Consider the following 40,483-nt stretch of genomic DNA (forward strand, 5'->3'; position numbering starts at 1 on the left):
TCGATCAGGTGCCGCCCGGGCCACGGCAGCCACTGCGCACTGTTGCCGCGCGCGAAGAACTTGCCATCGATGCGCCACTGCACGCCGCGCCCCTCGGATTCGAAGCGCACGCGCTGGCGCTGCGGCGGGATGTCGGGGTCGAGCGCCAGGATCGTGCCGTCGGCCGGCGCCGTGATGCGCGCGGAGGCTGCGTCGGTCGCCATGCCGGTGTCGAGCGCGAACAGCGGCTGCTCGGTGCCCTGCAGGAACCACTCGCTGCGTGCCGCTTCGAGCGGGCTGCCATCGGCGCCCGGGCCGAAGCTCACACGTGCCTCGACCAGTCCGGCCGGTGGCGCGGGCGCGCGGCTGGGTTCGCGCGCGTGAAGAAAGCGCATCACTTCGGCCCACACCGGCGCGGCGCCGCTGGTGCCGCTCACGTCCCACATCGAGGCGCCGCTGGCGTTGCCGACCCACACGCCCACCGTGTAGCGCTGCGACCAGCCCACGGCCCAGTTGTCGCGCATGTCCTTGCTGGTGCCGGTCTTCACGGCGGTCCAGAAGCGGGTCGAGAGGATGCTGTCCAGGCCGAAGGTGCGCGTGCGCGCGTTCGGGTCGGAAAGGATGTCGCCGACGATGAAGGCGGCGCGCAGGTCGAGCAGGGGCGCGGCTTCCGCAGGCTTCGCTTTGCTGGCTGGTGCAACTGGACGCGGTGTGAGCGTCGTGGCGCCGAAGCGTCCGCCGTTGGCCATCATGCGGTAGGCATTGGCCAGCGACAGCAGCGACACCTCGGCGCTGCCCAGCGCCAGGCTGTAGCCGTAGTAGTCGCCACTTTCGCGCAGCGGCAGGCCGGCGGCGCGCAGCTCGCGCGCGAAGGCTTCGGGCGACACCATCACCAGCGTGCGCACGGCCGGCACGTTGAGCGAGGCGGCCAGCGCGGTGCGCGCCGACACCGGCCCCTTGAAGCGGCGGTCGTAGTTCTGCGGAATGTAGAGGCCGCTGGCGGTGCTGATCTGCGCCGACGAGTCCTCGATCAGCGAGGCCGCCGTGATGCGCTTCTCGGCGATCGCCTGCGCGTACAGCAGCGGCTTGAGCGTGGAGCCGGGCTGGCGCAGCGCGATCACGCCGTCCACCTCGGCGGCCTGGCTCAGCGGGCCCGACGAGCCGACCCAGGCCAGCACTTCGCCGCTCGCGTTGTCGAGCACCACGAGCGCGCCGTCTTCCACGTGGCGGTCGCGCAGCTCGCGCAGGTGGCGTTGCAGGCTGTCGAGCGCGTAGCGCTGCAGCGGCGCGCGCAGGGTGGTGCGCACGGAGGTGGGGGCGGGGGCCTTGTCGGTCCCGGCGGTGCTCGCGGCATCCCGCAGCTCGCGCAGCACCCGCCGCGCGGCATGCGGCGCGATGCCCTCATTGGGTTCGAACGCGCGCCGCTGCACCACCGCGCTGGTGAACATGTCGAGCGCTTCGCAGTCGGTCTTCGCGCCGGGCTCCATCACGCGCAGCACCTCGCAGGCGCGCTGCGCGACCAGTGCGGGGCGCGCGTTGGGTGCGCGCACCAGCGCGGCGGCCACGGCGGCCTCGCGCGCGTCCAGGCCGCTCGGGGCCTTGTTGAAGAGCGTGCGCGAGAGCGCATCGATGCCGACGATCTCGCCGCGGAAGGGCACCGTGTTCAGGTAGGCCTCGAGGATCTGGTCCTTGCGCCAGCGGCGCTCCAGCTGCGTGGCCGCCACGGTCTGGCCGATCTTCTGCGTGAAGCTGCGCCCGCCCGCCGCGCGGCGCAGGTCGTCGTCGAGCAGGCCCGCCAGCTGCATGGTGATGGTCGAGGCGCCGCGCGTGCGCGTGTTCCAGAGGTTGCCCCAGGCGGCGGCCGAGGCGGCGCGCCAGTCGACGCCGCTGTGTTCGTAGAAGCGCTTGTCCTCGCTCAGCACCATCGCCGCGCGCAGCGCGGGCGACACGTCGGCCAGCGCGGTCCACTGGCCGCGCCGCACGGTGGGGTCGGTGCGCACGCGTTGCAGCAGTTCACCCTGCCGGTCGAGCACGGCGGTTTCGGAAGAGCGGAAGTCGCGCTTCACCTCCTCGAAGCTGGCCAGCGCCCAGGCCGCCGGGGCGCTGGCCGCTGCCAGCAGAACCACGGCCAGGGTCAGGGTGCGCCGGACGGTGAAGGGAAATGAAGACGAAGACGCAAGAGGCATCGCAGCAGACGGGGCCGCACGGCGGCGGGCAAAGCGGAGACGGTCCATTCTCCGCCATGCCTTCAGGGGCACGCGCAGGACCGCATCAGGGGCGCACGTAGGCCGCGAGGTGCTGGCCGGTGAGCGTGCTGCGTTTGGCCACCAAGTCGGCCGGCGTGCCCTCGAAGACCACCCGCCCGCCCTCGTGACCGGCGCCGGGGCCCAGGTCGATGAGCCAGTCTGCGTGCGCCATCACCGCCTGGTGGTGCTCGATGACGATGACTGACTTGCCCGCATCGACCAGCCGGTCGAGCAGGCCGAGCAGCTGTTCCACATCGGCCAGGTGCAGGCCGGTGGTCGGCTCGTCGAGCACGTACACGCCGCCTTTCTCGGCCATGTGCGTGGCCAGCTTGAGGCGCTGGCGTTCGCCGCCCGACAGCGTGGTGAGCGGCTGACCCAGGCTCAGGTAGCCCAGGCCCACGTCGGCGAGCCGCTCCAGGATGGCGTGCGCGGCCGGCACGCGCGCCGCGCCGGCGCCGAAGAAGGCCGCGGCCTCGGTCACTGGCATCGCGAGCACCTCGCTGATGTCGCGCCCGCCGAAGCGGTGATCGAGCACCGAGGCGTGGAAGCGCTTGCCCTCGCACTCCTCGCAGACGGTGGCCACGCCGGCCATCATCGCCAGGTCGGTGTAGATCACGCCCGCGCCGTTGCAGGTGGGGCAGGCGCCTTCCGAGTTGGCGCTGAACAGAGCCGGCTTCACGCCGTTGGCCTTGGCGAAGGCGTTGCGGATCGGGTCGAGCAAGCCGGTGTAGGTGGCCGGGTTGCTGCGCCGCGAGCCGCGGATTGCGCCCTGGTCGACCGACACCACGCCCGCGCCGGCGGGGATCGACCCGTGCACCAGCGAGCTCTTGCCCGAACCCGCCACGCCGGTCACGACCACCAGCACGCCCAGCGGAATGTCGACATCGACGTTGCGCAGGTTGTGCGCCTTGGCGCCGCGGATCGGCAGCGCGCCCGTGGACTGGCGCACCTTCTTCTTGAGCGCCGCCCGGTCGTCCAGGTGCCGGCCCGTGAGCGTGCCGCTGGCGCGCAGCGCCTCGACGCTGCCCTCGAAACAGACCATGCCGCCCGCCGCGCCTGCGCCGGGGCCCAGGTCGACGACGTGGTCGGCGATGGCGATGGCCTCGGGCTTGTGCTCCACCACCAGCACCGTGTTGCCCTTGTCGCGCAGCCGCAGCAGCAGCTCGTTCATGCGCTGGATGTCGTGCGGATGCAGGCCGATGGTCGGCTCGTCGAAGACGTAGGTGACGTCGGTGAGCGACGAACCGAGGTGGCGGATCATCTTCACGCGCTGCGCCTCGCCGCCCGAAAGCGTGCCCGAGGGGCGATCGAGGCTGAGATACCCGAGGCCGATCTCGACGAAAGAGTCGAGCGTGTGCCCCAGCTTGGCCAGCAGAGGCGCCACCGAGGCCTCATTCAGGCCGCGCACCCACGCGGCCAGGTCGCTGATCTGCATCGCGCAGGCCTCGGCGATGTTGAGCTTCTTGATGCGCGAAGAGCGCGCCGCTTCGCTCAGCCGCGTGCCTTCGCACTCGGGGCAGGTGGTGAAGGTCACGGCCCGTTCCACGAAGGCGCGGATGTGCGGCTGCATCGCCTCGACGTCCTTGGCCAGGAACGACTTCTGCACCTGCGGAATGAGGCCCTGGTAGGTGAGGTTGATGCCGTCGATCTTGATCTTGGTCGGCTCCTTGTGCAGCAGGGCGTCGAGTTCTTTCTTCGTGAACTTGCGGATCGGCTTGTCGGGGTCGAAGAAGCCGCAGCCGTTGAAGATGCGGCCGTACCAGCCCTCCATGCTGAAGCCGGGGATCGTGAGCGCGCCTTCGTTGAGCGACTTGCTGTCGTCGTAGAACGCCGCGAGGTCGAAGTCGGTGACCGCGCCCCGGCCTTCGCAGCGCGGGCACATGCCGCCGGTGCGGCTGAAGGTCTGCTTCACTGTTTTGGCGGTGCCGCGCTCCACCGTGATGGCGCCGGTGGCCTTCACCGAAGGCACGTTGAACGCGAAGGCGCTGGGCGAGCTGATGTGCGGCTTGCCCAGTCGGCTGAAGAGAATGCGCAGCATCGCGTTGGCATCGGTGGCGGTGCCGACGGTGGAGCGCGGGTCGCCGCCCATGCGCTCCTGGTCCACGATGATCGCGGTCGTCAGGCCGTCGAGCACGTCGACCTCGGGCCGCGCCAGCGTCGGCATGAAGCCCTGCACGAAGGCGCTGTAGGTCTCGTTGATGAGCCGCTGCGACTCGGCCGCGATGGTGCCGAACACCAGCGAACTCTTGCCCGAGCCCGAGACACCCGTGAACACCGTGAGCCGGCGCTTGGGCAGCTCGACGCTGATGTCCTTGAGGTTGTTCACGCGTGCGCCCTGCACGCGGATGAGGTCGTGGTGGTCGGCGGCGTGCCGCGCGGTTGCGGGCGGGGAGTCCTTCTTCGGGGCCTTGCTGCTCATCGTGTCTTTCTCTGGAAGGGAAAGAGGGCCGCCACGGCGGCGGCCCCCGTGCGGATCGAGCGCCGGCTCAGCGCTGTTCCTGGATGCGGATCAGGTTGCCCGCCGGATCGCGCACCGCGCAGTCGCGCACGCCGTAGGGCTGCTTCGTGGGCTCCTGCACGATCTCGGTGCTGCCGGCCTGCAGCCGCTCGAAGGTGCCGTCGAGATCGGGGGTGGCCAGCAGCAGCGAGGCGAAGGTGCCCTTGGCCATCATCTCGGCGATGGTGCGACGCTCGTCGTCGGTGAGCCCGGGCGTGGCGGCCGGCGGGTACAGCACGATGGAGGTGCCGGGCTGCCCGGCCGGCCCGATCGTGATCCAGTGCATGCCGCCATAGGCGACGTCGTTGCGCACCTCGAAGCCGAGCGTGTCGCGGTAGAAGGCCAGCGAGGCCTGCGGGTCGGTGTGCGGAAGAAAGCTCGAATGGATGCTGAGGTTCATGGCGATGGTCGTCCGGAGTTGTGTCGGGCGCTCATGCTAGGTCGACGCGGTGTCTCGCGCTTCTCGATTCCTGATCGGCCGCGTCACTTGTTTGGCGATGCATGCCGGCATGCCCGCCGTGGCCTGCGCCGCCTCGCGCCGGTAGACGCCGGGTGTCATGCCCACCAGCTCGGTGAATCGCGTGGTGAAGGTGCCCAGCGAGGCGCAGCCGACCTCGAAGCAGACCTCGGTGACGCTCAGGTCGCCGCGGCGCAGCAGTGCCATCGCGCGCTCGATGCGCCGCGTCATCAGGTAGGCGTAGGGCGACTCGCCGTAGGCCAGCCGGAACTGGCGGCTGAGGTGCCCGCCCGACATGTTCGCGTCGCGCGCGAGCGCTTCCACGTCCAGCGGCTGCGCGTACTCGCGGTCGATGCGGTCACGCACGCGGCGCAGTCGGGCGAGGTCGGGCAAAGAAGGCTGGGGCTGCGCGGCAGAGGGGCTGCGGGTCATCGGCCGGATCGTGCCATGCCCGACCGGCCCGCTCAAGCGAACGAAGGTTCCACATCCGGTAACGAACTTCACACAAGGGCCTGCATCTGGAAACCCGATGCGAACGCGGCTGGTCTTCAATACGGTACGGGCTCGCAGCAGGCGCGCCCGACCGTACAGCCTCACCCAAGGAGAACTCGCATGACGAAAACACTCGCGCTGCTGCTGGCCGCCTCGGCCATCCTGGCCGGTTGCGTGGTCGCACCCTATGACCGCGGGCCGCCGCCGCGCGGCCATGGCTACGACCGCGACCGTGACGGCGTGCCCAACCGCTATGACCGTGACCGCGACAACGACGGGGTGCCCAATCGCTACGACCGCCGTCCGAACAACCCCAATCGCTACTGACGTCGGGGCTGACGCCCCCCAACGAAAAGACCGCGAGGCGCACAGCCCCGCGGTCTTTTCTTGTGCGCCGTGCGCCTGTGCTCAGGCCGTGCGGCGCGCCATCAGCGCCCACAGGCCCGCCGCGCTCAGCAGCGAGCCGCCCGCCAGGTGGAAACGCCGCTGCGCGCGCGGCGAAGAGAGCAGCCGGCCGGCCGAACTCGCGAACACCGCGTAGAGCGTGGCATTGAGCGTGGCCAGCGCCACGAAGGTCAGGGCCAGCACCCACATCTGGTGCGACACGTCGGCGCCGGGGCTGATGAACTGCGGCAGGAAGGCCACGAAGAACACGATGCCCTTGGGGTTCAGGGCCGTCACCAGGTAGGTGTTGGCGAACAGGCGCCAGCGCGAGGCCGGCGCGGCGGGCGGCGCGACCGGACCGGCGACGATGCCCGCGCGCAGCAGCCGGATGCCCAGGTACAGCAGGTACAGGCCGCCGGCCCACTTCACGGCCGTGAACCAGAACGCCGACGTGGCCAGCAGCGCGCCCAGGCCCAGCAGCGACACCACCAGCGCGGTCGAGTCGCCCAGCGCCACGGCGGCGATCAGCGGCAGGTTGGCGCGGCGGCCGTGCGACATCGAATAGCTGATCACCGTGAGGATCGTCGGCCCGGGGATGATCAAGAGCAGCGCGGACGCGGCGACGAAGGCGAGCCAGAGTTCGATGGGCATGGGACGGGTGCTCCTGGAATGCGGGTGATGTGCGGGTGAGGAAAGGTGGGCGTTCAGCCCCGGAACGAGGTCTTCGTCATGCGTCCGGCGCGAGTGCGGGCGCGCGACCGAAGCGCACCGCGGCCCGCGCCTTGGCACGCTCGGCCTCGACGTCGCGGTCCCGTGGCTCGGCCGTGGTGACGAGCGAGTCGATCAGCCGCGCGGCCGTGGCGGCCACCTCGTCCACCGCACGCTCGAAGGCCTGTTCGTTGGCGCGCGAGGGCACGCTGAAGCCGCTGAGCTTGCGCACGAACTGCAGGGCGGCGGCGCGGATTTCCTGCTCGGTGGCAGGGGGCTCGAAGTTGTAGAGGGTCTTGATGCTGCGGCACATGGCGAATGCTCCGGTCAGGCGCGGCGCTGAGGGAGCCGCGCAGGCCAGTCTAGCGAAAGCGCGTGTTCTTCACAGCGCCCGTGGAAAAGCCTGCCGGAGGCCGCCTGACTTGCGCTCAGTCGCCTTCGTAGAAGAACTCTTCGCGCACGATCTTGCCGTCCTTGACGGTGTACAGCGCCATCTCTTCCATCGTGAAGCGCTGGCCCGTGGGCTTCATGGTCACGTCGAAGCGAAAGCCGACGATGAAGCGGTCGTCGTGCGGCCAGGGGCCGGCCACCTGGAACGAGTGCACCTCGTGGTTGGCGACCCACCATTCGCCCTTGGCGCGGATCGCCGAAAGGCCTACCGATTCGCGCGACATGCCGGGCGGCGCGCTGGCTTCGACGCTGACGGCCTCGGGCGCGTAGAGCGCCTGCGCTTCGTCGAAGGTCCCTGCTTTGCACAGCGCCACGAGCTTCGCGGCGATTTCCTGGGTGTTCATGCATTGCTCCTGTGAAGGGGAGGGGGAAGAAGACCGAGGCGGAAGTGTAGGCCCGGGGCGGGCCGCCGGCCAGTGCGCGCAGGCCGAAGTTCAGGACGCAGGGTCGTTGAGCGTGCGCAGGCTGTCGACACCCTCGGGCGAGAGCCACAGCAGCGTGTTCAGGTAGGTCTCGATGCGGTCGACCAGCGCGCTGCGCGGCCCCTCGCGCCATTCGGCCGAGCCATAGAACGCCGCCTGCTCGGCCTCCAGCGCTTCGCGGCTCGCGTAGGCGCGCACGATGTGATAGGTGGCTTCCTCGTGGTCCGAGGGACCGTAGGTGACCACGTCCATGCCCTTGCTGCGCAGCATCGGCACTGCGCGGTCATGCATCGCGCGGTGGAAGTCGTCGAGGGTGCCGGGCTTGAGGCGGTAGGTGCGGATTTCGATGAGGCGGGTCATGAGGGCTTTTGTTACAGCGCGTGGTGTACGAGGACGGGGAAAACTACCGGCCGGCTTCTTGCCCTCGGCTACGAATAGAGAAACGTCACCACAGTGAAGTACAGAACCAGGAGACAGACCATGAGACCCTTGGCGTTCTTTGTGACAAAGGCGACGTAGCGTGACATGGCCTCATCGGTCAGTCGCGCCTGCAGGGCGTGCTCCGGGGGCAGCACAGCGCGTAGCAGGTAACCGCCGAAGAAGACGATGCCCACCGCGGCGATCATGAAGACAAGCGGGAGAAGGAGGACCATGTGGGTCGGAGGATATCCCGCCTCCAGCCACAGGGGGTGACGTTGTCCCGTATCTGCTCTAGTGGCACGAGTACCAGTTCACCCTATCGCTTCACCGCCCGCGTCGCAAGGAAGGTGGGCATGAACCGGTCGAGCAGGAAGCGCGGATGTGGCTGGTCGTCCTCGTAGAAGCCCTCGATGGCGAAGCCGGCGGCGATCTGCCCGCCAATCAGGTCGCCCAGCGAATGGCCGAACACCACGGCCTCGCCGCCCTGGCGCTTCTTGTCGAGCGCTTCGGGCGAGAGGTCGCGCAGATCGGAATACGGCAGCTTGTACAGCGGACGCACGAGCCCCTCCTTCATGAGTGCCGGATCGCGGTCGCCGATGAAGACCACGGGGTTGTAGAAGCTCGCGAGCAGGGCGCCGCCGGTCTTCAGCACGCGGTGGCACTCCTGCCACACGGGGCGCACGTCCGGCACGTAGAGGTTGGAGATGGGGTGGAAGACCAGGTCGAACTGTGCGTCGGAGAAAGCGCTTAGGTCGCGCATGTCTCCCTGCACTGTCTCAAGCGTGAGCCCGTCGCGCTCGGCGACGCGGCGGTCCTGTTGCAGCTGCTCGTCCGAGAGGTCGAACACCGTGACCTGCGCGCCGGCTGCCGCCAGCACGGGCGCCTGCTGGCCGCCGGCCGAGGCGAGGCAAAGGATGCGCAGCCCCCGCACGTCGCCGAGCCATCCGTCGGGCAGCGGCCGCGGCGTGAGGTGCACGCACCAGTCACCGCGGCGCGCGGCGGCGATCAGCTCGGCGCTGACGGGGCGCGACCATTCGCGCGCTTCGGCAGCCTGGCGGTCCCAGGCTGCGCGGTTGTGAGAGAGGAAGTCGATGTCGTGGGCGGGCATGCAGGAATCTGGTGAACAAAATGGGGACAGCCGAAGATGATGACAGTCTTGTGCGCAATGCGCAGCCGCGCCGAATCAACGCCGCGCAGTGTCCGTAACAACCCGCGTGCAGGCTACCCCTGCATGGCGGTGTTCCAGCGGCGTTGCATCTCCTGCGGGCTGACCTCTTCGATGCGCGAGGCCACCTGCCAGCGGTGGCCGAACGGGTCGAGCAGCATGCCCGACCTGTCGCCGAAAAACTCGTCCTTGGCGGCGCGCATGACAGTGGCGCCGGCTTCCTCGGCCCGTGCCAGCGTGGCATCGACGTCCGAGACGTACAGGTGGATCGACACCGGCGTGCCGCCCACGCGCGCCGGGCCCAGCGCGCCGAAGTCGGGGTACTCGTCGGCCAGCAGCAGCTTGGCATCGCCAATGCGCAGTTCGGCATGCCCGACCTTGCCGCTGGGCTCCGTGAGCCGGAACAGCTCTTCGGCGCCGAACACGCGCCGGTAGAAATCGATTGCGCCGGGTGCGTCGGCAACAATGAGGTAGGGCGCAAGGCACTGCGCTGGAACGGGAAGAAAAGTACGCATGGGCAGGGTGTCCTTGTGGGTCTAGAATTTAATTACGTTACGCATCGTTCCATAAATGAAATCTGTTGTCAAAGAGACGCCGGAGGTTGTCGCGCCTGTGGCCGCCCGTGGCCGGCCGCGCAACCTGCAATTGCGGCAGGCCGTGCTTGACGCGGCGCGTGAGCTGCTGTCGCAGGTCGGGCCGTCGGGTGTGACGATGGAGGCGGTGGCGGCGAAGGCAGGCGTCGGCAAGCCCACGGTCTACCGGTGGTGGCCGAACCGGCACGCAGTGACGATGGACGCACTGATGGCTTCGCCCGCACAGGAGAAAAAGAAGCCGTCGCGCGCCGCGACTTCAGCGCTGCACGCGCTGTCGCAGCAGCTGGATACGGTGGTGCGCACGCTGTCGTCGAACATGGGACGCAACATCACGACGATCATCGCGGCCGCGGACCCCGACACCGAGCTGTCGAAGGCCTTTCGCAATCACTTCATCCTGTCGCGCCGCGACGAAGGGCGGGTGCTGCTGCAGCAAGCGGCCGAGGCGGGCGAGATCCGGCCGGATGCCGACCTCGAGATCGTGCTCGACCAGATCTACGGGCCGTTGTTCTTCCGGCTGCTGATGGGGCACGCGCCGCTCGACGCGGGCTTTGTCGAGGGACTGATCGGCAGCCTGCTCGTCGGGCTTGGCGCTAGCCCCGTGAACGACAAGCGCAAGCCCGCGGCGCCTGGCGCCGCCACGCGTGCGTCACGGAGCAAGGCTGTCTGAGCCGGTTTATCAAGGCGGTGGGCGGCGGTTGCCGAACACGTACTGTGCGACCCATTCCGCCTGCTCCGATGTATCGGGCATGTCGATGCCCCGAGAGCGGCTCAGCAGGTGGAAGATGTTCTGGCCCGGAACGCCGAGCCCGTGGAGCAGGCTGCCCGCGATGAGGCCCGTGCGGCCAATGCCTGCGCGGCAGTGAATGGCGATGGCCTTTCCGCTCGCCAGTTCGACGCCCAACTCGGAAATGAAGGCCTCCGCGTCCCGTTGCGATGCCGGGATGCCGCGGTCCGGAATCGGGAAATGCCGGAACACGATCCCGTGTTCAGCGCAGAGCGCAGGCTCTTCCTGGAGCTCAAGTTCCCTGATTTCCTGCGCCTCGAGCAAGGAGACCACGATGTTCAGCGAGGCACGCTGCCAGGACGCCACTTCCTTGCGCAGCAAGTCACCGCCGCGCGGGCGTGCCATCAGGCCCAGCCGATGTGGCGGTATGCCGCGGACCCAGTGGATGGTGGTCTCGAACATCGCCTCTGCTTCCGGTAGCCGATCGAATCGGGCTTGTTGGTCTCTCTCAGGTGAAAACAATCGCCGTCTTGTGCGCAATGCTCAGCCGTGCCGATTCGTACAGCAGCAGCCACGACTCGATCTCCCGATAGAGACCTTCGTCGTCGCCCATGCTGTCGGCGATCCGCGCCGCTTCCTCGTCCGACAGCTCGCCGTCCGAGAGCGCGATGCCAAGTGCGGGCGCCACGAGCACCAGCTCTTCGAGCAGGCGGTACGACGAGCCGAGCATGCCGCCGGGCAGGTCGGTGTCGTCTTCTTCGGCAAAGATCACTTCCTCGAAGTCCACCGGCAGATAGAAGCCTTCCGCGTCGGAGTGGCACAGCAGATGGCTTTCGAACATGCCGGCCACGTCTTCGAGCGTCTCGTCCTCGGTGGGGTCGGTGTCTTCGGGCAGCGGGGTCGCGATCCATCCGGGCGTGGTCACGCGGTGCGCGTAGGCACGGCGCAGGTAGTGGATGAACGAATAGGGCAGGCCGTCGAGCGGCGCGCGGGATTCGAGTGGCGGCAGCGTGCGGGGCTCCACGTGCGGCGGCAGGCCGGCTTCGGCGAGCTTGCGGTTCGCGGCGGCGAAATCGGCCTCGAAGTGCTGCGCGCTCTCGGGATCGTTCTCGATCAGGTCGGCGAGGATGCCGACGGAAATGGCCAGGCCCATGGGGTTCTCCGGTAGTTGGTTCGCTGCGATGCTGACGAGGAGCGGTGAAGGCGGGATGACGGCCCGCCTTCGCCATGACCTCGCTACTTCGCCGCCTCCACCTTCACCCGCGCATTCGGCGTCTCGCCGAACATCTCGGGCGCGTACATCGCTTCCACGCGGCTGGGCGGCAGCGCGAAGTCGCCGACGTTGTTCAGGCGCACGGTGTATTCCATCTTCACCACGCCCTTGGGCAGGTACTCGTAGTAGCTGCGGAAGGCCTCGAAGCTGCGTTCCTCGAACGCTGGCCAGCCGGAGCCGCTCTTCTTCTCGCCCTGCGTGGCGATCTGCGAGTCGCGGCCCAGGCCGCTGCCGAGGATGGTCGAGCCGCCCGGGATCGGGTCGCTGATGACGACCCAGGTCATGTCGGTGCTGGCGTTGACCTCGATGCTCACGCGCAGCACGTCGCCGCGCGTGTACTTGCCGGCCACGGCCTGCTCGACCGGCGTGATGGTCTTCTTGAGTGCGTAGCCCGCTGCGAACGGCGCCTTCAGCTGCACGGCGGCCAGCGACTGCAGCGTGAGCCACGGCTTGCCGGTGCCTTGTTGCGTCACCAGCAGCGTGTCGCGCACTGGTGCACCGGAAGGCGATGCCGCCCACGGCAGGAACATGGTGTTGTTGCGCAGGTTGCCCGGCGAGGCGGGCGCGCCGAACATGGTGGTCTGGTTCGGGGCGCCGGACGGGTCGCTGGCCTTCACGCGTTCGACCTTGCTCCAGTCGACCTGCGCCTTCATCGCGCCCAGCGTGGCGGCCGTCACGCCAGCCACAGGGGTGCTCTCGAACACCTTGCTGAACTTCTCCAGCGCCAGCCCGCCCCACAGGTTGGCGGTGGTGGTGTGCCAGGCGCCGTTCTGCTGGCGGCCGATGAAGCCGTTGGCGAGCTTGCCGATGTCGTCCTTCCAGCTCGGGTCGTCCATCACGCTGAGCAGCAGGCGCGCGGTGTTGACGTCGCCGTTGGTCATGAGCCACCACCAGTAGTCGTCCTGCTCGGTGCTGAAGATCAGCTTGGTGCCCTGGTACGACAGGCGCGCCTTGAGCACGTTGTTGGCCTCGTCCAGGCGCTGCTGGCGCTGCGGCACGTCGTTCACGCGCTTGAGGATGTTGAGCCAGTCGATCACCGCGCTGGTGGGCCACTGGTTCGGCGCGATGGTGATGCTGCCGAGCATGCTGCCCTTGGCCTTGCCGTAGCGCGAGAGCGCTTCGAGCGCGGCGAGCTTGCGCACGTCCAGGTCCTTGCGCGGGCTCCAGAACTCGCGCGTGACGCGGCCTTCGACAAACGCGATCAGGCCCGATTCCATCGGTGCGCGCGCGTCGTCGGCGAGCGCGAAGGCGGGGTTGAGCTGCGCCGCTTCGTGCGTGGCCGCGAGCAGGTACGACGTGAGGATGTCGCTGCCGCGGTTGGCTTCGCCGTCGCGCGGCGGGAAGTAGCTGGCCAGGCCGTCGCTGTCCAGGTAGGTGGGCAACGTGGCGAGCACGCCCTGCCACATCTTCGCGTCGCGCAGGCCGACCGACTTGCTGGTCTTCTGTTCGAGGCAGCTGAAGGGGTAGTTCGCGAACCAGTCGCGCACGCCCGGCAGGCCTTCGGCCAGCTTGGGCTGCAGCGACATCTTCAGGCCGCCGCGGCCGGGCAGGGCGTCGGCGGGCGGGGCCACGTCGAGCGTGAACGGGCCATCGACCTGCACCAGCGTGGCCTGCTGCACCGTGAGCGGCACGGCAGGCACGATGCGCTGGCGCACCTTGAGCGCGTCACGCGCTCCGCCGACCGTGTCCTTCGCCTCGATCTCCCACAGGATCGCTTCGGCACGCGTCTGCGCGAGCTGCGCGGGCGCGGTCACGTTCCATGCCACTTCACGCGATTCGCCGGCCGGAATGTCGACGGTCTGCGTTTCGAGCGTGAGCAGCGTGGCGCGCGGCGTGGCTTCCACCTTCATCGGCTTCTGCGTGGTGTTGCGCAGGGTGATCTGCGCGCGGAACTGGTCGTCCTCGCGCACCAGCGGCGGCAGGCCGCTGATGATCTGCAGGTCCTGCGTGGCCTGGATGCTGGCCTGGCCGGTGCCGAACAGGCTGGTGCCCGCATCGGCCACGGCCACGATCTTGAAGGTGGTGAGCGCGTCGTTCAGCGGCACCGTCACCACGGCCTGGCCGTTGGCGTCGAGCACGATCTTCGGGTTCCACACGAGCAGGGTGTCGAGCAGTTCGCGCGTCTGGCCCTTGCCGCCGCCACCGCCCGCGGGCACGGCCTTGCGGCCGTAATGGCGTCGGCCGACGATTTCCATCTGCGCGGTGGAGGTGCTCACGCCCCAACTGCGTCGCTGCAGCATCGCGTTGAGCAGGTTCCAGCTGTCGTTGGGCATGAGCTCCAGCAGGGCCTGGTCGACCGCGGCCAGCGCCACTTCGGCGCCCGCGGCCGGCTTGCCGTCGGGCAGCTTGGCGGTGATGGTGACCTGCGCCTTGCTGCGGATCGGGTAGCTGGGCTTGTCGCTGGTGACGGTCACGTCGATCTGGTGCGCGCGCGTGCCGACGCGGATCTCGGCCATGCCGAGGCGGTAGGCGGGCTTGCTCAGGTCGACCATGGCAGTGGGCGCGACGTATTCCTTGCCTTCGTACCAGAAGGCGGTCCACCACTCGCGCGGCGCCTTGAAGCCCCAGGTGAAGAAGCTGTACCACGGCACTTCGCGCAGACGCCCGCGCAGCGCGAGCACGCTGATGTAGGCGTTCGGTCCCCACTCGGGCTTGACCTGCAGCGAGACTGTCGGGTCCTTGCCGTCGAGCTGCACCACGTGCGTCTCGATGACGCCTTCGCGTTCCACGGCCACCAGTGCGGTGGCGAAGCGGAACGGGCTGCGCACCTGGAACTTGGCGACCTCGCCGGGCTGGTAGCTCTTCTTCTCGGGCAGCACGTCGATGCGGTCGTTGTCCTCGCCGCCGAACCACAGTTCGCCCTGCTTGGTCACGTAGACCGAGCTCACGGCGCTGGCGCTGCGGCCGTCGCTGTCGGTGGCGCTGGCGATCAGCTCGACCTCGCCCGCTTCCTTCAGTTCCGATTCGCACAGCAGCAGGCCGCGCGAATCGCTCTTGCCGGTGCAGACGGTGCCGATGTCCTTGGTCTCGGTCTTGTTGTCGTAGGTGTAGAAGCCGCCCACCATGCGCTTGCGGCTGGTGGTGGTGATGCGCGCCACGGCGCGCACGTTCAGCGTCACGCCGGCCTGGGGCTTGCCCGTGAGGTCGAGCGCGAGCGCCTGGAACTTCAGCTTCTGGGCGGTGGAGACCCAGCCCTCGGTCTTGATGCCGGCGATGACCGACGCGGGCCACAGCGTCTGCGTGCTGCGGATGGTCTGCACCTCGCCGTTCGGGTCGGCGTAGGTGGCTTCGAGCAGCAGCTCGCGCGCGGCCTTGACCTTCGGCACCTTGTCGATCGTGACCTTGCCGGCGCCGTCCTTGTTCAGCGTGAGCGGCAGCTTGTCGGCGATCACGCGGGTGTCGTCCACGCTGTTGAGGTCTTCCTCGCCGGCGCTGGTGTCGGCGGCCGTGGCGGCCTGGCTGCCGTCGCCGGCGGCGCGCGGCGGGGTGAAGCTGAAGGCGTCGTAGTCGGAGAAGCTCAGGCCCTTGCCGCGCACCATGGCCGACACGCGCACCGGCAGGTTGGCGGCGCCGCCGCCGGCCACGTAGTTGATCTGCACGTCGGTCGGCACCGAGGTGGCGGCCACGAGCGGCTTCTTCTCGGTGGGCGCGATGCGGCCTTCGAGCACCGGCAGGCGGAACTCCTCGACACGGAAGATGCCGGTGGAGAAGGTGCGGCTGTAGCCTTCGTCGCCGTCCTTCTCGCCGTTGCGCAGTTCGACCTGGTACACGCCGAGCTTGGCGGCCGGCGGAATGGCAAAGCTGTTCTCGGCGCTCAGGCCGCCGGTGGCGGTCTTGCGCCACGTGAGCGGCTGGGTGAAGCGCTGGCCGCTGCCCATGTGGGTGACGACCAGCGTGTCGGGCCGGTCTTCGGGCAGGCCGAAGCCCTTGCTGGTCTGCGTGCGCAGCACGCTCTTCATCGACACCGTTTCACCGGCGCGCAGCAGCGTGCGATCGAAGATGGTGTGGGCGATGCCGTCGGGGCGCACGTCCAGGCTGGTGGGCACGTTGAAGCGCCAGGGCTCGATGCCGCGCTGCCAGTCGCTCCAGGTGAAGGCGAGGTCTTCCACGCCCTTGTCGTCCTTGGCGCGCGCGCTCACGAACCAGGCGCTGGTCTCGTATTCGTTCGGGCCGTTGCAGCTGGGCGCATCGGGCGACACGCCGTTGAGCATCACGATGCCGTTCGCGTCCGTGACGCCGTTGGCCACGGCCTTGCCGTCGCAGCTGGACACGCGCACCTCGGCGCCTGCCACCACCTTGCCCTTGTCGAGCGTGGTGACCCAGGCCATCGAGTTCTCGCGGCCCAGCTTGAAGTGCACGGCCAGGTTGGTGGCCAGCGCGGTGGTGCGCACGTACATCGTGCGCCCGGCGTTGTAACGCTCGTCGAGCAGCGCTTCGCCGAGTTTCTGCGAGGCGATTTCCAGCACGTGGAAGCCCGGCGTCAGCGGGATGCCGATGACCTCGAAGGGGCGGGGATCGCCGCTCTCGGCCTTGGGCATGTCGAGTGCCTTCACGCCCGGCTGGCCGCCGAGCAGCGACACCATGCGGGTCTGCACGTGCGTGCGTTCGTTCTTGTCGATGACCGGGGGCAGGGCGCCCTTCACGTCGCGGCGCGCGACGTCGCGGCCGATCGTGTAGCTGTCGTAGCGGCGCACCTTGCGGTACCACGCGATGATCTCGGCGTCGGTCTTCGGGTTGAGGTCGCTCACCTTGCCGGGCGTGAGCGCCTGCACCATCAGCTGCGGTTCCACGCGGCGCACGGTCACCGGCATCATGGCCGGGGTGTCGGGCTCGGCCAGCCGCTCGATCACGCCGAAGGGCGAGGCCGCGAACTTGGCCAGCGGCGGCATCGCGCCGGTCGCGACCTTCAGAGGGAAGCTGCCGGGCGAACCCAGCGCGCGGCCCGAGGCGTCCTGGAAGCCGGAAGGCAGCTCGATGGTGAACTGCGAGCTCTCGGCCAGCGGCGGGCCGAAGCTCGCGCTGTTGACCACGTCGTCGTCGCTCTGCGAACCGCCGTCGTTCTCCAGCTTGGCCTTGATCGTCTTGCCGTCGCCCTTGAGCACGATCTGCGACGCCACCTTGCGCGTCACCGGTGCGTTGAACTGCAGCTGCATCGGGCGCAGCGGCAGACAGGCCGCCTGCGCGTTCTCGCGCTCGCAGGTGAAGGACACGGCGAAGGGCTCGCGCACCTGGTAATCGAGACGGCGTTCCGTGGCGTTGGCCACGCCCGACGGCGTGGCCACGCCCTTGCCATAGACGACCTGCACCTTGGCGCCCGGCGTGAGCGTGCGGTTGCACTGCATCGTGATGAAGCGCAGCGGGTCTTTTGCGGCCTCCCGCTCGCGGTGGAAGGCCTTGAGCAGTTCGGTGCGCGCCTCGCCTTCGAGCAGCTTGGCCGGAATGCGTTCGCCGACGCCGTCGGCCGCGCACCAGACGTTCTGGCGCACGCTCTCGATCGTGGCCGCGCCGTTGAGCTCGAGCACGAACATCTGCTGCTCGTCGATGCGGGCGTAGGTGCCCGGCATGTAGTTGCGGACAAACGGACCGCCGCTATTGAATTGATAGCGCTCGGGGCCGGTGAACTCGCCGCCACCGGCGGGCTTGAAGGTGGGAACGCGGGTGACCGAGCAGCGCACGCCGGGCGGCAGGTCGTTCTCGAAGTCGTAGACCCAGGCCTTGGCGTCGGTCCAGCGGCCGGTGCCCTTGCCGGCCTGCGCGTCGGAGCAGCTCACGGTCATCGGCGCGGGCGCCTTAGGGTCGCCGAAATTCACCGCGGTCTGGTCGAACTTGGCGACGACCTGGCGCACGCGCGCCACTTCGCCCTGCGGGGTCAGGCTGGTGATCTGAAGTGCAAAGCCCGGTCCTGCGGCGAGGGCGCCGGCAGCGACGAGCAATGTCGGAATGAAACGGTTCACGGGGTTCTCCACCTTGAGGCAGCGCGCAGCGTAGCCGATTTACATGGCGCGCCGGCAGTGCCAAGCGTCATAGGCCGTCCGTGCTTCGCACGCGCATTCCGTGGACGTACGCCGGTCTTCTTACAATCGCTCACCTCGTGCGTGCGCCGCGCGGACCGCCTTCAAGACCTCGCCGCCGACCGATGAAACGCTACTGGGAAATAGACGCCTTGCGCGGGCTGATGCTCGTGCTGATGACCGTCACCCACCTGCCCACGCGACTGACCGATCCGCTGGGCCAACCTTTTGGTTTCGTGTCGGCCGCAGAGGGCTTCGTGCTGCTGTCGGCCTTCGTCGCCGGCCTGGTCTACAGCCGCATCGGCCACGTGCGCGGGGTCGACTCGATGCGCCAGGCCTTCTGGCGGCGCGTGCTCAAGGTCTACCTGTGCCAGGCGGCGATCCTGCTGTTCCTGTTCACCGTGATTGCGGCGCTGGGCGTGCACATCGACCAGCCGGCGGTCAAGAACCTCGTGTCGTACTACCTGGCGGAGCCGCGCGACGGTTTCCTCTTCGGCCTGCTGCTGATCTACGAGCCGCCGCTGCTGGACATCCTGCCGATGTACATCTTCTTCATGCTCATGAGCCCTTGGGTGCTGGCCTTCGCCATGCGCCACGGCTGGACGCTCGTGATGGTGGCCAGCGCCACGGTCTGGGCGATGGCGCAGTTCGGGCTCAGCGAATGGGTCTACGGATTGGCGGTGCGCTACCTCGGCGTGCCGGTGCCGTTCCACGAGATGGGTGCCTTCAACACCTACGCCTGGCAGTTCCTGTGGTTCGCCGGCCTGTGCCTGGGCGCCAGCCGCAATGCGCCCGACGCCCGGCCGCTGCGCTTTCCGGCCTGGCTGCTGGCGGCGGCGGCGGGCATCGCGCTCTACGGCTTCTACTGGCGCCACACCGGCATCAACGGGCAGGCACCGTTCGGCGGCGACGTCGAGATGAACCTGTTGTTCGATAAGTGGCAGCTCGGTCCGCTGCGCATCGTCAACCTCGTGGCGCTGGGCATCCTGGCGGTAGGTTTCGGGCCGGCGCTGATGCGCAAGATCCCGCGCCTGCACTGGCTCGAAGCCATGGGCTCGGCCTCGCTGCCGGTGTTCTGTGCGCACCTCGTGGCGGTGCTGCTGGTGCTGGCCTTCTACGGCGACAACCAGCTCGCGCGGCCCTGGTGGGGCGACGGCCTGCTGCTGGCGGCGGTGTTCGCGGGGATGTACTTCGTGGCGCGCTTCACGCGCGGCGCCGACGTGCCGCCGCCGGCGGACGATGTGCCTTCGGAGCCCGCCCGGGCATAGGAGCTCGCCCCCAGGCTCCGCGCACTTCGTGTCGCTTCTCCTTCCCTCTGCCGGGGGCGACACCTGCAGCCCGGCAAAGCCGGTTCTGCGGTGTCTCGCGACTGAATCCTGAATCGCGCGAGCTTCACGCCATGGAAAGAGGTTCAGGGCTGCGCCGCCGGCGGCATCGGCAGGTGCGGCGCCACGATCGACTGCCACAGCCGGTAGCCCTCGTCCGTCAGGTGCAGCCGGTCGCCACGGAACAGCTCCGGGCGCGGGCGGCCATCCGCGCCGAGCATCGGCGTGTGGATGTCGATGTACTCGCTGTTGGGCAGCAGGTTCAGGTAGGCCGAGATCACATGGTTGGTTTCGCGGACCTGCGGCATCAGCTGTTCGCGCGACGGACTGGGTTTGACCGAAATGAAGCTGATGCGCGCGTCGGGCAACTCGGCGCGCACCGCGTTGGCAAAGCGCGCGAAGCTGTCGAGCACCTGCAGTGGCGTGCGCCCTTCGGCCAGGTCGTTGTCGCCCGCGTAGAGCACCACCTGCCGGGGCTTGTAGCGCACCACGAGGTCGCGCGCGAAGAGGGCGCAGTCGGCCAGCGTCGAGCCGCCGAAGCCGCGGTTGACGATGCCGCCCGGCACGCGGGCGAAGTCCTGCGCCAGGCGGGTCCACATGCGCACGGTGGAGCTGCCGACGAATACCACGCCGCCAGGGGGCGGAAAGCGCTCCTGGTCGGCACGCGCGAAGGCCGCCAGCTCGTTGTGCCAGCGCGCCTTGGCGGCAAGGTACGCGGAGGTGGTGTCGGCGGCCGTGGCGCCGTCGGCTTCGTAGGGGAAGGCGGCGGCTGCAGTCTGTGCCTGGGCGGCGAAGGTGGTGGTGGCCAGCAGCGCGAGCGCGGCCAGCGCGGATTTCATCGAAGGCATCGGAAAGGCGAAAGGCAAGAGGTCAGAGCGTTTTTTCGATCAGCGCGCCATGGAACAGCACCGGCCCGGTCGGGCCGCCCGCGCTCGGGACGCCGCCCTTGGGCTCCAGGCTGATCGCCAGCGCGGGCACGCGCACATCGGATTCCGAGGCGGCCAGCCGCAGCGCCGGTGCATTGTCGAGCACGCCGAGCGAGCGCGGCGCGCCGCCGGGTGGCAGGGCCCACAGCTGCAGCGACTTGTCGGCGCCCTCGCTGTAGCTGCCCACGCGCTGCAGCACGAGCTGCTTCTTCTTCGGATCGAAGGTCACGAGCATGGAGGCGGCGGCCTTGTCGTCGGACAGCACGGCCACGTATTGCACGGCGGGTGCGTTGATCAGCTGCTCGCGCAGGTTCAGGCCGACGCCCACGGCCAGCACGGCCACGAGTGCGCCGGCCGCGGCGGCGCCGCGCCACAGCGCGAGGCTGCGCAGCCAGCCCCCCGTGCCGGTCGACGGGGTGGTGATGGGGGTGGCGGCGTCGCGTTGCCGCTCCATGGCGTGCTGCGCCTGCTCGGCTTCGATCAGGTTGCGGATGCGGGTCCACACGGCGGGGTCGGGCACGACGGGGCTTTGCAGCTCGGTCATGCCGGCCAGCCGGCCCTGCCAGACCAGCGCGGCGGCGCGCACGGGCGCCTGCTCGCGCGCGAGGGTTTCGAAGCGGCGGCGGGCACCGCCGCGCAGCGTGCCGAGCGCATGGCTGGCGGCCAGCAGTTCCAGCAGTTCGGGGTGGGCAAGGAGGTTCATGGGGCGGTCCTCGGGGTCAGGCGAAACGGCCCATGCAGGTGCGCAGCTTCTCGAGCCCGCGCCGGATCCAGGTCTTGATGGTGCCCAGCGGCAGCTTGAGCTGTTCGGCCAGTTCGCCGTGGCTCATCTCGCGCAGGTAGGCCAGGCTGACCACTTCGCGCTGGCGGCCCTCGAGCTGGCTCAGGCACTGGTGCAGCGCCCAGGCCTGCTCGCTCGCATCGGCCATGTCGGCGGGGCCGGGCGTGCCGGACTCGAAGGTTTCGGCCATCAGCTCGTCGAACTCCTGCGTGAGCTGGGCGCGGTCGGCGGTGCGGCGACGCAGCAGGTCGAGCGAACGGCTGCGCACGATCAGCCCCAGCCAGGCCAGCGGCGGACTCAGCGAGGCGCGGTAGTCGCCGGCCACGCGCCACACCGTGAGGAAGGACTCCTGCAGCACGTCCTCGGCCCATTCGCGCTGGCGCACCACCCGCATCGCCAGACCCATGAGCCGGGGAGCGGTGCGGTCGTACAGCTGCCGCAGGGCGGCTTCGTCGCGATGGCCGATCCGGTCGATCAGCGCCATCAGTTCGGCGTCGGGGCTGGGTGCGGTCATTCGCGGATTGTGGGGCATCGATGCGCATGCCCTGGGTACGGCCCGGCCGCGTCGGCGGATTCAATCGCACCCCGAATGAATCCGTTTGGGCGCGCGCTGCGTACAGGGAGCGGGGGGCGTCGAGATCCACAACGCCAGACGACGGCTTCTTCTTTCCACCTCGATCAGACACCAAGGAAACGACCATGCACATCCGCACCCTGACCGTCCTGGCTTCCAGCGCAGCGGCGCTTGGCCTGGCCGCCTGTTCCGGCATGGGCGCCAAGCCCATGCCGATGTTCTCGCAGGCCAGCCTGCCCGATGCCGTGAAGGTGCCCGCCGGCCACCGCGTGGCCATGGAAACCGTCGGCGCGGGCGACATCACCTACGAATGCCGTGCCAAGGCCAACATGCCGGGCCAGCATGAATGGGTCTTCGTCGGCCCCGACGCGAAGCTGATGGACCGCGCCGGCAAGCAGGTCGGCAAGTACTACGGCCCGCCCGCCACCTGGGAAAACGCCGACGGCTCGAAGGTCACGGCCACGCAGGTGGCGGTGGCACCGAACGGCGTCGGCAACATTCCCCACCAATTGGTGAAGGCCAACCCCGCCACCGGCATGGGCGCCATGCAGGGCGTGAGCTACATCCAGCGCGTGGCGACCCAGGGCGGCGTCGCGCCATCGGCCGCCTGCGGCGCCTCGAACATGGGCCAGAAACAGGTCGTGAAGTACCAGGCCGACTACATCTTCTACCGCGCAGGCTGATGTCAGAGCGCTAGAGGAAAGCGCCCGTCCCGCCGCCGTTTGGAAACATTCGGCAACGTATACTGCGCCGCAAAACGGAGCGGGACCGCGTACGCGCGGGGGCGGGAATGAAGCAAATTGCAATCGTGGTCGCGCTCTGCGTGGGCGCGTGGTACTTCTTTGTCGGCGGCCGAAAGCTCGACGAGGCGATGGCGCGCGACTACTACCAGAAGGAAGCGCACGCCATCTATTCGCGCGACGCGCAGGCGCTGTGCAAGCAGCTCAGCCGCAAGGCCGTGATCGAGAGCAAGCTCACGATGATGGGCAAGACCGTCGAGAGCAGCCACAACCGCGAGGAAGCCTGCGAGGCGGTGAAGAAGACCTTCGAGCTGTTCCAGTCCGTGGGCGACCGCATGGGCGGCATCCTCACCATCGAGTACGAGTACCACATCGACGCCGTCGAGGTGGCCACCGACCGCAAGAGCGCCGTCGTCACCGGCACCAGCGTGCTCAAGATGGGCGAGGCCGCGCTCCAGTACAAGACCAGCTTCAGCCAGCGCCTGGAGCGCGAGCTCGGCCAGATGCGCCTCGTGCATTCCAGCGACGCCACGGTGGTGCGCATGGGTGGCGCGGGCGCCATGAGCCAGAGCGACTTCTTCCGCAAGTAGCCGCCGCGCGAGCCCCCATGATCGACCGCGACTCCCTGCCGCCGCCTGCGCCGTTCTGGCACCGCCTCAACAGCTTCTTCGCCTTTCCGTTCCAGCTGCGGCCGCTGGCCTACGGCCTGCTGCTGGCGTTCTGCAGCCTGCTGTTCGAGGCCGTGTTCTTCCTGCCCGACGCGCTGGCCTTCGTGGTCATCGAGGTGGGCATCATCCTGGCGGCCAGCCGCTACGGCTTCAAGATCATTGCGCTGGGCGCGCGCGGCATCCGCGATTCGGCCGACTTCGGGCGCGAATCGAGCGACGAGTGGACCTACCTGCCGTGGAAGCTCTTCGCCATCTCGCTGGTGCAGACGCTGCTCATCGGCTGGCTTGCGTGGTACGAGCTGGTGCTGGGCACGGTGGGGCTCTTCGTGATGTCCTTCACCTTCCCGGCGGCGGTGATCGTGCTGGTGCAGTCGGGCAGCTTCTTCCAGGCCATGAACCCGGCCTACGTGATGGACGCGATGCGCACCATCGGCTGGCCGTATGCGCTGCTGTGCTTCTTCCTGTTCCTGCTGAGCACGGGCGCGCAGGTGGCGATCTCGATGGTGCTGCCGATGTTCGACGGGCGGATCGTGCTGCCGATCGTCAACTTCGCGTTCATCTACTTCGGCTGGGTGATGGCGAGCCTGCTGGGCTACGTGATGTACCAGCACCACGACGCCTTCGGCATCGACCTCGTGCCCGGTGCGGGCGCCGATGAGGGCGCACCGGTCGATCGCCGCACGCCCGCGCAGATCGCCGCGCAGCGCACCGACGCCGAGGTGGCGCAGTGCATCACCGACGGCGACCTGGCCGCCGCGCTGGGCATCGCCTACGAGGCGCAGCGCACCGCCGACACCGACGACCTCGCCGCGCAGCGCCGCTACCACCGCGTGCTCGCGCTCATGCCCGATAAGAAGGACACGCTGTTCGACCACGCGCGGCGCTTCATTCCGCTCTTGATGCGGCGCGACCTTGCCTCGGAAGCGCTCAAGGTCTTCAAGGCCTGCCGCGCGATCGACAAGACCTTCGTGCTCGATGATCCGGCGACGGTCATCGCGATGGCCCGCGCCGAATGGCGCGGCGGCGACGCCCACGGCACGCTGGCGCTGCTGTCGGGCTTCGACAAGCGCTTCCGCGGCCATGAGGCGATCCCGCAGGCCTACGAGCTGGCGGCCCGCGCGCTGGTGCAGGGGCTGGGCCGCGCGGACATGGCGCAGCCGATCCTGACGACGCTCGAGAACCGCTACCCGCAGAGCGAGCAGACGCAGGAAGTGCGCTGGCTGCTGCGGCCGGCGGCCTGAGGGGTATCGGAGCAAGCCGGGCCTTCGCGGCCCGGCTTGCGGATCAGGGCAAAATTCCGCACGCCGCGCCGGCCGGACCTGCGGACCCGCCTCCCATGCCGCCCCTCACGCCCGAACCGTCTCTTCCTGCCTCTTCTTCCACGCCGCCCGCGCGCTCGCGCCGCCGCGCGCTGGCGGCCTGGGCGGCTGTCCTCGCGCTGGTCCTGCTGCTGGTCGGCGTGGCCGGCCAGTGGGCCGCGCGGCGCGAGGCGAATTTCCAGGCCGACTCGATCCGCCGAGCCATGGAAGTGCACGTGCTCGGTCTGCGCGACGCCGCCGGCAAGTACGGCTACCTGCCGTTCACCGCCGGCATGCACCCCGACGTGCTCGCGGTGCTGGCCCGACCGCAGGACCCCACCACGCGGCAGCGCGCCAACCACTACATCGAGGAGGTGAACCGCCTCGCGGGCTCCGATGCGCTGTACCTGACCGACCCCCAAGGCCTCACGCTGGCGGCGAGCAACTGGGCCACGCCGCAGAGCTTCGTCGGCGAGTCGTATGCCAACCGCCCGTACTTCCTCGACGCGCGGGCGGGGCGCCGGGGCCTGTTCTACGGCGTGGGCCAGACCACGGGCGAGCCGGGGCTGTTCATGTCGGCGCCGGTGCGTGCCGAGGGCGGCGGTGGCGAGGTGCTGGGCGTGGTCACGGTCAAGGTCAGCCTGCGCCAGCTGCATGACGCCTGGGCTTTCGTGCGCGATCCGATCCTGCTGACCGACGCGCGCGGCATCGTGTTCCTGAGCTCGATGCCGGACTGGATGTACCAGACCACGCGACCGCTGAGCCCCGCCGACCTGGCCGGCATCGCGCACGACCAGCAGTACGGCGCGCGCACCCGTTTCACGCCGCTGCCGTGGCGCGTCGCGCACCTCGACGGCTCGCCGGGCTACCTGGTGCGCACGACGGTCGGCGGCAAGGCACGCCGTTTCCTCGCGGTGGACGAGCCCTTGCCCGACCTGGGCTGGACCTTGACGGTGATGGCCGATCACGCGGAAGTCACCCGCGCGCGCGAGCGCACCTGGATGCTCGGCCTGCTGGGCGCCGGCGTGCTGCTGCTGGGCGCGCTGTACTGGCGGCTGCGCGAGCGCCGCTTCGCCGAGCAGCGCGACGCGCGGCGCGACCTCGAGCTGCGCGTGCGCGAGCGCACCCACGAACTCGACCAGGCCCACGCCTTCCGCAAGGCGATGGAAGACTCGCTGCTGGTCGGCATGCGCGCACGCGACCTCGAGGGCCGCATCATCTACGTCAACCCCGCCTTCTGCGAGATGACCGGCTACGGCGCCGACGAACTGCTGGGGCGGCTGCCGCCGTACCCCTACTGGCACCCCGACGACGTGACGCAGCACTGGTCGCGCTACGAGGACATGATGAGCGGGCAGCCCGCGCGCTCCGGCTTCGAATCGCGCCTGCGCCATCGCGACGGGCACGAGGTCATCACCATGGTCTACACCGCGCAGCTCATCGACGCCGACGGCCGGCACAGCGGCTGGATGAGCTCGGTGGTCGACATCACCGAGCAGAAGCGCGCCGAGCTGCGCCAGCGCCAGAACGACGAGCAGCTGCAGCACGCGCAGCGCCTGGCCAGCCTGGGCGAGATGGCGTCCACGCTGGCCCACGAACTCAACCAGCCGCTGATGGCGCTGAGCAATTTCGCCAGCGCCGCCAAGGCCTTCTCGCAGCAGGGCAATCCGGCGCTGCTGGCCAGCAGCCTCGACGAGACCGTCGCGCAGGCCCGGCGCGCCGCCGAGATCGTGCGGCGCATCCGCGGCTTCGTGCGCCAGCGCACGGCGGGCACGGAGGACTGCGCCGTGGCCCGGCTGGTGACGAATGCGCTGGCGCTGCTGCAGGGCGAGATGCGCGAGCGGCAGGCCCGTGCCGAGGTCCGCATTTCGCGCACGCTGCCGCCGGTGCGCGGCGACCGCGTGCTGCTGGAACAGGTGCTGCTGAACCTGCTGTCCAACAGCTTGCAGGCGATGCAGCAGGCCACGCCGCCCGAGCAGCGCGTGGTCGAGGTCGAGGCCGAACTGCGCGAAGGACACGTGCACATCCGCATCGCCGACCGTGGCCCCGGCATCGACGCCGCGATCGCCGAGCAGGTGTTCGCGCCGTTCTTCACCACCAAGGCCGGCGGCCTGGGACTGGGCCTGAACATCTGCCGCACCATCGTGGAGGCCCACCGGGGCCGCCTCTCCTTTGCCGACCGGCCCGGCGGCGGCACGGTCTTCACCCTCGAACTGGAGGCTTCCGCGTGAACGCATCCGCATCTGCCCCCTTGCTTGCCAACCACCTGTGCGTCGTCGACGACGACGAGGCCGTGCGCCGCTCCCTCGGCCTGCTGCTGCTGTCGCGCGGCCATGCGGTGCAGGCCTTTGCCTCGGGCGAGGCCTTCCTGGCCGGCGCCGACCTGCAGCGCCCGGGCTGCGCCATCCTCGACCTGCGCATGGAAGGCATGAGCGGCCTGCAGGTGTTCGACGCGCTGCGTGCGCAGGACAGCCCGCTGGTCGTGATCTTCCTGTCCGGCCACGGCGACATCCCGATCGCGGTCGACGCGGTGCAGAACGGCGCCTTCGGCTGGCTGGAGAAACCCTGCAGCGACGAGCGGCTGCTCGACACCATCGCCAAGGCGTTGCAGAAAGCCGAGGAGGTCGCCGTGCGCCGCCAGGCCCGGCAGGCCGCGCAGGCGCTGTGGGCCAAGCTCACGCCGCGCGAGATGCAGGTGGCGCGGCTCGTGGCCGAGGGGCTGCCCAACAAGCGCATCGCGCAGGAACTGGCACCGCTGGAGCTGCGCACGGTGGAAACGCACCGGGCGCACATGTTCGCGAAGCTGGGTTTTTCGAGCAGCCTGGAACTGGATCGCTTCCTGCGGGAGCACGAACTCTAGAACTTAGGGTTTACCCTTGCGTACGGGTACGTAGCCGGGTGGGCGGGGCGTACGGACGACAGGGCGGGCGCGGCGGACCAGACTCGCTGGCACGGCTTTCCGCGGGCTTCGCGGGGGCTGCAGCCAGAGACAAGGACCCCCTCGCATGACCGCCATTGCCAGCAGCACGAGCGCCGGCGCTTCCAGCCCGGACGCGACCGCCGACCACCACACGCCCTACACCTTCGAGGAAAAGCGCAAGCGCATCTTCGCGATCTTTGCCGCCTCGTCCGGCAACCTGGTGGAGTGGTTCGACTTCTACGTCTACGCCTTTTGCGCGATCTACTTCGCGCCCTCGTTCTTTCCCAAGTCGGACCCGACGGTCCAGCTGCTGAACACGGCCGGTGTGTTCGCCGCCGGCTTCCTGATGCGCCCGATCGGCGGCTGGCTGTTCGGCCGGCTGGCCGACCGCAAGGGCCGCAAGACCTCGATGGTGACCTCGGTCGTCATGATGTGCGTGGGCTCGCTGATCATTGCCTGCCTGCCCACCTACGCGCAGATCGGCGCCTGGGCGCCCGCGCTGCTGCTGGCCGCGCGCCTGCTGCAGGGCCTGTCGGTCGGAGGCGAGTACGGCACCACCGCCACCTACATGAGCGAAGTGGCGATGCGCGGCCAGCGCGGCTTCTTCTCGTCGTTCCAGTACGTCACGCTGATCGGCGGCCAGCTGCTGGCCGTGGTGGCCGTGGTGGTGCTGCAGCAGCTGCTCACCGAGGCCGAGCTCAAGGCCTGGGGCTGGCGCATTCCCTTCGTGCTGGGCGCCCTGGCCGCCATCGTGGCGCTGATGCTGCGCCGCACGCTGACCGAGACCGCCAGCACCAAGACCCGCGCCGCCAAGGGCGCCGGCAGCATGGCCGAGCTGTTCAAGCACCACAAGCGCGCCTTCTTCGTGGTGCTGGGCTACACGGCCGGCGGCTCGCTCATCTTCTACACCTTCACCACCTACATGCAGAAGTACCTGGTGAATTCGGCCGGCATGTCGATCAAGACCGCCAGCAACGTGATGACGGCGTGCCTGTTCATCTACATGTGCATGCAGCCGGTGTTCGGCGCGCTGTCGGACCGCATCGGCCGGCGCAACAACATGCTGCTGTTCGGCGCCCTGGGTGCGCTGATGACGGTGCCTGTGCTGAGCAACCTGCAGAGCGTGGGCAGCCCCCTGATGGCCGGTGTGCTGATCACCCTGGCGCTGGCGGTGGTGAGCTTCTACACCTCGATCAGCGGCATCGTGAAGGCCGAGATGTTCCCGCCCGAAGTGCGCGCGCTGGGCGTGGGCCTGTCGTATGCCGTGGGCAACGCCATCTTCGGCGGCAGCGCCGAGTACGTGGCGCTGGGCCTGAAGTCGATCGGCCACGAGTCGTACTTCTACTGGTACGTGACGGCGATGATGGGCGTGGCCTTCCTGGTCAGCCTGCTGCTGCCGAAGCAGGCGACCTACCTGCACAACGACAAGTAGGCGCAGCGCCGCTTCATCACCAGACCCGCGAACCCGGCCACGTGCCGGGTTTTTTCATGCGCGCTGCAGGGTGCGCGTGACCATGTCGTTGGGCGCCAGCCGCAGCAGATGTGGCAGCAGGCCCAGGGCCCGCTCGCGCTCGCCGGCGTGCAGCAGGCCGTTGGCGCACACCGAGAGCGTGTCGCCCAGCTCGGGATGGTCGGGCGCGGTCTTCAGCAGGATGCGGCAGAGCTTGTCGGCGTCGCCGAACTGGCGGATGCGCGCGAAGCGGCGCGCCAGCCGGGCCATGTCATCGGGCTTCAGGCGCACGCCCGGTTTGGCCTGGTCGAGGTAGGTCGTGAAGCTGCTGTGTTGCAGCGCGAGCGTGTCGGCGTCGGTGGCGGGCAGGCGGAAGATGCGGCGCGCGGCCTGGTGGAAGTCGTCGCTGGCAGGTTGCAGGCGCGCGGTATTGAACCAGGCGCGCAGCGTGTCGGTGTCGCCGGGGCGCAGCGCGGCGGCGGCGCGCCATTCGGCGCAGGCGGGTTCGAACTTCATGGCCGCCGACAGCTTGCGCGCGGCGGCCACGTGCTGTGCGAAGCGATGGTCGTCGGTCACCATTTCCGACTTCACGGTCTCGGGCGTCTTCACGCGGCCCAGCCACATCGCGCCGGCCATCAGTGCCGCGCCCGTCAGCAGGCCGCCCAGGTGGGCCATGTAGGCGATGCCCTGGCCGCCGATCCAGTGCTGCACCAGCTCGTTGGCGATCCAGGCCGGCAGCAGCAGCAGGGCGGGCGCCGTGACGTAGTTGAAATAGAAGAACAGCTGGTAGAAGAAGCGGATGCGCCGCAGCCGGTACATCACGGCGTACATGCCCATCAGCGCCGAGATCGCGCCCGAGGCGCCCAGCCCGTAGCCGCCCTTGCCCGCGTAGGCCCAGCCGGCCAGCAGCGACGCGCCCACGGCACCCAGCAGGTAGAAGCCCAGGTAGGTGCCGCGCCCCAGCGCCAGTTCGACCGAGAAGCCGAACAGGAAGAGGAACAGCATGTTGCCCAGCAGGTGGCCGGTGCTGCCGTGCAGGAAGGCGGCGGTGAGCCAGGTCCAGGGCTTGAACTCGGCGTCCTTGCCGTAGTCCTGCGACCAGCGCTCGGTGAAGGGCGCGGGCAGCATCGCCTCGTACTGGCGGCGATCACGCTGCCACTCGGCGTACTGCGGGTTCGTGGGCGTGACGACCTCGTCGGCGCGCAGTTTCTTCAGGAAGGGCTTGTCGTTCTGCAGACCTTCGAGCAGCTGCGGATAGGCCTCTTCATGCGGCAGCATGCGGCGGGCCTGCTTGCCGCGCTTGGGGTCGGTCTTCTCGAGCCACTCGACGAAGGGCGCCAGCTCCAGACCGGGCAGCACGCTCTGCACGTAGAAGCGGGCGGCGCGCTCGCGCCCGTTCTCCTCGCTGCGCTGCGGCCCCCAGAACACGAGCATGTTCAGGAGGATCAGCAGCACCGTCATCCACGGCGGGTTGCGCCAGCTCGGTCTGTTTTCGAGCGGGATGGCGTAGAACATGAAGCGCGGCCCTCGGTGGTGTGGCCGCGGGCCTCAGCCCAGGCGTGCGCGGTGGCGTGCGACTTGCGCCTTGACCTGTGCGGGCGCGGTACCGCCCAGCACATTGCGCGCATTGAGCGAGCCGCGCAGGCTCAGCACGTCGTACACGTCCTTCTCGATGTTCGGGTTGAACTGCTGCAGCACGGCCAGCGGCAGCTCCGACAGGTCGACCTGGTGCGAGGTGGCGGCCTTCACGGCGTGGGCCACGGTCTCGTGCGCGTCGCGGAAGGGCAGGCCCTTCTTCACGAGGTAGTCGGCCAGGTCGGTGGCGGTGGCGTAGCCGCGCAGCGCGGCGGCTTCCATGGCCTCGGGCTTCACGGTGATGCCGCCGATCATCTCGGCAAAGATGCGCAGGGTGTCCTTGAGCGTGTCGACGGTGTCGAACAGCGGCTCCTTGTCTTCCTGGTTGTCCTTGTTGTAGGCCAGCGGCTGGCCCTTCATGAGCGTGATGAGCGCCATCAGGTGGCCGACCACGCGGCCGGTCTTGCCGCGCGCCAGCTCGGGCACGTCGGGGTTCTTCTTCTGCGGCATGATCGACGAGCCCGTGGTGAAGCGGTCGGCGATGTTGATGAAGCTGAAGTTCTGGCTCATCCAGATGATGAGTTCTTCCGAGAGGCGGCTCACGTGCACCATGCACAGGCTGGCGGCCGAGGTGAACTCGATCGCGAAGTCGCGGTCGCTCACGGCGTCCAGGCTGTTCTGGCAGACGCTGTCCATCTTCAGCGTGCGCGCCACCAGCTCGCGGTCCAGCGGGTAGCTGGTGCCGGCCAGCGCGGCGGCGCCCAGCGGCAGGCGGTTGACGCGCTTGCGCACCTCGCCCATGCGCTCGGCGTCGCGGCTGAACATTTCCACGTAGGCCAGCATGTGGTGGCCGAAGCTCACGGGCTGGGCCACCTGCAGGTGGGTGAAGCCGGGCAGGATCACGTCGACGTTCTTCTCGGCGATGTCGACCAGCGCCTTCTGCAGGTCGACCAGCAGGTCGCCGATGAGGTCGATCTCGCCGCGCAGCCACAGGCGCACGTCGGTGGCGACCTGGTCGTTGCGGCTGCGGCCGGTGTGCAGGCGCTTGCCGGCGTCGCCGACGAGCTGGGTCAGGCGGGCCTCGATGTTCAGGTGCACGTCCTCGAGGTCGAGCTTCCATTCGAAGGCGCCGGATTCGATCTCGCCGCGGATCTGCGTCATCCCGCGTTCGATCGCGGCGTGGTCCTGCACGCTGATGATGCCCTGCGCGGCGAGCATGCCGGCGTGGGCGAGCGAGCCCTCGATGTCGGCCTGCCACAGGCGCTTGTCGAAGAAGACGCTGGAGGTATAGCGCTTCACCAGGTCGCTCATCGGTTCGGAGAACAGGGCCGACCAGGCTTCGGATTTCTTGTCGAGTTGGTTTTGAGTCATGGGAGCCGTCCAGGAAGGCAATAATGGGTTGGTCACCCGATGGATCTGATGTCTGCGATGCGCAACCCGGCGATTTTATCGGCCAGCTCCCCCTCCACGTCCGCCTCCTCGCCGGAACGCGCCCGCGCGCCCTTGCGCGGCGCCCCGGCGCTGTTCGACGCCTGCCAGATCGGCGTCGTGCTGCGCACCGTGGTGTTCGTCGAAGCGGTGGTGGCGGTGGCCACGCTGTTCGTGGTCGGCACCTTCGGCGAATGGCTGGTGCAGGCGGCCACGGTCACCGGCGGCGCGCTGCCCGCCACGCTGCTGTGGCTGGTGGCGGCCTGCGGCCTCAAGAAGCAGTTGCGGCGCCTGCCGCGCCCCTGGCAGTACGCTGCGGGCGCCGTGCTGGGCGCGGTGGCCTCGCTCTACGGCTGCGGCCTGCTGCGCCTGACCGGCGTGATCGCCAGTGGGCCCTGGCTGGCCAGCGCGCTGGCCGGTGCGCTGTTCGCGGGGCTGGTGATGGCGGCGATGGTGCTGCGCGCGCGCGGCCAGACGCCGGCCGCCACCACGGCCCGGCTCGAAGAGCTGCAGTCGCGCATCCGCCCGCACTTCCTGTTCAACACGCTCAACAGCGCCATCGCGCTGGTGCGCGAAGAGCCGGCCAAGGCCGAGACCATGCTGGAAGACCTGGCCGAGCTGTTCCGCCAGGCCCTGACCGTGCCCGGCGAATCGGGCACGCTGGCCGACGAGATCGCGCTGGCCGAGCGCTACCTGGCGATCGAGCAGGTGCGCTTCGGCGACCGCCTGCGCATCCGCTGGGACCTCGATGCCGCCGCCAGCGACGCGCGGCTGCCGCCGCTCCTGCTGCAGCCGCTGGTCGAAAACGCCATCAAGCACGGCGTGGAGCCCAGCCCCGACGGCGCCAAGCTGCGCATCCGCACCGAGCGGCGCGGCGGCATGGTCGTGATCGAGGTGGTCAACAGCCTGCCGCCGCTGCGCTGGGCCGACGAGCCGCTGCCGCGCGGCCACGGCATCGCGCTGGACAACGTGCGCGAGCGCCTGCGCCTGCTGCACGACATGCAGATGCAGTTCAGCGCCGGCATGGACCAGAAGAATTACCGCGTACGCATTGCCATTCCCGCCGGATCCTCATGAGCCTCAAGACCCTGATCGTCGACGACGAAGCCCTGGCCCGTTCGCGCCTGCGCACGCTGCTGCGCGACTGCACCTCGCCCGCCGCCGCGGTGACGGCCGAGGCCTCGCAGGGCGAAGAGGCATTGGCGCACCTGGCCGCGATGGACCTCGACCTCGTGCTGCTCGACGTGCACATGCCCGGCGTCGACGGCATCGAGGTGGCGCGCGCGCTGCGCAGCCGGCCCGATGCGCCGGCCGTGGTGTTCGTGACGGCGCATGCCAGCCACGCGGTCACGGCCTTCGAGCTGGAGGCGGTCGACTACCTGACCAAGCCCGTGCGCGCCGAGCGGCTGCAGCAGGCGCTGCAGAAGGTCGAGCGCTTCCTGAAGGAGCGCCGCGCGGCCCAGCCAACGGAAGCCACGCCCGAGTCCGTGCTGATCCAGGACCGGGGCCGCGCCGAGCGCGTGCCGCTGTCCGAGGTGCTCTACCTGAAGTCCGAATACAAGTACCTCACGGTGCGCACGGCCACGCGCAGCCACATCCTCGATGGCTCGCTCAACGATTTCGAGGAGCGTTACCCGCACCGTTTCCTGCGCGTGCACCGCAACGCGCTGGTGGCGCGCGCGGCGATCCGCGCGCTCGAGCGCTACGACGACGGCGAAGACGCCGAAGGCTGGGCGCTGCGGCTGGACTCGGTGCCCGAGCCCGTGGCGGTGTCGCGCCGCCAGCTGGCGGCGGTGCGCGAGATGCTGAAGGAATCGCGATGACCGATGAGACCGCGGGCAGTCCGAAGCCGCCGCCGGAGCCCCGGCCCCCGGCGGCCGAGGTGCCGCCGCCCGCGCCGCAGCCTCCGCCGGCCGAGCCTGCACCTGCACCGCCGGCCCCTGCGCGGGCCGGCGCAGGCGATGAACCACCGGGCGACGACACCACCTCCGCCGCGCGCCGGCGCTTCGTGCTGCACATGCCGGTCGATGTGCGCAGCGCCTCGCTCGTCGTGCTGGCCGTGCTCGCCAGCGTCTTCGCGCTGCGCTGGGGGCAGGCCGTGTTCGTGCCGCTGATGCTCAGCCTGATGCTGAACTACGCGCTGTCGCCGTTGGTCGAGCGCCTGCACCGCTGGTGGGTGCCGCGCTGGATCGGCGCGGCGGTGATCCTGCTGGGCCTGTTCGGCGGGCTGGGCTGGACCGGCTATTCGCTCTCGGGCAGCGCCTCGCAGCTGCTCGACTCGCTGCCGGTCGCGGCGCAGAAGCTCGGCCAGGCCATGCGCCGCAACAAGAACGCCAGCGCCACGCCGCTGGACAGCGTGCAGCAGGCGGCAGCCCAACTGGAGAAGGCGGCCGAAGAGAACTCCGCCCGCGTCGCCGCGCGCAAGGGCGTGGCGCGTGTCGTCATCGAGCGGCCGGGCTTCAATGTGCGCGACTACCTGGTGAGCGGCACGGTCGGCCTGCTCAACGCGATGGGGCAGCTCACGCTGGTGGCCTTCCTCACCTACTTCGCGCTGTGCTCGGGCGACACCTTCCGGCGCAAGCTCATCAAGATCACCGGGCCCAGCCTGCAGAAGAAGAAGGTCACGGTGCACGTGCTGGACGACATCACGCGCAACATCGAACGCTACCTGCTGGTGCAGATCCTGGTGAGCGCGCTGGTGGGGCTCGCCACCGGCCTGGCGTTCTGGCTGATCGGCGTGGAGAACGCGGCCGTGTGGGGAATCATCGCGGCCGTGACCAACCTCATTCCCTACATCGGCTCGGTGATCGTGCTGGTGGCGGCGGGGCTCATGGCCTTCCTGCAGTTCAGCAGCATCGAGATGGCGCTGCTGGTGGGCGGCGTGTCGCTGGCCATCCACACGGTGGTGGGCAACCTGCTGATGCCCTGGCTCACGAGCCGCACCAGCCGCATGAATCCGGTGGCGGTGTTCGTGGGCGTGATCTTCTGGGGCTGGCTGTGGGGCATCTGGGGGCTGCTGCTGGGCATCCCGATCACCATGGTCATCAAGTCGATCTGCGACCGGGTGGAAGACCTGCAGCCGATCGGCGAGCTGCTGGGCGAATAGACCGGGCCTTCCCTTCAGGAAAGTGCGCCGTTCGGTGCTATAAATTATTGCGAATATATTCGCAATAATTCAATGCCCGACGTTTCATTCGCTTCCTTGCCGCCCCGGGCCATCGCCCCGGCGCGACTGCTCTCGATCGACGCGCTGCGCGGCCTCGTGATCCTGTTCATGCTGCTGGACCACGTGCGCGAGACCTTCTACCTGCACCACCAGGTGCCCGACCCGATGGTCGTGGCGCAGACGCCGCCCGCGTTGTTCTTCGGCCGCCTGCTGGCGCACCTGTGTGCGCCGGTGTTCGTTTTCCTGACGGGGCTGTCGGCCTTCCTCTACGGCGCGAAGCACGCGGACGGCCGCGCGGCGGCGTCCTCGTTCCTGTGGAAGCGGGGCCTGTTCCTCGTGCTGCTGGAGGTCACGCTCGTCAACTTCGCGTGGACCTTTCAGTTCCCGCCGGCCACCGTGTTCCTGCAGGTGATCTGGGTGATCGGGCTGTCGATGCTGGCGCTGTCGGCGTTGGTGTGGTTGCCGCGCCAGGCGCTGGTCGTGGGGGGCGTGGTGCTGGTCGCGGGGCACAACCTGCTCGACGGCGTGCACTTTCCCGTGGGCCATGTGCTGCACGTGCCCTGGGCCGTCTTGCACGACCGGGGCTGGATCGAGGTGTCCGACGCCCTGAGGCTGCGCACGTCGTACCCGCTGCTGCCCTGGATCGGCGTGATCGCGCTGGGCTACGTCGCCGGGCCGTGGTTCCTGCCCGGCGCCGATGCAGCGCAGCGCCAGCGGCGGCTGCTGGCGTGGGCCGTGGGCCTGCTTGCGGGCTTCGTGCTGCTGCGTGCGCTCGATGTCTACGGCGACAAGCCCTGGTCAGCCGGCGACAGCGCTGTGACGACCGTGATGGCCTTCCTGAACGTCACCAAGTACCCGCCTTCGTTGCTGTTCATCGCGCTGACGCTCGGGGTGGGGTTGTGGCTGCTGCGCGTGTTCGAGCGCCGGCAGGGCGCGGCGTGGCTTGCGCCGCTGGCTGTCTTTGGCGCGGCGCCCATGTTCTTCTACGTGCTGCACCTGTACGTGCTCAAGTTCCTCTATCTGACGGCGAAGGCGATCTGGGGACCGAACCAGGGCCAGCTCTTCGGCTTCGATGCCGTGTGGATGGTGTGGCTGACCACCGGGGTGCTGGCCTTCGCGCTGTACCCCGCCGTGCGCGCCTTCGCTGCCCTGAAGGCGCGGCGCCGCGACATCGCGTGGCTCAAGTACCTGTGAGCGGTTGGCGATGAGGCGGGTCTGCGGGGCTGCCCTCGCCATGCTGGGCACTTCCGCCCTGGCGGCCGAAGGCGGCGGCTTCGTCGAGGACACGCGCTGGCGTGTGCTCCAGCGCAGCGTGTACGAGAACCGGAGCTACCTGCACGGCGACCGCAGCAACGGCGGACGCAATGCCGTGCTGCCGAAGGCGCGGCGCAGCGATCACGCGCAGGAGTGGGGCTACGGCGTCATGGGCACCCTCGCGTCCGGATTCACGCCGGGCTGGATCGGTTTCGGCGTGGACGCGCATGTCTCGCTCGCGCGCAGTCTCGACGGCGACGACTTTCGCGTCGGCAAGATCCGCATGCTGCCGGTGGACGGCGCGGGCTTTGCGCAGGACGGCATCGCGCGCGGCGGCGTCACGCTGAAGGCGCGCATCTCCGCCACCGTGCTGACGGTCGGCGAGCAGCGCGTCAGGACCCCGGTCTTCAGTTCGTCCGACACGCGCCTGCTGCCCGAGACCATGCGCGGCTGGCTGCTCACGAGCCGCGAGTTCGACACGTTCACGCTGCAGGCCGGCCGCTTCACCGGCTCGACCGACCGTCATGCGCGCGGCACGAACCACCCGTTGATCGTGAATTACCTCGACCCGAAGTCACCGCGCGGCGACGTGTTCGACTTTGCCGGCGGCACCTGGAAGGGCACGCCTTCGCTCTCGCTCACGGCCTACGTCGCGCGCCTGAAAGACACCTGGGCCACCGGCTACCTGGGGGCCCACTACACGGCGGTGCTGGAAGACAAGCGCGCGTTGTCCTTCGACCTGCACGTGTATCGCAGCAAGGACACGGGCCGCGCGCTGGCCGGCCCGGTGGACACCACCACCGCAAGCCTGATGGCCACCTACGCCCACGGCCCGCACCGCGTGGGCCTGGGCTGGCAGAAGGTCGCGGGCGACACGCCGTTCGACTACGTGACGCGCGGCGCCGTCTGGCTCGGCAATGCGGCGCAGCTGTCCGACTTCAATGCGCCGCACGAGCAGTCGTGGCAGCTGCGGTACGAAGTCGATGCCGCGCGCTGGGGAGCGCCGGGGTTGAGCCTGGGCGCGGCCTACATCCGCGGCAGCGGCATCGACGGCAGCCGCGTGCCCGCGCGCGGGGGCTATGCGTGGCTGGGCTACGGGCAGGGCGGTCGTCATTGGGAACGCGATCTCTGGCTGCGCTACACCGTCCCGCAGGGCCGCGCCAAGGGCCTGGCCTTCCTGCTGCGCTATGGCGAGCACCGCAACAACAGGGCGCAGGCCGAACTCAACACGCGCCAGATCCGCGTGGCGTTGGAGTACCCGATCGGCAGCGACTGAGCCGGGTGCGCCGGTACGTCAGGGGGATGTGACAGGCAGTTTCTGCACCACCGTGTCGGCAGCATCGAGCGGCTTGCCGTCGCGCGTGCGCAGTTCGATCGGCGCCACGGGCTGGCCGCTGTCCCGTTCCAGCAGCACCGAGTGCGGCTCGCCGGGCGCGAACAGGTTCGCCTCGCCCCAGTGCCGCAGGCCCACCACCACGGGGAACAGGCCGCGGCCCTTGGCCGTCAGCGCGTACTCCTGGTAGAGCGAACCATCCGAGGCGGGCACGAGGTCGAACACGCCTTCCTGCACCAGGTACTTCAGGCGGTCGGACAGGATGTTCTTGGCCACGCCCAGGCTCTGCTGGAACTCGCCGAAGCGCCGCATGCCGTCGAAGGCGTCGCGCACGATCAGCAGCGACCACTGGTCGCCGATGAGCTCGAGGGCGCGCGCCATCGGGCAGGCGTCGAACCTCAGACTTTTTCTCCTGGCCATCGTGTGTTTCCTGTGCGTCCCCGGGATGGCGGGATTAGACCGTAGCGTTTGATTGGTTGCAAATTAAAACCAATAGGTCTAGCATTTATCTGGTTTTAATTTGAAACTTGAAATGACCATGACCCTCCAGACCCCCGCATCCCAAGACATTCCCTCCGGCGGCGACGCCGTGCCCGGCCTGCGCGCCAGCCCTGTGCGCGTCGCCGTCGTGCAGTTCGACCCGCAGGTGGGCGTCGAGAACCTCGCGCGCAACGCCGCCGCCGTGCGCGCGCAACTCGAGGCCGCCGTGGCCGGCGGCGCGCAGCTCATCGTGCTGCCCGAGCTGGCGACCACCGGCTACTGCTTCAGCGGCCGTGACGAAGCCTTCGCCCATGCCGAGCCCGTGCCGCACGGCTCGACCGTGCAGGGCTGGGTCGCATTCGCGGCGAAGCACGGCGTCTACCTCGTCGGCTGCCTGGCCGAGCAGGACGGCTGGCAGCTGTTCGACACGGCCGTGCTCGTCGGCCCCGAGGGCTACATCGGCCGCTACCGCAAGACCCACCTGTGGAACAACGAGAAGCTGTGGTTCACGCCCGGCAACGAGGGCTATCCGGTGTTCGAGACGAAGATCGGCCGCATCGGCCTGCTCGTGTGCTGGGACATCTGGTTTCCCGAGACCGCGCGCATCGTGGCGCAGCAGGGCGCCGACATCATCTGCGTGCCCACGGGCTGGGTGTGGACGCCGCCCCCGCTGTACGACGCCAGCGGCGTGTGCATGCCGGCCTACCTGACGATGACGGCCGCGCACGCCAACAACGTCTTCATCGCCACCGCCGACCGCGTGGGCCAGGAGCGCGGCACGGGCTTCATGGGCAACTCGCTGATCGCCGGCACCAACGGCTGGCCGATGGGGCGCATCGCCGGGCCCGAGGAGGAAACCATCCTCTATGCCGACGTCGACCTGGGCGCCGCGCGCTCCGCGCCGATCTGGACGCCGCTGAACGACCTGCACCGCGACCGGCGAACCGATCTGTACGACGCGATGCTGGGCTACCGGGGCGCGCCTGCGCTGCCGCGCTGATCTGCGCTGAGGCGCGCGAAGCGCACGATCATCCACGGCCCGAGCAGCGCCCCGAGCCCGACCGAGCTCCACGCCGCCACCCATGCATAAGTGCTGCCGAAGCCGAAGCGCGCCTGCCCCCAGTCGAGCGCCAGCCCGAACACCCAGGGGCTGAGCGCGCCCGCGCCGAAGCCCATCACCGAGCGCACCGAGAACGCCACGCCGAGCCGGTGCGGCGCCACCACGTCGGCCAGGGCGGTCGAGTAGACCGACGAATCGGCGATGGCGAGCAGGTTGTACAGCGCCGCCATCGCGGCCAATGCCCACAGCGGCCAGGTCCACATCCAGCCGAAGGCGAACGACAGGCTCAGGCTCGCAAGCGTGGCGATCATCATCACGCGCGCGCGGCCCAGCCGGTCGGACGCCGCGCCGCCGACCACGCTGCCAAACACGCTCACCAGATGCGCGAACGCGGCCAGCGCGATGCCCGCCGCCGGCCACGCGCTCGCGCCGCCGCGCGACGAGGCCATGAGGTAGGCGGGCAGCCAGGCCCACAGCGCCATCAGCTCCCAGCAGTGGAAGGCGTAGGCCCAGTTGCCGGCCATCGCCGGCCGGTCGCGCACGGTCGCGTTCAGCGCCTGCAGCACGCCTTCGCGCGGCGCACCGGCGATCCGCGGTGCGGGCGGTTGCATGCGCCGCAGCGCGAGCACGGCCAGCAGCACGCCCATCACCGTGCAGCCTGCCGCGACCAGCAGCCCGGTGCGCCAATGCGCCACCACGCTGAACCCCGCCACCACGGCCAGCGACAGCGCATAGCCCATCGACGCCGCGCCGAGGAACAGCCCCATCGCCCGCCCGCGCACCGCGGGCCCCGCGTTGAGCGAGAGCAGCTGCAGCCCCGGCGTGTACGAGGCGCCCGCGCACAGGCCCGCCAGGCCGTACAGCAGCAGGGCCGAGCGGTGGTCGTGCGCGAAGAGGGCGAAGGCCAGCGCGGCGGCTGCGCCGATCGCGCCGCCGCCCACGAAGATGCGATGCGGCCCGTAGCGGTCGGCCAGCAGGCCCACGGCGAACAGCGAACTCATGTAGCCCACGTGCCAGGCGCTCTGGATGGAGCCGGCCTGCGCGGCCGTCATCTGCCAGTCGTCCCGCATGAACGGCAGCACGCCCGAGTAGGCCGTGACGATCATGCCCTGCAGCAGGCGGCTCGTGCACAGCAGGACGAGCCAGCCGCGCTGCGACGTCTGCGGGGCGTGGGTGTCAGCGCAGTGCACGCTGCATCAGCACGGTATCGACCCATTGGCCGAACTTGAAGCCGACGTTGCGCAGCACGCCGACCGTCTCGAAGCCCAGGCCCGCGTGCAGCCGCTGCGAGCCCGCGTTGCCGCTGTGGCCGATGCACGCCACCATCTGCATGAAGCCAGCTTCGGTGCAGCGGTCGATCACCGCCTGCAGCAGCGCCGTGCCGATGCCGTGCCCGTGCATGCCGGGCGCGACATAGATCGAGTCTTCCACCGTGTGCCGGTAGGCCGAGCGCGCGCGGTAGGGGCTCGCGTAGGCATAGCCGGCCACCTCGCCGTCCTTCAGGGCCACGAGATACGGCAGGCCGCGTTCCAGCACGTCGGTGCGGCGCGCCTGCATCTGCGCGACCGTGGGCACTTCTTCCTCGAACGAGCACAGGTCGTGGCGCACGTAGTGGCTGTAGATGACCAGCACGCGGGCCATGTGATGGGGCTCGGCATCGGCGATGTCGAGCCCCATCACA

Annotated in this window: 37 protein-coding genes (1 of these 37 running past the window's edge); 15 read left to right on the forward strand and 22 right to left on the reverse strand. The window is 69.4% G+C overall.

What is annotated here, in order from left to right:
* The 4 genes from pbpC to D3H34_RS19395 form a co-directional block, all read right to left on the reverse strand.
* Nucleotides 1-2,165 carry the 5' portion of a penicillin-binding protein 1C gene (gene pbpC / locus D3H34_RS19380; protein ID WP_119555908.1) on the reverse strand. The gene continues 88 nt to the left of window position 1, outside the view, so only the first 2,165 of its 2,253 coding nucleotides appear in the window; the start codon lies at nucleotides 2,163-2,165; the stop codon falls past the left edge of the window.
* An 85-nt stretch (nucleotides 2,166-2,250) separates the two neighbouring features.
* Entirely contained in the window at nucleotides 2,251-4,644 is a 2,394-nt protein-coding gene (locus D3H34_RS19385; RefSeq protein ID WP_119555873.1) for an ATP-binding cassette domain-containing protein, read from the reverse strand.
* A gap of 67 nt (nucleotides 4,645-4,711) precedes the next feature.
* Nucleotides 4,712-5,122 (reverse strand): VOC family protein, encoded by a 411-nt coding sequence (locus D3H34_RS19390; protein ID WP_119555874.1) that lies wholly within the window; start codon nucleotides 5,120-5,122, stop codon nucleotides 4,712-4,714.
* Between the two features lie 36 nt (nucleotides 5,123-5,158).
* Entirely contained in the window at nucleotides 5,159-5,611 is a 453-nt protein-coding gene (locus D3H34_RS19395; protein ID WP_119555875.1) for a helix-turn-helix transcriptional regulator, read from the reverse strand.
* A 180-nt stretch (nucleotides 5,612-5,791) separates the two neighbouring features.
* Between D3H34_RS19395 and D3H34_RS19400 the strand changes: the two genes are divergently transcribed.
* Nucleotides 5,792-5,998, forward strand: coding sequence for a hypothetical protein (locus tag D3H34_RS19400; protein ID WP_119555876.1), 207 nt, complete (start codon nucleotides 5,792-5,794; stop codon nucleotides 5,996-5,998).
* 81 nt (nucleotides 5,999-6,079) lie between these two features.
* Here D3H34_RS19400 and D3H34_RS19405 read toward each other — a convergent pair whose 3' ends face one another.
* The 7 genes from D3H34_RS19405 to D3H34_RS19435 all read right to left on the reverse strand — a co-directional run bounded on the left by D3H34_RS19405 (nucleotide 6,080) and on the right by D3H34_RS19435 (nucleotide 9,735).
* Nucleotides 6,080-6,706, reverse strand: coding sequence for a LysE family translocator (locus D3H34_RS19405; RefSeq protein ID WP_119555877.1), 627 nt, complete (start codon nucleotides 6,704-6,706; stop codon nucleotides 6,080-6,082).
* Between the two features lie 76 nt (nucleotides 6,707-6,782).
* Complete coding sequence (locus tag D3H34_RS19410; RefSeq protein ID WP_119555878.1) at nucleotides 6,783-7,076, reverse strand: DUF2277 domain-containing protein; 294 nt, start codon at nucleotides 7,074-7,076, stop codon at nucleotides 6,783-6,785.
* Between the two features lie 115 nt (nucleotides 7,077-7,191).
* On the reverse strand, nucleotides 7,192-7,557 hold the full coding sequence (locus D3H34_RS19415; RefSeq protein ID WP_095746497.1) for a nuclear transport factor 2 family protein: 366 nt from the start codon (nucleotides 7,555-7,557) through the stop codon (nucleotides 7,192-7,194).
* Nucleotides 7,558-7,647: 90 nt separating this feature from the next.
* Nucleotides 7,648-7,995: an NIPSNAP family protein gene (locus D3H34_RS19420; protein ID WP_119555879.1), complete on the reverse strand. Its 348-nt coding sequence runs from the start codon at nucleotides 7,993-7,995 to the stop codon at nucleotides 7,648-7,650.
* A 68-nt stretch (nucleotides 7,996-8,063) separates the two neighbouring features.
* Nucleotides 8,064-8,288 (reverse strand): hypothetical protein, encoded by a 225-nt coding sequence (locus D3H34_RS19425; protein WP_119555880.1) that lies wholly within the window; start codon nucleotides 8,286-8,288, stop codon nucleotides 8,064-8,066.
* An 83-nt stretch (nucleotides 8,289-8,371) separates the two neighbouring features.
* On the reverse strand, nucleotides 8,372-9,163 hold the full coding sequence (locus D3H34_RS19430; RefSeq protein ID WP_119555881.1) for a class I SAM-dependent methyltransferase: 792 nt from the start codon (nucleotides 9,161-9,163) through the stop codon (nucleotides 8,372-8,374).
* Between the two features lie 113 nt (nucleotides 9,164-9,276).
* The gene (locus D3H34_RS19435; protein ID WP_119555882.1) at nucleotides 9,277-9,735 is read right to left on the reverse strand and encodes a VOC family protein; all 459 of its coding nucleotides are present in this window, start codon (nucleotides 9,733-9,735) and stop codon (nucleotides 9,277-9,279) included.
* 55 nt (nucleotides 9,736-9,790) lie between these two features.
* On the opposite strand from D3H34_RS19435, the gene D3H34_RS19440 reads away from it, so the two are divergent.
* Complete coding sequence (locus D3H34_RS19440; protein WP_119555883.1) at nucleotides 9,791-10,483, forward strand: TetR/AcrR family transcriptional regulator; 693 nt, start codon at nucleotides 9,791-9,793, stop codon at nucleotides 10,481-10,483.
* Between the two features lie 9 nt (nucleotides 10,484-10,492).
* Here the strand turns inward: D3H34_RS19440 and D3H34_RS19445 are convergent, their stop codons facing one another.
* The 3 genes from D3H34_RS19445 to D3H34_RS19455 form a co-directional block, all read right to left on the reverse strand.
* A complete protein-coding gene (locus D3H34_RS19445; RefSeq protein WP_119555884.1) occupies nucleotides 10,493-11,002 on the reverse strand; it encodes a phosphatase domain-containing putative toxin in 510 nt (169 codons plus the stop codon).
* Between the two features lie 46 nt (nucleotides 11,003-11,048).
* Nucleotides 11,049-11,693, reverse strand: a complete 645-nt coding sequence (locus tag D3H34_RS19450) for a putative DNA-mimic protein (protein ID WP_119555885.1) — start codon at nucleotides 11,691-11,693, stop codon at nucleotides 11,049-11,051.
* An 83-nt stretch (nucleotides 11,694-11,776) separates the two neighbouring features.
* Complete coding sequence (locus tag D3H34_RS19455; RefSeq protein WP_119555886.1) at nucleotides 11,777-17,767, reverse strand: alpha-2-macroglobulin family protein; 5,991 nt, start codon at nucleotides 17,765-17,767, stop codon at nucleotides 11,777-11,779.
* Nucleotides 17,768-17,949: 182 nt separating this feature from the next.
* Here D3H34_RS19455 and opgC point away from each other — a divergent pair, with 182 nt between their 5' ends.
* Nucleotides 17,950-19,092: an OpgC domain-containing protein gene (gene opgC / locus D3H34_RS19460; protein WP_119555887.1), complete on the forward strand. Its 1,143-nt coding sequence runs from the start codon at nucleotides 17,950-17,952 to the stop codon at nucleotides 19,090-19,092.
* Between the two features lie 143 nt (nucleotides 19,093-19,235).
* Here opgC and D3H34_RS19465 read toward each other — a convergent pair whose 3' ends face one another.
* Genes D3H34_RS19465 through D3H34_RS19475 form a run of 3 tightly spaced genes read right to left on the reverse strand, consistent with a single transcriptional unit; the run spans nucleotide 19,236 to nucleotide 21,388 of the window.
* Nucleotides 19,236-19,988 carry an SGNH/GDSL hydrolase family protein gene (locus D3H34_RS19465; protein ID WP_119555909.1) on the reverse strand — a complete coding sequence of 251 codons (753 nt, stop codon included), beginning with the start codon at nucleotides 19,986-19,988 and terminating at the stop codon, nucleotides 19,236-19,238.
* Between the two features lie 31 nt (nucleotides 19,989-20,019).
* Nucleotides 20,020-20,778 carry an anti-sigma factor gene (locus D3H34_RS19470; protein WP_119555888.1) on the reverse strand — a complete coding sequence of 253 codons (759 nt, stop codon included), beginning with the start codon at nucleotides 20,776-20,778 and terminating at the stop codon, nucleotides 20,020-20,022.
* Between the two features lie 16 nt (nucleotides 20,779-20,794).
* Complete coding sequence (locus tag D3H34_RS19475; RefSeq protein ID WP_119555889.1) at nucleotides 20,795-21,388, reverse strand: RNA polymerase sigma factor; 594 nt, start codon at nucleotides 21,386-21,388, stop codon at nucleotides 20,795-20,797.
* 167 nt (nucleotides 21,389-21,555) lie between these two features.
* Between D3H34_RS19475 and D3H34_RS19480 the strand changes: the two genes are divergently transcribed.
* From D3H34_RS19480 to D3H34_RS19505, 6 genes are all read left to right on the forward strand, one after another.
* A complete protein-coding gene (locus D3H34_RS19480; RefSeq protein WP_119555890.1) occupies nucleotides 21,556-22,113 on the forward strand; it encodes a DUF3455 domain-containing protein in 558 nt (185 codons plus the stop codon).
* Nucleotides 22,114-22,220: 107 nt separating this feature from the next.
* Nucleotides 22,221-22,760, forward strand: a complete 540-nt coding sequence (locus tag D3H34_RS19485) for a hypothetical protein (RefSeq protein WP_119555891.1) — start codon at nucleotides 22,221-22,223, stop codon at nucleotides 22,758-22,760.
* A gap of 17 nt (nucleotides 22,761-22,777) precedes the next feature.
* A complete protein-coding gene (locus D3H34_RS19490) occupies nucleotides 22,778-24,079 on the forward strand; it encodes a hypothetical protein (RefSeq protein ID WP_119555892.1) in 1,302 nt (433 codons plus the stop codon).
* 95 nt (nucleotides 24,080-24,174) lie between these two features.
* Entirely contained in the window at nucleotides 24,175-26,367 is a 2,193-nt protein-coding gene (locus tag D3H34_RS19495; protein WP_119555893.1) for an ATP-binding protein, read from the forward strand.
* Nucleotides 26,364-26,996 (forward strand): response regulator transcription factor, encoded by a 633-nt coding sequence (locus D3H34_RS19500; RefSeq protein WP_286185947.1) that lies wholly within the window; start codon nucleotides 26,364-26,366, stop codon nucleotides 26,994-26,996. The genes D3H34_RS19495 and D3H34_RS19500 overlap by 4 nt, the downstream gene beginning before the upstream one ends.
* Before the next feature lie 145 nt (nucleotides 26,997-27,141).
* Nucleotides 27,142-28,488 carry an MFS family transporter gene (locus D3H34_RS19505; protein WP_119555895.1) on the forward strand — a complete coding sequence of 449 codons (1,347 nt, stop codon included), beginning with the start codon at nucleotides 27,142-27,144 and terminating at the stop codon, nucleotides 28,486-28,488.
* A gap of 54 nt (nucleotides 28,489-28,542) precedes the next feature.
* On the opposite strand, the gene D3H34_RS19510 is transcribed toward D3H34_RS19505, so the two are convergent.
* Both D3H34_RS19510 and argH read right to left on the reverse strand, forming a co-directional pair.
* Nucleotides 28,543-30,021: a rhomboid family intramembrane serine protease gene (locus D3H34_RS19510; protein WP_119555896.1), complete on the reverse strand. Its 1,479-nt coding sequence runs from the start codon at nucleotides 30,019-30,021 to the stop codon at nucleotides 28,543-28,545.
* A gap of 33 nt (nucleotides 30,022-30,054) precedes the next feature.
* Entirely contained in the window at nucleotides 30,055-31,452 is a 1,398-nt protein-coding gene (argH, locus tag D3H34_RS19515; RefSeq protein WP_119555897.1) for an argininosuccinate lyase, read from the reverse strand.
* A 39-nt stretch (nucleotides 31,453-31,491) separates the two neighbouring features.
* Here argH and D3H34_RS19520 point away from each other — a divergent pair, with 39 nt between their 5' ends.
* From D3H34_RS19520 to D3H34_RS19540, 5 genes are all read left to right on the forward strand, one after another.
* A complete protein-coding gene (locus D3H34_RS19520; protein ID WP_434057699.1) occupies nucleotides 31,492-32,586 on the forward strand; it encodes a sensor histidine kinase in 1,095 nt (364 codons plus the stop codon).
* A complete protein-coding gene (locus tag D3H34_RS19525; RefSeq protein WP_119555898.1) occupies nucleotides 32,583-33,332 on the forward strand; it encodes a LytR/AlgR family response regulator transcription factor in 750 nt (249 codons plus the stop codon). Before D3H34_RS19520 ends, D3H34_RS19525 begins: the two co-directional genes overlap by 4 nt.
* Nucleotides 33,329-34,615, forward strand: a complete 1,287-nt coding sequence (locus D3H34_RS19530; protein ID WP_119555899.1) for an AI-2E family transporter — start codon at nucleotides 33,329-33,331, stop codon at nucleotides 34,613-34,615. Before D3H34_RS19525 ends, D3H34_RS19530 begins: the two co-directional genes overlap by 4 nt.
* Before the next feature lie 72 nt (nucleotides 34,616-34,687).
* Entirely contained in the window at nucleotides 34,688-35,869 is a 1,182-nt protein-coding gene (locus D3H34_RS19535) for an acetyltransferase domain-containing protein (RefSeq protein WP_119555900.1), read from the forward strand.
* A gap of 40 nt (nucleotides 35,870-35,909) precedes the next feature.
* Complete coding sequence (locus D3H34_RS19540; RefSeq protein WP_119555901.1) at nucleotides 35,910-37,205, forward strand: OprD family outer membrane porin; 1,296 nt, start codon at nucleotides 35,910-35,912, stop codon at nucleotides 37,203-37,205.
* An 18-nt stretch (nucleotides 37,206-37,223) separates the two neighbouring features.
* On the opposite strand, the gene D3H34_RS19545 is transcribed toward D3H34_RS19540, so the two are convergent.
* Nucleotides 37,224-37,682 carry a winged helix-turn-helix transcriptional regulator gene (locus D3H34_RS19545; RefSeq protein ID WP_119555902.1) on the reverse strand — a complete coding sequence of 153 codons (459 nt, stop codon included), beginning with the start codon at nucleotides 37,680-37,682 and terminating at the stop codon, nucleotides 37,224-37,226.
* 118 nt (nucleotides 37,683-37,800) lie between these two features.
* On the opposite strand from D3H34_RS19545, the gene D3H34_RS19550 reads away from it, so the two are divergent.
* Nucleotides 37,801-38,742 carry a nitrilase family protein gene (locus tag D3H34_RS19550; RefSeq protein WP_119555911.1) on the forward strand — a complete coding sequence of 314 codons (942 nt, stop codon included), beginning with the start codon at nucleotides 37,801-37,803 and terminating at the stop codon, nucleotides 38,740-38,742.
* Here D3H34_RS19550 and D3H34_RS19555 read toward each other — a convergent pair.
* Together D3H34_RS19555 and D3H34_RS19560 are read right to left on the reverse strand one after the other, a co-directional pair.
* The gene (locus D3H34_RS19555) at nucleotides 38,712-39,992 is read right to left on the reverse strand and encodes an MFS transporter (RefSeq protein ID WP_119555903.1); all 1,281 of its coding nucleotides are present in this window, start codon (nucleotides 39,990-39,992) and stop codon (nucleotides 38,712-38,714) included. The genes D3H34_RS19550 and D3H34_RS19555 overlap by 31 nt on opposite strands.
* Nucleotides 39,979-40,479: a GNAT family N-acetyltransferase gene (locus tag D3H34_RS19560; protein ID WP_119555912.1), complete on the reverse strand. Its 501-nt coding sequence runs from the start codon at nucleotides 40,477-40,479 to the stop codon at nucleotides 39,979-39,981. Before D3H34_RS19560 ends, D3H34_RS19555 begins: the two co-directional genes overlap by 14 nt.
* Between the last annotated feature and the right edge of the window lie 4 nt (nucleotides 40,480-40,483).

It is taken from the genome of Acidovorax cavernicola (assembly GCF_003581445.1).

Excerpts from the sequence above, each read along its gene's own strand:
- D3H34_RS19385 (WP_119555873.1), bottom strand. The coding sequence starts at position 4,644 with ATGAGCAGCAAGGCCCCGAAGAAGGACTCCCCGCCCGCAACCGCGCGG.
- D3H34_RS19390 (WP_119555874.1), bottom strand. The coding sequence starts at position 5,122 with ATGAACCTCAGCATCCATTCGAGCTTTCTTCCGCACACCGACCCGCAG.
- D3H34_RS19395 (WP_119555875.1), bottom strand. The coding sequence starts at position 5,611 with ATGACCCGCAGCCCCTCTGCCGCGCAGCCCCAGCCTTCTTTGCCCGAC.
- D3H34_RS19400 (WP_119555876.1), top strand. The coding sequence starts at position 5,792 with ATGACGAAAACACTCGCGCTGCTGCTGGCCGCCTCGGCCATCCTGGCC.
- D3H34_RS19405 (WP_119555877.1), bottom strand. The coding sequence starts at position 6,706 with ATGCCCATCGAACTCTGGCTCGCCTTCGTCGCCGCGTCCGCGCTGCTC.
- D3H34_RS19410 (WP_119555878.1), bottom strand. The coding sequence starts at position 7,076 with ATGTGCCGCAGCATCAAGACCCTCTACAACTTCGAGCCCCCTGCCACC.
- D3H34_RS19415 (WP_095746497.1), bottom strand. The coding sequence starts at position 7,557 with ATGAACACCCAGGAAATCGCCGCGAAGCTCGTGGCGCTGTGCAAAGCA.
- D3H34_RS19420 (WP_119555879.1), bottom strand. The coding sequence starts at position 7,995 with ATGACCCGCCTCATCGAAATCCGCACCTACCGCCTCAAGCCCGGCACC.
- D3H34_RS19425 (WP_119555880.1), bottom strand. The coding sequence starts at position 8,288 with ATGGTCCTCCTTCTCCCGCTTGTCTTCATGATCGCCGCGGTGGGCATC.
- D3H34_RS19430 (WP_119555881.1), bottom strand. The coding sequence starts at position 9,163 with ATGCCCGCCCACGACATCGACTTCCTCTCTCACAACCGCGCAGCCTGG.
- D3H34_RS19435 (WP_119555882.1), bottom strand. The coding sequence starts at position 9,735 with ATGCGTACTTTTCTTCCCGTTCCAGCGCAGTGCCTTGCGCCCTACCTC.
- D3H34_RS19440 (WP_119555883.1), top strand. The coding sequence starts at position 9,791 with ATGAAATCTGTTGTCAAAGAGACGCCGGAGGTTGTCGCGCCTGTGGCC.
- D3H34_RS19445 (WP_119555884.1), bottom strand. The coding sequence starts at position 11,002 with ATGTTCGAGACCACCATCCACTGGGTCCGCGGCATACCGCCACATCGG.
- D3H34_RS19450 (WP_119555885.1), bottom strand. The coding sequence starts at position 11,693 with ATGGGCCTGGCCATTTCCGTCGGCATCCTCGCCGACCTGATCGAGAAC.
- opgC (WP_119555887.1), top strand. The coding sequence starts at position 17,950 with ATGAAACGCTACTGGGAAATAGACGCCTTGCGCGGGCTGATGCTCGTG.
- D3H34_RS19465 (WP_119555909.1), bottom strand. The coding sequence starts at position 19,988 with ATGAAATCCGCGCTGGCCGCGCTCGCGCTGCTGGCCACCACCACCTTC.
- D3H34_RS19470 (WP_119555888.1), bottom strand. The coding sequence starts at position 20,778 with ATGAACCTCCTTGCCCACCCCGAACTGCTGGAACTGCTGGCCGCCAGC.
- D3H34_RS19475 (WP_119555889.1), bottom strand. The coding sequence starts at position 21,388 with ATGCCCCACAATCCGCGAATGACCGCACCCAGCCCCGACGCCGAACTG.
- D3H34_RS19480 (WP_119555890.1), top strand. The coding sequence starts at position 21,556 with ATGCACATCCGCACCCTGACCGTCCTGGCTTCCAGCGCAGCGGCGCTT.
- D3H34_RS19485 (WP_119555891.1), top strand. The coding sequence starts at position 22,221 with ATGAAGCAAATTGCAATCGTGGTCGCGCTCTGCGTGGGCGCGTGGTAC.
- D3H34_RS19490 (WP_119555892.1), top strand. The coding sequence starts at position 22,778 with ATGATCGACCGCGACTCCCTGCCGCCGCCTGCGCCGTTCTGGCACCGC.
- D3H34_RS19495 (WP_119555893.1), top strand. The coding sequence starts at position 24,175 with ATGCCGCCCCTCACGCCCGAACCGTCTCTTCCTGCCTCTTCTTCCACG.
- D3H34_RS19505 (WP_119555895.1), top strand. The coding sequence starts at position 27,142 with ATGACCGCCATTGCCAGCAGCACGAGCGCCGGCGCTTCCAGCCCGGAC.
- D3H34_RS19510 (WP_119555896.1), bottom strand. The coding sequence starts at position 30,021 with ATGTTCTACGCCATCCCGCTCGAAAACAGACCGAGCTGGCGCAACCCG.
- argH (WP_119555897.1), bottom strand. The coding sequence starts at position 31,452 with ATGACTCAAAACCAACTCGACAAGAAATCCGAAGCCTGGTCGGCCCTG.
- D3H34_RS19520 (WP_434057699.1), top strand. The coding sequence starts at position 31,492 with ATGGATCTGATGTCTGCGATGCGCAACCCGGCGATTTTATCGGCCAGC.
- D3H34_RS19525 (WP_119555898.1), top strand. The coding sequence starts at position 32,583 with ATGAGCCTCAAGACCCTGATCGTCGACGACGAAGCCCTGGCCCGTTCG.
- D3H34_RS19530 (WP_119555899.1), top strand. The coding sequence starts at position 33,329 with ATGACCGATGAGACCGCGGGCAGTCCGAAGCCGCCGCCGGAGCCCCGG.
- D3H34_RS19535 (WP_119555900.1), top strand. The coding sequence starts at position 34,688 with ATGCCCGACGTTTCATTCGCTTCCTTGCCGCCCCGGGCCATCGCCCCG.
- D3H34_RS19540 (WP_119555901.1), top strand. The coding sequence starts at position 35,910 with ATGCTGGGCACTTCCGCCCTGGCGGCCGAAGGCGGCGGCTTCGTCGAG.
- D3H34_RS19545 (WP_119555902.1), bottom strand. The coding sequence starts at position 37,682 with ATGGCCAGGAGAAAAAGTCTGAGGTTCGACGCCTGCCCGATGGCGCGC.
- D3H34_RS19550 (WP_119555911.1), top strand. The coding sequence starts at position 37,801 with ATGACCCTCCAGACCCCCGCATCCCAAGACATTCCCTCCGGCGGCGAC.
- D3H34_RS19560 (WP_119555912.1), bottom strand. The coding sequence starts at position 40,479 with ATGGGGCTCGACATCGCCGATGCCGAGCCCCATCACATGGCCCGCGTG.